Origin of the sequence: Inhella sp. (assembly GCF_041912635.1) — a bacterium.
Lineage (GTDB): Bacteria > Pseudomonadota > Gammaproteobacteria > Burkholderiales > Burkholderiaceae_C > Inhella.
On the sequence record NZ_JAYRMO010000016.1, the window covers coordinates 54130 to 105158 of the forward strand.

A 51029-nucleotide genomic window follows, 5' to 3' on the forward strand; every position below is an offset into this window, starting at 1 on the left:
CGAGCTGGCCGTAGAAATGCAGCGGCGCGGCCAGCTTGACCAGGGTCGCCCGGGCTTCGCGGCGCGCGGGTTCGCCGGCCTCGCCCTCGGGCGCGGCGCGGTAGCGGGCCTGGGCGTGCCAATAGGTCCAGGCGGGGTCCTGGCGCAGCGGCTCGGGCATGGCCTGCACCACTTGGCGCAGCAGCTCCCAGTCACCCGCGCCGCCCTTGGCACGCAGGGCGGCGCGTGCGGCCCAGGCCAGGGTCTCCTCGCTCCACTCACTGGCCGGCGCGCGCAGCGCCAGGGCGCGGCGGAACCAGTCGGCCGCGTCCTCCTGCTGGCGCAGCGCGGCCTGGCGCCCGCCCTGGGCCCAGGCCCATTGCTCCAGCGCCAGTGCCAAGGCCTTGGCCCAGCGGGCTTCCAGCAGCTCGCGCGCGGTCTCGGGGCCGCTGGCGGCCAGGCGCACCAGGGCCACGGCGGCGGCCTCCTGCTGCCAGCGGCCGCTCACCACGGGCTTGAGGCGCAGGTGCCGTGCCGGGTTGTCGTAGGCGCCCCGCAGCATCTTGGCCTCGGGCTTGCGCAGCAGCTCCAGGGTCTGCGTGAAGGCCTTGCCGCGCCCGGTCTCGGCGCTGGCGTTGAGCTTGCGGCGCAGTTCGTCCGCGCCAAAGACCTTGGCCTCGACCAGCTCCTTGGCCAGGGCATGGCAGGCCTCGTCGGCCTCGCGCTGCGCGAGCCAGGCGGCCAGCGCGCGCTCCTTGAAGGGCTTGGCGTCGGCGCCTTCCTTCAGCGGCCGGCCCAGCGCTCGCTCGGCGCGCAGTGCGTGGCAGTGGACGTCGCGGTCGTCGTCCATGCGAAAGCGCGGGTAGTCGGCCGCAAAGGCCGGCCAGTCCTGGCGCCGGCCCAGCTCCAGCAGCCAGTCGTTGCGCAGCCGGTCTTCCACATAGCTGCCGGGCCAGCGCTGGTAGAAGGCCTCCAGCTCCGGCACCTGGGCGGCGGGCAGGCGGGCAAAGGTGCGCCAGTAATCCACCCAGGGCGCCAGCAGGTGTTGCTGCTGCTGGGCCTGCTCGGCCAGGCGGCTCAGGGCAGCTGTATCGCGCTTGCGCCAGGCTTCGCGGGCCTGGTTCATCAAAGGGTCCTCGGCCGGCTGCGCCTGCGCGCTGGCGAGGAAGAATGGCAACAGAGTCAGGACCTTCAAAAATCGCATGGACGCCATTGAACACCAGAACCCCGCCCCCGAGCGCCAGGCGCTGCGCCGCGAGCTCAAGGCGCGCCGCAGCGCCTGGCTGGCCAGCCCCGCCGGCGCGGCCGCAGCCCAGGCCCTGAACGAGCCGCTGCGCCAGTTGCTGCAGCAGCTGGAGCCCCTGTGCCTGGGCTTGTACTGGCCGCTCGACGGCGAGTTCGACGCCCCGGCCTTCTGGGCCCGCCAGGCCCTGCCCGAGGTGCAGTTGGCCTTGCCCTATGCTCTGCGTGAAGGCCGAAAAATGCACTACCGCCGCTGGGATGGCCGCACGCCCAGCGCACAGGACGAGATGGGCATCCCCTGCAGCAGCGGCGCGCCGGTGGAGCCCGACGTGGTGCTGGTGCCCTGCCTGGGCTTCACCCGCAGCGGCTACCGCCTGGGCTATGGCGGCGGCTACTTTGACCGCTGGCTGGCGGCCAACCCGGGCGTGACGGCCGTGGGTTTGGCCTGGAGCGTGGGGGAATGCGAATTCGCGACCGAGGTGCATGACCTGCCGCTTGCGGTGATCTTGACGGAACGGGAGTTGCTGGCGCCATGAACGGATTTCGATTGCTGGCGCTGTGGTGCGCCTTGATGGGCCTTTCTGGCCAGCTGGTCGCACAGGAGCAGGCGCAGGCCCAGGCGGCCGTGCCGGCGGAGCGCTTCTTCGAGCGCCCGGCCATGCAGGACGCGGCACTCTCGCCCTCGGGGCGCTACCTGGCCTTCCTGGCTGGCCGGCGGCAAGAGCGGCAAGGTTTGTATGTGCTCGATCTGCGCGCGGGCGGCAGCCCGCAGGCATTGGCGCAGTTCAAGGAGGTCGACGTTCAGCGCTTTCAGTGGGTGAACGACGAGCGCCTGGTCTTCTCCGTTTGGGACATGGATGCCGGCAGCTACTGGGCGCAGCGCGAGGCCCCGGGGCTTTTCGCGGTGGGTCTGGAGGGCGCCAAGCCGCGCGAACTGATCCAGCGCCGTTCATGGCGGCCGGTGGAGTCGCGCAGCATGAACCGGCAGAGCGCGCTCGACTTCCGGCATGAGCTGCTGAAGGTGCCGGAGGGGGGTGGCGATGAGGTCGTGATCGGCCGTTGGGACGCCAAGGGCCTGCAGCCGCTGTGGCTGAACGTTCGCACTGGCAGCACCCGCCATTACGAGGTCGATGCGCCAGGTCCGGCCGCCCAGTGGCTGTTCGACAGCCGAGGCCAGGCACGCGCGCTGGTCACGCAGGAAGGGCTGCATCAGCGCGTGTTCGCGCGTGCCCCGGGTGAGAGCGAGTGGCGACAGCTGAGCGAAAGTGCCGTGGGCGAACTGCCGCTGACACCGCGCTTTGTTGACGACCAGGGCCAGCTCTATGTCAACCATCCGGAAGGGCTGGGGCTCGAAGCCGTGCTGAGCCGCTACGACTTCGAGCGCAAGCAGGTGCAGAGCCCACCGCTTCTGCGGGTCGAAGGGTTTGACGTGGCGGCCAGTCCGGTGCTGGAGGGCGGGCGGCTGGTCGGTCTGCGCTTTGTCGCGGATGCCGAACGCAGCCTTTGGCTGGATGCGCGTCGTCAGGCTTGGCAGGACAAGGCCGACCAGCGCTTTCCAGGGCAGATCAACCGCATCGACTGCCGACGCTGCGAGGCGCAGGACGCCGTGGTGCTGGTGCGCACGGCTTCGGACCGCGATGCCGGCCAGTTCTGGCTCTACCACCCGGCCGAGGACCGCTGGCAGGGCTTGGCGCGGCGCCAACCCGGCCTCGAGCCGGGCCAGATGGCGCGCGTCAGCCTGCACCGGGTGCCGGCGCGCGATGGCTTCAGCGTGCCGGTGTGGCTGACGCATCCGGCCGGCACGGGCCCGCACCCGGCGGTCGTGCTGGTACACGGTGGCCCCTGGGTGCGCGGGCGCCAATGGGAATGGGAGCCCCTCAGCCAGTTCCTGGCCTCGCGCGGCTGGCTGGTGATTGAGCCTGAGTTCCGCGGCAGCACCGGTTTTGGCGATGCGCATTTCCGCGCGGGCTTTCGCCAATGGGGACTGGCGATGCAGAACGATGTGGCCGATGCCTTGCGCTGGGCCCAGGGCCAAAGGCTTGCCGGTGCGCAGGCTTGCATTGCCGGTGGCAGCTACGGGGGCTACAGCGCCTTGATGGGGCTGATCCGCCACCCCGAGCTGTACCGCTGTGGCGTCGCCTGGGCGGCGCTCAGCGACCTGGACCTGCTGCTCAAGGGCTCCTTCTGGGTGTCTGCCGACACCAGTTCCCTGGTGCGCGAGCAATTGCTCACGCGCCGGGTCGGCGACCCGGAGAAGCACGCCGCGCAGCTCCAAGCCACGTCTCCGGTGCTGCAGGCTGGTCGCCTGAAGCAGCCACTGCTGCTGGCCTATGGCGAGCAGGACCGGCGCGTGCCGCTGGCGCATGGCGAGCGCCTGCGGGAGGCCCTGCGTGCCGCTGGCCAGGAGCCCGAGTGGGTGGTCTACAAGGACGAGGCGCATGGCTGGGGCCGCAAGGACACCCAACTGGACTTTGCGAACCGGCTGGAGGCCTTCTTCTCCAGGCACCTGGCGCCCTGAATTACACGCTGAGCGCGGCGCGGGTCTGCGCCGCCTGGTCGCGCAGCCACTCGCAGAACTGCAGCACCTCGGGGCGCTGGGTGGCGCTGCGTGCCAGGCGCATCCAGTAGCTGCTGGGCGTGCGGTGGCGGCGTGCGGGGCCGAAGGTTTCGATTAGTTCGCCGCGCTCCAGTTGGTCGTACACGAGCGGCAGACGCGCCAGCGTGAGCGCATTGCCGGCCAGCGTGGCTTGCACCTGCTGGTGGGTGTAGTTCAGCAGCAGCCAGCGGCGCGGTTGCAGGTCGCCCAGGCCCTGGGCCTCGAACCAGGGGCGCCAGTGCGTCAGCTGGCTGGTGGGGCGGTTGTCGTCTTCTTCCGCCAGGGTGTGCTCGGCCAGGTCGGCCGGGCGGCGCAAGGGGGGCAGTTCGCCGGCATCGATGCGGGCCTGGCGCGCCGGGCCGTGCACGGGGGCCAGCACCTCACCGAACAGGCGCTCCACGCCTTCGCCGGGTGGCGGGCTGAGGTGGTAGCTCAGCGCCACGTCGAAGCCGCTGGCGTCCAGGTCCTGCACGCCGTCGCTGGCGGAGATGCGGATGTCCACCGCCGGGTGCGCCTGCTGGAAGGATTCCAGGCGCGGCAGCAGCCACAGGCTGGCGAAGGAGGCGAAGGTGGTCAGGTTGATGACCTGACGGCCGGCGTCGGCACGCAGCTGGCGCACGCGCCGGTCCAGCTCCACCAACTGGGGTGCCACCACCGTCAGCAGCTGAGCGCCGGCGTGGGTCAGCTCCACGCGGCGGGTGCCGCGCTGGAACAGGGCCAGGCCCAGTTCTTCTTCCAGCGCCTTGATCTGCCGGCTGATGGCGGGCTGGGTCAACGCCAGTTCCTGGGCCGCCGCGCTGAAGTTCAGGAGGCGTGCCACGGCTTCGAAAGCGCGCAGATGGCCGACCGCCAGGGGGCGGGTGGGGATGCGGGGGCGGCTGCCTGTATTCATACGCAAAGCTTATCAATCAAGCGCTTCGATGTGATTGGACCGCTAGGCCTCACCTGGGAAGAATCGCTTCCATGGCAAACACAAGGAGCGCCAAATGATGAATCAAGCGAATCACCCAGGGAATGTTTGGCAGCTGCGTACCGGTCAGGTGCTGCGCCACCCGCTGCGCCGTGCCGAGACCCTGCGGGTTTGCAGCGGCCGCCTGTGGCTGACGGCCAATGGCCAGCTGGACGCGCCCTCGGAAGACTTTGTGCTGCAGGCCGGCGACCTCTTGCGCCTGCCGGCCGGCCAGGAGGTGGTGGTGGAGGCCTTTGCCGACGCCCGCTTCGAACTGGGTGAGGAGTTGGCAGCATGACGGTGATCCGCAGCGGCGAGTTCCGGGGCGCGCGTGCCTGGGCGGCGCAGGACATCGCCGCCATGAACGGCGTGAGCGTGCGCCTGCACTGGACCGACCAGCCCTACCGCTGGCACGTCAACGAGGGCGAGGAAGTCTTCGCCGTGCTGCAGGGCGAGGTGGAGATGCGGGTGCGCGAGCAGGGCGTGGAGCAGCGCCATTTGCTGCGCGCCGGCGATCTCTTCCATGTGCGCGGGGGCTGCGAGCATGTCGCCCACCCGATCGGCGTGGCCCATGTGCTGGTGATTGAGAACGAGGGTTCTATTTAGCGCTCTTCTTCAGCGCCGCGTCGATCGCCCGCAAGGCCCAGGGCCGCATCTCGGCGGGCGACTCCATCGCCGTCTCGGGCGCGCTCCAGTAGTTCAGGTGGGCGCGGCTGCCGTCCTTCATCAGGTACTCGAAGCGGCGGCAGCCGGCGGCCTCGAAGGCGGCTTGGTGCAGCGCGTGGCCCTTCAGGTACAGCACCTCGTCCTCGATCAGGGCGATGAAGAGCCCGTCCACATACAAGCCCACCGCGCCGAACATGCGCCGCGTGCGTACCGGCCCCAGTGGGCCCAGCAGTTCGCGGCAATGGGCCACGAAAGGTTCCTCGTCAGCGGGGCGCAGTTTGCTCATGGGTCTCAGCACAATGGGGGCATGAAGCCCGATTCTGTTGCCGAGGATCCGCGCCGCGCGCTGCGCGAGGTGTTGATTGAGCTGCGCCAGGAACTGCCGGACCGCCACCAGCGCTCCCAGGCCCTGCAGGAGGTGCTGCGCGTCTGGCTGCTGCAGCGGCGCGAGCAGCGCATCGGCGCCTACTGGCCGATCAAGGGCGAGTTCGACCCGCTGCCCTCGCTCTACCGCTGGAGCGAGGACCACCCGGAGCGCCGCATCGGCCTGCCCGTGAAACACCGCGACACCGGCCTGCTCAGCTACCACGTCTGGTACCCCGGCTGCCCGATGGAGGAGGACGCCTTCGGCATCCTCAAGCCCAAGGACACCGAGGCCTTCGAGCCCGAGCTGATCCTGGTGCCCTGCCTGGGCTACGGCGCCGGCGGCATGCGCGTGGGCTATGGCGGCGGCTTCGTGGACCGCACCCTGCGCCAGCGCGAGCCGCATCCCGTCACCTGCGGGCTCGCCTATGGCGTCAGCTATGTGCCCGGCCTGCAGGCGCGCGCCGAAGACCGGCCGCTGGATGCCATCCTGACCGATCTCGGGCCGGTCTGGCCCTGAAATTCAGCCTGGTCCGGGCTGGAGAGGCAGCAGCAGCTCCAGCCGGTTGCCGTTGGGCCGGTTTCCGTAGCGAAGCTGGGCGGCCCACAGACCGCTGAGCAGGCGCACCGCCAGATGGGCCTGGGCATGGCCGTCGGGCGCATCGGCCGCCAGCCAGGGCTCGAACAGGCGTTGGCGGGCCTGCGGGTCCAGGGGTGGGGCGTTGTCCTCAATCCACAGCATCACCGTCTCGCCGCCCTGCAATCGAAAGCCCACATGCAGCTCGGCGCCCAGGCGATGCGCCAGGCGCTCGCTGAGGGCCTGCTGCAGCAGCAGGCGCAGGGCGCCGTGCAGGGCCTGGCGCGGCCCCTGGAGCTTGAGCTCTGCGCCGGGCTCATAGCTCAGCAGGCATTCGAGCGCGCGCGCCTGCGGCCCCAGCTCCTGCAGCAGCTCTTGTAGCAGGGCGCCCAGGGCAAAGCCCTGCGGCGTTTCGGCTTGGGCGTCGGCCGGCAGGGCCAGCAGGGCATAGCTGCGCTCCAGCTGCTGGCGCTGCTGCTCGGCCAACTGCAGCAGCGCGGCGCGCCGTTCCTGCAGCGCGGCCTCCAGGTCGGCATGGCGGCGCTGCAGGGCCTGATTGAGGATCTGCAGGCGCTGCGTCTGGCGCAGCAGCAGAGCCGCCAGCCCGCTGAGGCCGAGCACCACCGCCAGCGCGGCCAGCGTCAGCAGATTGGCCTGCCAGGGTGTGACCGGGCTGTGCCTCAGGTCCACGCTCCAGTCAAAGCGCCAGCCGCCGGGCACGCTGGCCTCCTCGCGGCGGAACTGCTGCGCCAGCGCGGGCGGTGGGCCGGTCTCGGTGACCGGATGCAGGCGTCCTTCCAGGTCAACCAGCTGCAGGCGCAGGTGCAGCCCGGTGGGCCAGTCCAGACCCTGCAGTTGCTGGATCAGCTCCGGCACGTCCAGCAGCAACCACACCCACTGGTCGCCCGCCACGGGTCGGGCCAAGGGGATGCGGCCATCCGGCATGGGGGCGCCCAACTGCTCGCGGGGTTGGGCGGGCACGCCGCGGCGCTCCAGCTCGTGCCAGTCCTGCATTTGCAGCCCCGGGCCGGCCAGCGGTTGCATCTGGCCTTGGGCATCGACCCGCGCGACAGCGGCGGCCAGCGCTATTTCGCCGTCGCTGTCCTGGCTGACGGCGGCGAGGTCGATCAGGAAGGCCTGGCTGTCCGTCCAACCCTGGCCGCGCGATCGCAGGGCCAGCGCGCGCAGCAGTTGGCGGCGCAGCTCCAACCAGTTCAGCACGAATTGCTGCGGCCGCTGGCTGGCCGCTTGCATCTCGATGAGCCAGCGCTCACGCGCGGCTTGCGTGAGTGCGCGGCTGGCCCATACCACCGCGGCCAACGTGGCCAGGCTGAGCACGGCCCAGAGCAGCCAGCGTCGCGCGGCTGCGCTCAAGGCGAGAAGACCACCTTCACGCTGGCGTCCACGTCGGCCTTGTCCAGGTAGGCCAGCGCATTGGGGTTGCCCGCAAGCGCGGCCTTGATGTCGGACGCGCTACCGAGCTCCTTGGGGGCCACGCCCTTGCCGCTGAAGATCAGGCGCGACCAGATGGCCTTGACCTGCGAGGGCTCCTTGCCCAGCACCTTGCCGTAGAACTCGTCGCGCAGCGGCGGGGCGGCGGCCAGCAGCTGGGCCTGGCCCACGCCGGGCAGCTCCTTGCTCACGCCCAGGTACAGGTCCACCACCTGGGCCTTTTCCAGCTTGGCCACCGGGCTCTTGGCCGAGACGACCACCACCACCTCGGCTTGCGCTGAGGCCATGCCCAGCAGCAACAGCAATGCACGCGTGTTCATGGGGCCTCCCGCTCTAGAACACGAAGTCCAGATTGACCGACAGCACATTCATCCGCCCGTCCCAGCCCGGCCCGCGGTAGGCCGGGTTGATGGGGGGCATGTTGGGGCTGTAGACGACGCTGTTGATGCCGAGGAAGGGTGGTCGGTTCTGCTTGATGCGCTCAAGCTGCACCTTGAGCGCGGCGCTTTCATGGAAGTCCCAGCGCAGGCCGAACTGCTGGGTCTTGCGGTCGTTGGGGTTGATCAGGTAGTGGTCGAAGGCGGCGTTCGCCGCCGCCGCGGCGGCGGGCGCCGCAGCGGCCGTGAGCAGACCCAGCGCCGGCTCCTTGAAGCGCAGGGCACCCGCGGCGGCATAGGGTGTCCAGCTGCCGATGCGGTAGCTGCCCTGCAGGTACCAGCCCTGCACATCCGGGATCAACGAGCTGTTGGAATTGCGCCGCGCCCATTCCGCCTGCAGCGTGGCGCTGCCCATCTCCGCAGCCAGGGCCAGGGTGGCGATGTCGCCCTTGATGTCCTTGAAGCGGAAGCGCTGGGCGAACACGGCGGCGCAGTTGGTGCAGCCGGTGGCGCCGGAGGACAGGGTGTTGAGCGCCGCCTGGGTGGCGGGCAGGTTGCCGTCCAACGCAAAAGTGGTGAGGCCGCCACGCAGGGTCAGCGCCCCTTGCTGCCAGCGCGCGGCCAGCGAGGCCGCGCGATTGACCTGGAAGCTGCCGTTGGTCAGGCTCAGGTCCGTCTTGCCCGCCGCGGCTTCAATCGCCAGGTTGCCGCCGCCCAGGGATTTCGACCAGTTCAGGTTCGCCCCGTCGATGCTGGTGATGGGGTTGACTTGGTAGACGGTCTGGTTCGGGCGCACGGCCGTCTGGGCGAACCCGATATTGCGGGTATCGGACAGCAGGAACACCGGTGCCACCACCCGGCCCAGCTTCAAGCTGAGGTCGGGGCTGGCATCCCAGCCGAGGTAGAGCCACTCCACGCGCGGGCGGAAGCGGTCGATCACGTCGTCCTTGCTGAGCAGCTGCAGCACGCCGCGCACCGGCCCCGGCGCGTTGACGGTGAATTGCGTGGTGAGCTGGCTGTCGCCATCGAAGCGCCAGTCCTTGTTGCTCGTGTAGCGCGCGGTGCGCTGGTCGGCGCGGGCGCCGGCCACCGGGTCGTCGCCTTGGTATGCGGCCAAGGTGCCGAAGGCATCGAACTTCAGCCAATCCGTCAGCTCCGCCGCCAGCAGAGGGGGCGCTCCCCCCAGGAGCAGGCTTCCAAGCACAAGCGAGCGAGGGGCTAGCGGATGCATCAGGTCCTCCTGAAGGGGAGAGAAGCCATGAGCCATTGGAGCGGCTTGGCGAGCCATAGTAGCCCAGGGGCTCGGCGCCTGACTCCTAGGGGCAACCCGCTGTTCGGTTCGTTCAGGCGGGCTGCCAGCGGCCGACCAGGCGCCCCACCTCGGCCAGCACTGCCTCATCGGCGGCCTGGATGTCGAGGCTGCGGCGGGGGCCTTCGTAGTAAGCGGCAATCAGCCAGGGCGCGCGCTCCGGGCCGGGCCAGACGATGGCCACATCGTTGGTGAGGTCCTGCATGCTGGGGTGCAGGCCGGTGCCGGTCTTGTCGCCGGCGCGCCAGCCCTTGGGCAGCCCGGCGCGCAGGCGGCGCGTGCCGGTCTGCGTGGCCTCCATCCAGGCGATCAGGCGCGCGCGGCTGGCGGCTTGCAGCCAATCGCCTGTCAGCAGCCGGGCGGCGCTGGCTGCGATGGCGGCGGGCGTGCTGGTGTCGCGCAGTTCGCCCGGCGGAAGGCGACTCATCTCGGGCTCCCAGCGGTCCAGGCGCGTCACCGTGTCGCCGCGCTCGCGCAGCCAGGCGGTCAGGCCGCTCGGGCCGCCGAACAGTTCGCGCAGCAGCAGGTTGGCGGCGGCGTTGTCGCTGGTGGTCTGGGTGGCCTCGGCCAGTTCCACGGCGCTGAGCCGGCCCTGGGCCAGATGGGCGCGCACCACCGGCGCATGCGAGACCAGATCCGCTTTGCTGAAGCGGATGGTGCGCTCGGCCGGCCAGCGGCCTTCGTCGATTCTCTGCAGCACCGCGCCGGCCAGCAGCAGCTTGAAGGTGGAGCACAGGCCGAAGCGCTCGTCGGCGCGGTGGCCGGCCTGGGCACCGCTGCCGCTGTCCAGCACGGCCACGCCCAGGCGTCCGCCGGCGCGGGCTTCCAGGGCGGCCAGGGCCTGACTGAGCTCCGGGCTGTTCAGCGCAAGGGCCGGCAGGGGCAGGGCGGCGGCCAGGGCCAACAGGTGGCGGCGGTAAAGGTTTGGCATAGAAATTCTTGGTGTGAGGTCGGCGAAGGCGGCATGTTTCCAAGAGCGGCCTTGCTTGCCAAACAATGCCTGCTTGCGTCTGCCCCAAGTTTTTCTGATGTCACTGCCCCGCTATTCGCTCAACACCCTGCACGCCTTTGCGGCTGCCGCGCGCCACCTGAACCTGACCCGCGCGGCCGAGGAGCTGTGCGTCACGCAGGCGGCGGTCAGCCAGCAGGTCAAGCTGCTCGAAGCCCAGGTGGGCAAACCGCTGTTCTTGCGCACCGCGCGCGGCCTGCAGCTCAGCGATGAAGGCGCGCTGCTGGCCGCACCGCTGCAGCAGGCCTTTGCGCAGATCGAGGCCGCGCTGGCGCTGCTCGAAGACGACGCGCCGCCCGAGCGTTTGAGCGTGGCCGTGGTCGGCACCTTTGCCCAGGGCTTCCTGCTCGAACGCCTGGCCGCTTTTCGCGCCGCCTATCCGCGCATCGAGCTGCGCCTGCAGACCCACAACAACAAGCTCGACCTGGCCAGTGAAACGCTCGACTTCGCCATCCGATTCGGCGATGGCGCCTGGCGCAGCGTCGAGGCCGAGCCCCTGTGCGCCGCGCCGCTGGCCCCGCTGTGCAGCCCCGCCCAGGCCGCCGAGCTGCGCCGCCCCGAGGACCTGCGCCGCTGCACCCTGCTGCGCTCCTACCGCAGCGAAGACTGGCCGGCCTGGGCGCGCGCCGCCGGCCTGCGCGAACTGGTGGCGCGCGGGCCGCAGTTCGATTCTTCGGTGCTGATGGTGCAGGCGGCGCTGCTGGGCACGGGCGTGGCGCTGGCGCCGCCCAGCATGTTCAGCCGCGAGCTGGCGCAGGGACGGCTGGTGCAGCCCTTTGCCACCACGGTGGACGTGGGCCGTTACTGGCTGACGCGTTCGCTGACGCGCGAAGAGCGGCCAGGCGCCCGCCATTTCCGCGAATGGCTTTTGGCCGAGACCTCCAAAATGCTGGCATGACGCCGACCCCGGACCTCGCGGCCCTGTACGCCGCCCACCTCAGCACCCTGCAGCAGCGCCTGTCCCAAACCCTGGCCGCGCAGGGCCTGGATGCCCTGCTGGTGGCCGCCGGCCAGGAGAAGTTCGCCTTCCTGGACGACCGCCCCTACAACTTCCAGCCCAACCCGCATTTCGTGCACTGGCTGCCGCTGACCGGCACGCATGCCGCGCCCGGCAGCTGGCTGGTGTTGCAGCCGGGCCAGCGCTCGCGCCTGCTGTTCCTGCAGCCCGAGGACTATTGGCACGCGCCGCCCGCTGCCCCGGCCGGCTACTGGGTGAGTGCCTGGGAGATCGAGACCTTCCGGCAACCCGAGGCCCTGCTGGCCCGCCTGCGCGAACTGGCGCCGGCGCGCAGCGCGCAGGTCGCCGAGCCCGACGCCGCGCTGCCCGAGCTGAGCCTGAACCCGCAGCCCTTGCTGGACGCGCTGCACTTCGCGCGCGGCTGCAAGACTGCTTACGAGCGTGTGCTGATGCGCGGCGCCAGCCGGCGTGCCGCGCTCGGCCATCTGGGCGCGCGCGCCGCCTTCGAGGGCGGCGGCTCCGAGGCCGACATCCACAGCGCCTACCTGACCGCCAGCGGCCAGGCCGAACGCGAGCTGCCCTACGGCAACATCGTTGGCTTGGGCGCCCATGGCGCGGTGCTGCACTGGCAGCACCAGGACACCCAGCCACCTGCGCAAGCCACCAGCCTGCTGATCGACGCCGGCGCCGCCTGCGGTGGTTACGCGGCCGACATCACGCGCAGCTGGCTGCACCCCGACGCGGCGGCCGGCGCCGCGCGCGACGACTTCGCCGCCCTGCTGGCCGGCATGGAGGCGCTGCAGCTCGCCCTGGTGGACGAGGTGCGCGACGGCGTGGACTACGTGGCCATCCACCTCAGCGCGCACAGCCGCATCGCCCAACTGCTGCTGGACCAGCGCCTGCTCTCCGGCCTGAGCGCCGAGGCCGTTGTGGGCCAGGGGCTGAGCGCGCATTTCTTCCCGCATGGCGTGGGCCATTTGCTGGGTCTGCAGGTGCACGATGTCGCCGGCCTGCAGATCGACGCCGCCGGCACGCGCCGCGAGCGCCCGGCCGGCCACCCCTACCTGCGCCTGACGCGCGTGCTGAAGCCCGGCATGGCCGTCACCATCGAGCCCGGCCTGTACTTCGTGCCTCTGCTGCTGGCCACGCTGCGCCAGGGCCCGCTGGCCGGCCATGTGGACTGGGCGCGCGTGGAGGCGCTGCGACCCTTCGGCGGCATCCGCATCGAAGACGACGTGGTGTGCAACGGCCCCGGGCAGGCACCCGAGAACCTGACGCGCGACGCCTTCCAGGTGCTGCAAGCCTGAATTCCGGCGCTCCTTCTTCATGAGGTAGGCAGGCGCCCCTGCTTGCATGAGCATCGCCCGGCACACAGCGGGAGGAAACCATGCGAGCGTGGATGGACCGTCTGAATACCGGCGCGAAGTTCGCGCTCGTGGCCCTGCTGCTGGCCTTGCCCTGCGCCTGGCTGGGCCAGCGCCTGGTGCAGCTGGAGTGGCAGACCTGGCAGGTGGCCCGCCAGGAAAGCGAGGGCACGCCGATTGCCGCCACCCTGGTGCGCGCCCAGCTGGCCCTGATGCGCCAGCGCGGGCAGGCGGCGCTGCTGCTGAGCCGCACCGACAGCCCGCTGCCGCCCTTCCAGGCCGCCCAGCTGGACCTGATGCAGGCCCTGGACGAAGCCCAGCGCAGCCTGCAGCACCCGGACATCCAGGGCAGCACCCGGGCCGCGCTGGAGCGCCAGCGCCGTGAGCTGGAGGAGCTGGGGGCCGCCATCGTCAGCCGTGGCCCGACGCCACTGCAAAGCCAACAGCGCCACCAGGCCCAGCTGCGCGCCCTGGTCGAGCTGACCGGCCGGGTGATGCACGACACCCTGCTGTCCTACGACCCCAGCGTCGACGGCTACCACCTCATCATTGCCAGCTTCGACGCCGTGCCCGACCTGATCGACAGCCTGGGCCGGCTGCGTGCCCTCAGCGCGCTCAGCCTGCTCAACGGCGCCACCGAGGCGCAGCGCCAGCAGATCCTGCTCCTGCACGGCGAGGTGAACGATCGCCTCAGCCGCGTGCAGCTGCATTACGAGCTGGCCGCCCAGGCCAATGCCGAGCTGCTGCCCGCACTGCCGGGTGAGAACCTGGCGCGCGAGGTGGCGCTGCTGCGCCAGCTCAGCCAGCAGGCCGTGGGTGCGGAGGGCGGCGCCGAGCCCCGCCAAGTGGCGGCCAGTTTCGAGGCCATGAGCCAGCCCATCAACCGGCTGCTGGAGCAATCCCTGCGCGCCCAGCAGGCCCTGCGCGCCCTGCTGGGCGAACGCGAGGCCGATGCCCGCATGGCGCTGCTCGGCTTCGCCGGCGGCGGCGTGCTGCTCGGTCTGTTCAGCCTGCTGCTGGCGGCGCGCCTGGTGCGCTCCATCACCGCACCGGTGGCGTTGGCCATCGAGGTCGCCCATGCCATCGCCGGCGGCAATCTGCAGGCCAAGGTGCCACAGCGTGGCCGCAACGACATGGGCCTGCTGCTGCAGGCGCTGGAGGACATGCGCGCCAAGCTCGTGAACGTCTGCCAGGCGGTGCGCCAAGGCGCAGAGCAGGTGGCCGTGGCCAGCCAGCAGATCGCCGTGGGCAATACCGATCTCTCCACCCGCACCGAACGCCAGGCCAGCGCCGTGCAGCAGACGGCGGCCTCGATGGAGCAGTTGGGCGGCGCCGTGCGCAGCAATGCCGAGCACGCCGATCAGGCGCGCGGCATCGCCAGCCAGACGGTGCAGCAGGCCGAGGTGGGCCTGCGCGTCGTCACCGAGGTGGTGGGTCAGATCCAGGCCGTGAACCAGAGCTCGCAGCGCATCGGCAGCATCATTGGTGTCATCGACAGCATCGCCTTCCAGACCAATCTGCTGGCCCTGAACGCGGCGGTGGAAGCGGCCCGGGCCGGCGAGGCCGGGCGCGGCTTTGCGGTGGTGGCCAGCGAGGTGCGCGAGCTGGCCGGCCGCGTGGCCGGGGCCGCAGCCGAAGTGAAGCAGCTCATCGGTGGCATGACCGACCAGGTGGCCGGCACCAGCAGCCAGGCGCGCAGCGCGGGCGATGCCGTCAACGAGGTGGTGGCCTCCATCCAGCGCCTGGGCGACCTGGTGTCCGCCATCAGCCGTGCCAGCCAGGAACAGCGCGACGGCGTGCTGCAGGCCAGCCAGGCCGTCACCGACATGGACCACAGCACCCAGCAGAACGCCGCCCTGGTGGAAGAGAGTGCCGCTGCGGCCGAGAGCCTGCGCCAGCAGAGCGACGAACTGCTCAGCGTGGTGGGCGCATTCAGGCTGCCCGCGGCCGCCTGATCAGGGCTTTTGCCGCAGCGTCTTCAACAAGCCGGCGCCCGCCGCTTCCACCAGATCCAGCACCTGCTCGAAGCCTTCCGGCCCGCCGTAGTAGGGGTCGGGCACGGCCGTGCCCAGGCCCGGCGCGTAGCGCATGAAGAGCTGCAGGCGCGCCCGCTGCGCCGGCGTGGCCAGGCGCGCGGCGCGCGCCAGGTTGTCCTCGTCCATGGCCAACAGCAGGTCGAAGCGTTCGAAGTCCGCAGCCACCAGCTGGCGGGCGCGCAAGCCCCCCAGCTCGTAGCCGCGCTGGCGCGCGTGCTCCTGGCTGCGCGCATCCGGCGGCGCGCCGACGTGGTAGTCGTGCGTGCCGGCCGAGTCGATCTCGATGTGCTGCGCCAGGCCGGCGGCCTGCACCTGGGCGCGGAACACGCCCTCGGCCGTCGGGCTGCGGCAGATATTGCCCATGCAGATGAAGAGCACGCGGGTCATCAGAAGCGGGTCTCCAGGCGCAGGGTGGCGGTGCGGAAGGTGCGCTGGCGGCTTTCGGTCGTCACGAGGTTGCTGCCGCTGTCCACCACGGTCTGGCTGAGCGCATCGAGCGGGTCGAGGTTGGAGAGCGCCAGGCGCAGGCTGGTGTCGCGGCTGATCGCCCACTGGCCGTAGGCGTCGAACACCACGCGCTTGGAGGTGCGGCTGCTGAGGATCTCTGTCTGCTGGATCAGCACTTCGGGCGTGTAGCTCCAGTTGAAGCCCAGGCTCACCGGGCTGCCGGGCGCGCGGTAGTCCAGCCCGAGGTTGCTGGTGAAGCGCGGCTGGGCATCGATGCGGTTGTGCGGGCCGGGAATGTCTTCGACGGCGGAGCGGAACAGGCTGAGGTTGGCGCGCAGCTGCAGCGGCACCCAGGCCGGTGGCGCCTCGGCCCAGATTTCGTCCAGCCGCGCCTTGGCTTCCAGCTCCAGGCCGTACACGCGCGCATCGCCCAGATTGCGCGGCCGGCTGACCCAGCGCGGGGTGGGCACGCCATTCAGCACGCTGTCTTCCAGCGCCAGCGTGCGGCGGATCAGGCCCTGGATGCTGCGCGCGAACAGATTGGCCGAGAGCAGGCCGCCCTTGCTCAGGTAGCGCTCGTAGGCGAACTCCAGGCCGGTGGCCAGCTCGGGCTTCAGGTTGGGGTTGCCGGCGCTGTCCGCCGCGTACTCGGTGTTGGGGCCGCTGGGGAACTGGCTGTTGAACACCGGGCGGGCGATCAGGTCGTTCAGACTGGCGGCGCGGTAGCTGCGCGTCAGGCTCATGCGCAGCTGCTCGCGGCTCCTCGGGTCGGGCTTCCACAGCGCGTGCAGCATGGGCGACCAGACTTGCGAGCGGTTGCGCACCTCGCCCAGCGCCGCGCCGGCCTGGCCGCGGCTGTCGATCTGCTCGAAGCGCAGTCCGGCGTGCAGGTTCCACTGTGGGCTGGCCTGCCATTCGTCCTGGCTGTAGAGCGCGCTGCGCAGGGTGCGGGCGCTGAGTTCGTCGCCAAAGTCGCCCAGGCCCTGCAGGGGCTGGCCGTTCTGCAGGCTGGTGCGGGTGTTCTGGCGCTTGCCCCATTCCAGCTCGGCACCGCTGACCCAGGCGTGCTCGGCGGCCGTCTGCAGGCTGAGCTTGCCGGTGAGGTTGAGGTTGCGGTCGCGGTTGTCGGTGTGGTCGTTCTGGCGGCGGTCCAGCGTGCCGCCGCTCTCCTCGCGCTGGTTGTCGTTGCGCAGGTTGGCGCCGCCGCCGTTGGCGCGCAGGTCCAGACGCAGGTCCTCGCTCAGGCGCTTCTGATAGTTCGCGCCGGCGCGCAGCATGCGAAAGCTCCCCTCGCCCTGCGTGGCCACCTGGGTGTAGCGCGGCTCGCCGCCCTGGGTGAACTGGCTCTGGTTCTGGCCCTGCGCCAGCACCGCGAAGGGCATCAGCTGCAGGGTCTCGCCCTCGCCCAGGCGCCATTGCAGGCGGCCGTTCAGGTTCAGGCTGTCGCGCTGGTCCAGGCTGCGGCCGCGCTGGCTGCGCTCCTGCACCGGGCCGGCGTCGGGCTCGATGCGGGTGCGGCTGTTGATGTCGTCGGCGCGGCGCTGGCGGTTCAGCACCGAGGTGAGCGAGTAGTTCAGGCCGCCGGCCGTGCTGTCGTTGTGCGTCAGCGCCAGATTGGGCTGCAACTCGCCGTGGTCGAAGCCCAGGCTCAGGCGGGCCTCGTTGAGCTTGCGCGCCAGCGGCTCGCGCAGGATCACATTGATGGTGCCGGCCACCGCGCGCGCGCCGGTCTCGGCCGTGGGGGCGCGCTGGATCTCGATGCGCTCGACCTGCTCGGGCGGCACCTGGTCGAGCGTGAAGCCCGGCGGCATGCGCTCGCCGTCCACCAGGATCTGCGTGAAGCCACCGCCCATGCCGCGCATGCGGATCTCGCCGCCGCGCCCCGGCCGCCCACCGGGGGTGACGCCGGGCAGGCGGCGCATCAGGTCGACGAGGTTGCCGTCGCCAAAGCGCAGCAAGTCTTCGCGGCTGATGACGATCTTGCTGGCCGTGCTGGCGCGGCGCTTGGTTTCGTCGGTGGCCTGGCCGCTGACCTCCACCTTGTCGAGCTGGGCGGCCGGTGCCGATGCCGGCCGGGCGGGCGGCGGGGGTGTCTGGGCCTGGGCGCACAGGGCCAGGCCGAACAGAAAGAAGGGCGTGATGCGCATGGCGGCGCAGTGTCCCCGTGCCGGCGTGCCCCTGCCGTTCGCAGGGGTCTTGATTTGCGCTTCTTTACGCCGCGCTCAGCGCGGCGCCAGGCCCAGGCGGCGGCCGATCTCCAGCACCAGCTCGCTCTGGTTCAGGCAGTAGAAGTGGATGCCGGGCGCGCCGCCCTCGATCAGGCGCTCGCACAGGCGCGTCACCACGTCCAGGCCGAAGGCGCGGATCGAGGCCGCGTCGTCCATGAAACCTTCCATCTTCAGCGCCACCCAGCGCGGGATGTCGATGCCGTCGCGCTGCGCGAACTGCGCGATGCGGTGGTAGTTGTGGAAGGGCATGATGCCCGGCACGATGGGCTGCTCCACGCCGAGCTTGCGTGCCTCGTCCACGAAGTGGAAATAGGCCTCGGGGTTGAAGAAGAACTGCGTGATGGCGGCGTTGGCGCCGGCCTTCATCTTGGCGGCGAAGTGCTGCAGGTCCTTGGCGGCGTAGCGGCACTGCGGGTGCGTCTCGGGGTAGGCGGCCACCTCGATCTGCCAGTCCGGCCCCTCGGTTTCGCGGATGAAGCGCACCAGCTCCTCGGCATAGCGGAACTCGCCCAGGCCGGCGGTGCCGCTGGGCAGATCACCGCGCAGCGCCACGACGCGGCGGATGCCCTGGCCGCAGTACTCGGCCAGGATCTCGCGCAGCGACTCGCGCGTGGCGCCGATGCAGCTCAGGTGCGGCGCGGCCTGGTGGCCGGCGGCGGCAATCGCCTTCACCGTGGCCAGGGTCTTGTCGCGCGTGGCGCCGCCGGCGCCGTAGGTGACGCTGAAGTACTCGGGCTGCAGGGCGGCCAGCGCCGGCACCACCTGGTTCAGCAGCTTGTCGTGGCCCACCGGGGTGTTGGGCGGGAAGAACTCGAAACTGACGGGGGTCTTCATGGGCGGGTGGCGAGCAGGAAGAACTCGCGGTTGCCATCGCCGCCCGCAATCGGGCTGGCGAAGTAGTCATCGACAGCGAAGCCGGCCGCGGCGGCCGCCTCGCGCAGTTTGGTCTCGACCTTGGGGTAGCTGGCTTCGCTCTTCACCAGCCCGCCCTTGCCGATGTCGGCCGGCTGCAGCTCGAACTGCGGCTTGACCAGCAGCAGCAGCCGTGCGCCGGGCTTCAGCAGCGCCGGCAGCTGGGGCAGCACGAGGGTGAGCGAGATGAAGCTCAGGTCGCCCACCACCCAGTCGAAGCCTTCGGGTGGCAGGTGTTCGCCCAGATCCTCAGGCTGCAGGCTGCGCGCGTTCAGGCCTTCGAGCGTGGCGATGCGTGCATCGCCCTGCAGCTTGGGGTGCAGTTGGGCGTGCCCCACCTCGATGCCGACCACGCGCTCGGCGCCGCGTGCCAGCAGCACCTCGCTGAAGCCACCGGTGCTCTGGCCCAGGTCCAGCGCGTTGCCGCTCACGCTCAGACCGGCATGGCCCAGCGCGCCTTCCAGCTTGAGCCCGCCGCGCGAGACCCAGCGGGTCTCGGCGTCGTCCTCGACCTTCAGCTCGCAACGCAGCGGCAGCTCATCGCCGGCCTTCTTGGGCGCTTGCCAGCCCTGCGGCCCCAGCCAGCGCACCGCGCCGGCCGCGATCAGCCGCTGCGCGGCCGAGCGGCTGGGCGCCAGGCCGCGTTGCACCAGCAGTTGGTCGGCGCGGCTGGTCAGCTTCATCAGTAGCGGTAGGTGTCGGCCTTGTAAGGGCCTGCCTTGTCGACACCGATGTAGGCCGCTTGAGCGTCCGACAGTTGGGTCAGTTCGGCATTCAGCGTCGTCAGCTGCAGGCGCGCCACCTTCTCATCCAGATGCTTGGGCAGCACATAGACCTTGCCGACGGCGTACTTGTCCTTGTGCGCGAAGAGCTCCACCTGGGCCAGGGTCTGGTTGGCGAAGCTGCTGCTCATCACATAGCTGGGGTGGCCGGTGCCGCAGCCCAGGTTCACCAGGCGGCCCTTGGCCAGCATGATGATGCGCTTGCCATCGGGGAACACCACATGGTCGACCTGGGGCTTGATCTCTTCCCAGCGGCAGCCTTCCAGGCCGGCGACGTCGATCTCGTTGTCGAAGTGGCCGATGTTGCAGACGATGGCGTTGTTCTTCATGCGCTCCATGTGGGCGCGGGTGATGACGTCCTTGTTGCCGGTGGCGGTGACGAAGATGTCGGCCTTGTCGGCGGCCCAGTCCATCGTCACCACGCGGTAGCCCTCCATGGCGGCCTGCAGCGCGCAGATCGGGTCGATCTCGGTCACCCAGACCTGGGCCGAGAGCGCGCGCAGGGCCTGAGCGCTGCCCTTGCCCACGTCGCCATAACCGGCCACCACGGCGATCTTGCCGGCCACCATCACGTCGGTGGCGCGCTTGATGCCGTCCACCAGCGATTCGCGGCAGCCGTACAGGTTGTCGAACTTGCTCTTGGTGACGGAGTCGTTGACGTTGATGGCGCGGAACAGCAGCGTGCCCTTGGCGCTCATCTCGTTCAGGCGGTGCACACCCGTCGTCGTCTCTTCGGTCACGCCGATGATCTCGGCGCTCTTGCGGGTGTACCAGCTGCTGTCCACGGCCAGCTTGGCCTTGATGGCGGCGAACAGGATGCGCTCTTCCTCGCTGCCCGGGTTGGCCAGCACCGACTGATCCTTCTCGGCCTTCTGGCCCAGATGCAGCAGCAGGGTCGCATCGCCGCCGTCGTCCAGGATCATGTTCGGGCCTTCGCCAGCGGTGTTGGCGGCGCCGAATTCGAAGATGCGGTGGGTGTAGTCCCAGTAGTCTTCCAGCGTCTCGCCTTTGTAAGCGAATACCGGGGTGCCGGCGGCCACCAGCGCCGCGGCGGCGTGGTCTTGCGTGCTGAAGATGTTGCAGCTGGCCCAGCGCACTTCGGCGCCGAGGGCCTGCAGGGTTTCGACCAGCACGGCGGTCTGGATCGTCATGTGCAGGCTGCCGGTGACGCGCGCGCCCTTGAGCGGCTGGGTAGCGGCCAGTTCCTTGCGGATGGCCATCAGCGCGGGCATTTCGCCTTCGGCGATGGCGATTTCCTTGCGACCCCAGTCGGCGAGCGACAGGTCGGCAATCTTGTAATCGGTGGGGGACAGCATGGCGGGGCTCCTGAAAAGCTGAAAGGACCGCCGAATGGGATGGATGGACAAGGCTCACCCACGTCGATTCAGCGGGTGAGCGCCGTTGCCGCAGGGGGCCTCGGCACCCCTGGCCTTCGAGCCTGGCCAGTCATCGACTGGTCGCAACGCTCCTCGAAGGCAAGGGCGCGATTCTAGGCCGCGAACCCGCCGACAATCCGCCCCCTCATGAATTCGACCCTGCTGCAGCACCTGAACCCCGAACAACTCGCCGCCGTCACCCTGGGGGACGAGCCGGCGCTGATCCTGGCCGGGGCGGGGTCCGGCAAGACGCGGGTGCTGACCACGCGCATCGCCTGGCTGCTCAGCCAGGGGCAGGTCGGCCCGGGTGGCGTGATGGCCGTGACCTTCACCAACAAGGCCGCCAAGGAGATGCAAACGCGCCTGGCGGCCATGCTGCCCTACAACGTGCGCGGCATGTGGATCGGCACCTTCCACGGCCTGTGCCACCGCTTTTTGCGCGCGCACTGGAAGGCCGCCGGCCTGCCGCAGGGCTTCCAGATCCTGGACGCCAGCGACACCGTGGCCGCCGTCAAGCGCGTCATCAAGGCCATGAACCTGGATGAGGAGCGTTTTGTGCCGAAGGCGGTGGCGCACACCATCGCCCACTGGAAGGAAGAGGCGGCGCGACCCAAGGACGTGGTTCCGCGCGACGAGCAGGAACGCAAGATCGTCGAGGTCTATGCCAACTACGAGGCGCAGTGCCAGCGCGAGGGCGTGGTGGATTTCGCCGAGCTGATGCTGCGCGTCTACGAGCTGATGCGCGACGACCCCGCGCTGCGCAGCCACTACCAGCAGCGCTTCCGCCATGTGCTGGTGGACGAGTTCCAGGACACCAACAAGCTGCAGTACGCCTGGCTGAAGCTGTTCGCTCCGCCCGGTGGCGGCGCCGTGTTCGCGGTGGGCGACGACGACCAGAGCATCTACGCCTTCCGCGGCGCGCAGGTGGGCAATATGCATGCCTTCGAGCGCGAGTACCGCATCGAGAAGTTCATCAAGCTGGAGCAGAACTACCGCTCCTGCGGGCACATCCTGGATGCCGCCAACCACCTGATCAGCCACAACGAGCGCCGCCTGGGCAAGACCCTGCGCACCGATCAGGGCCAGGGCGAGCCCCTGCGCGTGTTCGAGGCCCCGAGCGACTTCGACGAGGCGCGCTGGGTGCTGGAAGAGGCGCAGAGCCTGCACCGCGGCGGCCTGGCGCGCAGCGAGATCGCGCTGCTCTACCGCAGCAATGCGCAAAGCCGCGTCATCGAATCGGCGCTCTTCAATGCCGGCATCCCCTACCGCGTGTACGGCGGTCTGCGCTTCTTCGAACGCGCCGAGATCAAGCACGCGCTGGCCTACCTGCGCCTGCTGGAGAACGTCAATGACGACACCAGCTTCCTGCGGGTCGTCAATTTCCCGGCCCGGGCGATTGGTGCGCGCACGGTGGAGCAACTGCAGGACGCGGCCAAGGCGACCGGGCGCAGCCTGTGGCAGTCCGTTTCGGTGGTGCAGGGTCGGGCGGGTGCCAGCCTGCAGAAGTTCATCGAACTGATCGAGGGCCTGCGCCGCGCCACCGAGGGGCAGACCTTGCGCGCCATCGTTGAGCAGGTGGTCGAGGGCTCTGGCTTGGCGGCCCATTACCGCAGCGACAAGGATGGCGCCGAGCGCTTGGAGAACCTGGACGAACTGATCACGGCCGCCGAAAGCTTTGTGACCCAGGAGGGCTTCGGCAAGGACGCTGTGGCCCTGCCAGTCGATGAACTCGGCCAGGGCCCTGGACTCACGCCCGACGCCGACACCGGCGAGATCATGAGTCCGCTGGCCGCCTTCCTGACCCACGCCAGCCTGGAGGCCGGCGATAACCAGGCCCAGGCCGGGCAGGACGCACTGCAGCTGATGACCATCCATGCCGCCAAGGGCCTGGAGTTCGACGCCGTGTTTCTCACCGGGCTGGAAGAGGGTCTGTTCCCGAACGAGCGCGCGTTGCAGGACTTTGACGGCCTGGAGGAAGAGCGCCGCCTGATGTACGTGGCCATCACCCGCGCACGCAAGCGCCTGCACTTGAGCCTGGCGCAAAGCCGCATGCTGCATGGCCAGACCCGCTACCACGTGCGCAGCCGCTTCCTGGCCGAGCTGCCCGAGGAGAGCCTGAAGTGGCTCAGCCCCAAGCAGGGCGGTTTCGGCTCGGGTTTCGAGCGTGACTACGCCAATGCCTGGCAGCGCGGCGCGGGGCTTTCCGGCGTGGTGGGCGCCGGGCATCGCGAAGCGCGCAGCGGCTGGCCGGCCCCGAAGCCGGCCGCCTGGCAGCAGGCGGTGGCCGCGCCGCTGCCCAAGAAGGCCGAGCACGATTCCGGCCTGCGCGTGGGCCAAGCGGTGTTCCACAACAAGTTCGGCGAGGGCGTGGTGCTGACGCTGGAAGGCGCCGGGCCCGATGCGCGCGCCCACATCCAGTTCGGCCGCCATGGCGCCAAGTGGCTGGCGCTCTCGGTGGCCAAGCTCACGCCGATTTAACGCAGCGCTGCAGCTCGGCCACCAGGCCGGCCTGCAGTTGTAGCAGCGGCGCCGGGTCCAGGCCTTCCAGCTGCTGCAGCGCCGCGGCGCAGGCCTCCAGCGTGGAGAGCTGGTGCGCGGCCTGCGCCTTGCGCACCGTGTAGGCACTGGGCGCCGCGGCCGCCAGGTTCACACGCGGCAGGGCGGCCAGCCAGGGGTTGCGGTGCAGCAGCAGGCGGCTCTTGCGCCAGGTGCCGTCCAGCACGTAGAGGCGCAGGCGCTCGGGTGCCACGCCCGGCGGCACCGTGGAAGCTGCGCCCGGGTACAGCAAGGCCTCGGTGCGGCCCTCGGGGTTGGGCGACGGGTTGAAGGTCTCACCCACGCGCAGCTCGCAGCGCGCCAGCGCCAGGGCGAGCAGGCGCGCCGTGCCCTTGACTTCGTGCTGCTCCAACGGGTGCTGCAGGATGACGAGCTCCACTTGGTGCGCCAGCGGCGCCCCGGGCAGCAGCGCGCACAGGCAGCGCGCACGCAGGCAGCGCGCGCAGCGGCTGCGCATCAGTCCGGCTGTTGCGGGGGCGTGGGCTCGCTGCTGCCCTCGTCGGCCACGAAGCGGAAGCTGTCCACGAACATGAAGTAGAGCCCGCAATAGAACACTGACAGCATCAGCAGGGTGACCGGCATGACCAGCAGGGCCAGCAGACCCGGGCCGCCCAGCAGAGTGGTGAGCACGGCCAGCAGCACCGAGCTGGCCATCAGGATGCCCAACCAGCCCAGGCCGTTCAGCACGAAGGCGCTGCGGTTGCGCCACAGGCCCAGGGTGCTGGAAAACAGCGCCTGCAGCGCACCCTGGCCGCCCCAATGCACCAGCGCCGGCGCGTACCAGAAGGGGATCGAGACCAGCAGCAGACCGCCCATGCGCACCAGGGTGGCCCAGAGCAGGCTGGAGTCCGTCAGCGCCCGCGTCAGGGCCTCTTCGGCGGCCTTGCGCGCCTCTTCGCTCTGCCCGGCCTCGGCCATCAGGCGCTGCAGTTCCTCGAAGCGCCCGCCGTCGATGGCAGCGGCGGCCGCGATCACCGCCACGGTGGCCACCACGTAGGTCAGGGCCAGCGCCAGCTGCGCACGGCTGCGCGCCGGCGTCAGCCGAAAGGGTTGGCTGAACACCTGCCAGCTCACCGGGCGCTTTTGCAGCACCTGGTGCGTACACAGCATGTAGGCCAGCGACAGCAGCGGCAGCGCGGCCAAGCCCAGCAGGGCACCGACCATGCCCAGCAAGCTCAGCACCATGGCCGCCACCAGGAACATCGCCAGGGTGCTGCTGAGCGCCAGCGGTGCGCGGCGGAATACCTGCCAGCCCAGTGCGATCCAGCGCAGGCCCTGCTTCGGGGGCACGCTGTGCAGGGTCAGGCGCAGACCCAGGGGCTTGGCGGGGCTCAAGTGGCGTCCTTCATGGCATGCCAGGGGTTGAGGCGGCGCTCGCGCAGCACGCGCTCGAAATGCGTGGGGTCGTGGGGCTTCAGCAGCTGCGCGTCGCGCGGGCGGTACCAATCGTCCAACCGACTCAGCCAGAAGCGCAAGGCCGCCGCGCGCAGCAGGGCCGGCAGCAGGCGGTGCTCGGCGGCGGAAAGCGGCCGCTCGGCTTCGTAGGCGGCCACCAGGGCGGTGGCGCGTTCCTCGATCAGGCGGCCGCTGGCCAGGTCGATGCACCAGTCGTTCAGGCACACGGCCAGGTCGAACAGGAAGCTGTCCACGCCGGCGAAATAGAAATCGAACACGCCGCAGAGCTGTTCGCGCCCGGGCAGGCCTTCGAACATGGCGTTGTCGCGGAACAGATCGGCATGGATGGCGCCGCGCGGCAGCTCCTGGTAGGCGGCCGAGCCGGCCAGCTCCAGCTGGTAGTGCAGCTCGTCGCGCAGCAGGGCCGCGGTGTCGGCTGGCAACTGGTCCAGCAGCGTGGGGGCCACCTGCTGCCACCAGGGCAGGCCGCGCAGATTGGGCTGGAAGAGCGGGAAGTCCGCCACCGCGAGGTGCAGGCGCGCCAGGCAATGCCCGAGCTGCTCGCAATGGAAGACGTTGGGCGAAAGCTGGTGGCTGCCGCGCAGGCAGCTCACCACCGCGGCCGGCTTGCCCTGCAGCTCAAAGAGGATCTGGCCCTGCGCATCGGCCTGCGGCGCGGGCACCGGCAGGCCCTTGGCCGCCAGATGTTGCATCAGCCCCAGGTAGAAGGGCAGCTGCGCGGGCGTGAGGCGCTCGAACACCGTCAGCACGTAGCGGCCGGCGCTGCAATCGACGAAGAAATTGCTGTTCTCGATGCCGGCGCTGATGCCGCTGAGCTGCTGCAGCTCGCCCAGCTTCAGGCGGCTCAGCAGGGCTTGCACCTCATGCTCGGGGACGGGGGTGTAGACGGCCATCAGAAATCCAGCAGCTTCCAGCGGCGCGGGCCGATCTGGGCTTGTTCATCTTGGGGGCGCGGCGGCGCCATCTCGTAGGAAGGCGCACCGTTCTTGGGGTGCACCACGATGCGCAGCACGCGGCCGCGCGCGTCCAGATGCTCTTCGGTACGGGTCAGTTCGTCCTCGCGCACGCGCACCTGGCTGCCCTCTTCGCGCGCCAGACGGCGCCGTTGCGGTTCAGCGGGCACCGGAGTGGGCGCAGGGGCCGCCGTCGGCGGCGCCGGGGCCTGGCTCAGATCAGGGGGGCGGGGAGGGGACTCGGCGGCCTGCAGCAGGGGCTGCACGGCCAGCAGCAGAGCCGCACAGCACAGGGCTTTGGACATGGTCGGGCGATTCTAAGAAGCGCCATCCGAGGCCAGGCGGAGCCGCCCTGCTGGCAGCCGCGAATGAAATGTCGCCCAACTTGACTCTGATACATAAAGTTACGCAACCGGGAAAGCGCACTCCATGTGAATCAAGGGCTTGGCGCGGCGCGCATGTAATTGGCACGTATATTGCTTTGGACGTCCGTCCGCCGACGGGCGGTCTTTCACTCACCTACTGCAGATCCAACCCATGAAAAGCTTGCAACTCTGTCTCGGCGCCATCGCCCTCTCGATCGCTGGTCTGGCCCAGGCTGTCCCGGTGGTCAATGCCTCGACCGACGCCAACGCCCTGGCCAATGCCATCGGCGGCGTCGGCATCACCATCAGCAATGCGCAACTGATCACCAATGGCACGGCCCTGAACAACGCCGCCGGCCTGTTCAGCAGCGGTGCCGACACCGTGGGCTTCGACAAGGGCATCCTGCTGACCACCGGCACGGTGGCTTGCGCCGGTCAGTCCAACACCTCCAACAGCTGCGGCCAGAACGGTGGCGCGCCGGGCGGTGCGGCCGGCAATGACACCGTCAGCCTGAAGTTCGACTTCAGCTCGGACACCGGCAATGTGTTCTTCCGCTACGTGTTCGCTTCCGAGGAATACAACGAATACGTCAATGCCGGTGTGAACGATGCCTTCCAGCTGCTGCTGAACGGCACGAACATCGCGCTGCTGCCGGGTTCGGGCCAGGAGGTGTCGATTGACAACGTCAACTGCCTGAGCAACACCGCCCACTACCGGAACAACCGCGCCAATGGCCCGGCGGGCTGCACCAGCCTGAACCTGGACATCCAGTACGACGGCCTGACCACCGTGCTGACCGCTTCCGGCACCGGCCTGAGCGGCACCAACAGCTTCGAGTTCAAGATCTTCGATCGTGGCGACAACGTCTACGACTCGGCCGTGTTCATCCAGGCGGGTTCCTTCTCCGGCACCAACGATGTGCCCCTGCCCGGCACCCTGGCCCTCGCGGGCCTGGGCCTGATGGGCCTGGGCTTCGCCCAGCGTCGCAAGGCCTGAGCCTCGCTTCGCAACTGAAAGCGGCCCTGCGGGGCCGCTTTTTCTTGGCCCGCTGACAATGCCGCGCATGAATGCCGAGACCCCCCTCGTGCTGCTCGTCGACGGCAGCAGCTACCTCTACCGCGCCTACCACGCCATGCCGGATCTGCGCGGCCCGGACGGCCAGGCCACCGGCGCCGTGCATGGCATGGTGGCCATGCTCAAGCAGCTGCGCGACCGCTACCCCGGGGCCCATGCCGCCTGCGTGTTCGATGCCTCCGGCCCGACCTTCCGCGACGACTGGTACCCCGAGTACAAGGCCCAGCGCGCGCCCATGCCCGATGACTTGCGCGCCCAGATCCCGCTGATCCACCAGGTGGTGCAGTTGCTCGGCTGGCCGGTGCTGACCGTGCCCGGCATCGAGGCCGACGACGCCATCGGCACCCTGGCCAAGCTGGCCGAGGCGAGCGGGCATCAGGTGGTCATCAGCACCGGCGATAAGGATCTGGCCCAGCTGGTGACGCCCGCCGTCAGCCTGCTCAACACCATGAGCAACGAGCGCCTGGACGAAGCCGGCGTGCTGGCCAAGTTCGGCGTGCCGCCGAACCGCATCGTCGACTACCTGACCCTGATGGGCGACGCCGTGGACAACGTCCCTGGCGTGGACAAGGTCGGCCCCAAGACCGCCGCCAAATGGATTGCCGAGCATGGCTCGCTCGACGGCGTGGTGGCCGCGGCCGCCAGCATCAAGGGCGTGGCGGGCGAAAACCTGCGCAAGGCGCTGGACTGGCTGCCCACCGGCCGCAAGCTGGTGACGGTCAAGACCGATTGCGATCTCTCCGAACACCTGCAGCCCTGGCCTTCGGTGGAAGGCCTGGCCTTCAAGGCCGTAGACCGCGAGGGGCTGCTGGCCTTCTACACCCAGCATGGCTTCAAGAGCTGGAAGCGCGAGCTCGAAGGTCAGGGCGTGGCGCCCCAGACCCAGGCCGAGCCGGTGCAGGCCGAACCCCCGCCGCCGGCGCAGGACAAGCGCTACGAAACCGTCAGCAGCTGGGAACGCTTCGACGCTTGGCTGCAGAAGCTTCAGGCCACCAAGCTGGTGGCGCTGGACACCGAGACCGATTCGCTCAGCAACCTCGATGCCCGCATCGTCGGCCTGAGCTTCAGCGTGGCGCCCTGGGAGGCCTGCTACATCCCGCTGCGCCATGCCGGCATGGATCACCCGGAGCAGCTGCCGCTGGACGAGGTGCTGGCGCGGCTCAAGCCCTGGCTGGAAGACGGCACGCGCGCCAAGCTGGGACAGCATGTGAAGTACGACGCCCATGTGTTTGCCAACCACGGCATCCAGGTGCAGGGCTACACGCACGACACCATGCTGCAAAGCTATGTGCTCGAAGCCCACAAGAGCCACAGCCTGGAGGCCCTGGCCGAGCGCGAGCTGGGCCGCAAGGGCCTGAGCTACGAGGACCTGTGCGGCAAGGGGGCCAAACAGATTCCCTTCGCCCAGGTGGATGTGGCGCGCGCCGCCGAGTACTCGTGCGAGGACAGCGAGATGTGCCTGGGCGTGCACCAGCGCCTGCTGCCGCGCATCCTGGCCGAGCCCGGCCTGCGCTATGTGTACGAGCAGATCGAGATGCCCACCTCGGCGCAGCTGCTGCGTGTGGAGCGCAACGGCGTGCTGATCGACGCCGCCATGCTGCAGGCGCAGAGCCACGAGCTGGGCCAGCGCCTGCTGGCGCTGGAGCAGGAGCTCTACACCCTGGCCGGCCAGCCCTTCAACCTGGGCAGCCCCAAGCAGATCGGCGAGATCCTGTTCGGCAAGCTCGGCCTGCCGGTGAAGAAGAAGACCGCCACCGGCGCGCCCAGCACCGACGAAGAGGTGCTGACCGAACTGGCCGCCGACTTCCCGCTGCCGGCCAAGATCCTCGAGCACCGCGGCCTGGCCAAGCTCAAGAGCACCTACACCGACAAGCTGCCCTTGATGGTGAACCCACACACCGGCCGTGTGCACACCCATTACGCGCAGGCCGTGGCGGTGACGGGCCGGCTGGCCAGCAACGACCCGAACCTGCAGAACATCCCCGTGCGCACGGCGGAAGGCCGGCGCATCCGCGAGGCCTTCGTGGCTCCGCCGGGCCGCCTGATCGCCAGCGCCGACTACTCGCAGATCGAGCTGCGCATCATGGCCCACCTCAGCGAAGACCCGGCCATGCTGGCCGCCTTCGCCAGCGGTGCCGACATCCACAAGGCCACCGCCGCCGAAGTGTTCGGCACGCCGCTGGAGCAGGTGAGCACCGAGCAGCGTCGCGCCGCCAAGGCGATCAATTTCGGGCTCATTTACGGCATGGGTGCCTACGGCCTAGCGGCGCAGCTGGGCATCGAGCCCAAGGCCGCCAAGGACTACATCGACCTCTACTTCGCCCGCTTCCAGGGCGTGCGCCGCTACATGGACGAGACCCGCGCCGGCGCCAAGGCCAAGGGCTATGTGGAAACCGTGTTCGGCCGCCGCCTCTGGCTGCCCGAGATCAACAGCGGCAACGGCCCGCGCCGCGCCGGTGCCGAGCGCCAGGCCATCAATGCCCCCATGCAGGGCACGGCGGCCGATCTGATCAAGCTGGCCATGCTGGCGGTGCAGGCCGCCATCGACCGGGAGGGCAAGCAGACCCAGATCGTGATGCAGGTGCACGATGAACTGGTGTTCGAACTGCCCGAGAGCGAGCGTGACTGGGTGGCGAGCCAGGTGCCGGCGCTGATGGCCGGCGTGGCCCAGCTGAAGGTGCCGCTGCTGGCCGAGGTCGGGTTTGGAGCCAGCTGGGAGACGGCGCACTGAGCGCCTGAGGGCGTCAGCGCTTGCCGGTGCGCCGCCGCTCAAACGCCCCCGGCCGCGGCCCCGTGGGCAGGGGAGGGGCCAGGCCGGCGCGCGCCATGCAGACTTGCAGGCGCAGATCGGCAAGCGCCAGCCAGGCCGCGCCGCCATTGCGCGCCTCGCTGGCGCGCGAGAGACCGAACAGGAGTTTGTAGCGCCGCTGGCTCAGCAGCTGCAGGCGCCGGTTCAGGCGCATCACCACGCGCTGCAGTTCGGTGCCATCCGGTGCGCCGGGCACCAGCACGCAGGCCTGGCCGCGGCGCAATTCAAAGGCTTCGTAGGGCTGGCGCAGCAACTCTTCGCGCAGCATGGCCTGGCCTTCGCTCGGATCGGCCGGCGGCGCCGCGGCGTCGGCCCCCTGGGGGCGCGGCAGGAAGTCGAGCATGATCAGCACGCAATCGGCGTCGCGCCCGGCCTGCACCTCGTCCAAGGCCCGGTGCATGGCCATGCGCAGCGCGCGCCGGTCCTGCAGGTTCTGTTCGGCGTGCACCTGGGCTTCGCGTTCGAGCTCGTCCAACCAGATCGACATCTGGACCTCCCGGCGTATCTAAATGTTTCCGTAGTATGCGCAGATCCGGCGCAAATCCGCCGCTGCGGCGGTGCCCGGCCCCCCGGATGGCGGGTGCGCGGCGCACGGAACAATCCGCCCCTGAAGCCCTTGTTGGAGATCGTGATGAAGTCTTGGAAGCCCGGCGCCCTGGCGCTTGCGCTGCTCTTGTCCGGCCTGGCCCAGGCCCAGACCACCGCCAGCGAGGCCTGGGCCCGCGGCACGGTGGCGGCCCAGAAGGCCACCGGCGTGTTCCTGCAGCTGCGCTCGCCCGATGGCGCCAAGCTCGTGGGGGGCAGCACCCCGGCGGCGGCGCGGGTGGAGATCCATGAGATGCGCATGGACGACGGCGTGATGAAAATGCGCGAAGTCCCGGCGCTGGAGCTGCCGGCCGGGCAAATGGTGACGCTCAAGCCGGGCGGCTACCACCTGATGTTGATGGGCCTGAAGCAGCCGCTGAAGGCCGGCGACACCCTGCCGCTGACGCTGCAGATCGAGCGCCCGGGCAAGCCGGCCGAAACGCTGCAGTTGCAGGTGCCGGTGCGCGCGCTGGGCGGCCAGGGCGGCCACGGGCACTGAGGCCGGGCGCGCTCCCCAGCTTGCAGGGGCCGCGCGCCCGGGGCGCCCGGTAGCATCGCGCCCCCTGCGGGCCCAAATCCATGAATCTTCCTTACGAGCTGCAAGTCGGCTGGCGCTACCTGCGCGCCGGCAAGGGCGGCCGGCGCAACGCCTTCATTTCCTTCATTTCCGGCGTCTCGATGGTCGGCATCGCCCTGGGCGTGGCGGCGTTGATCGTCGTGCTCTCGGTGATGAACGGCTTCCAGCGCGAAGTGCGCGACGCCATGCTCAGCGCCATCGCCCACCTGGAAGTGACGCGCTGGGACGGCCTGGGCGTGGAGGACTGGCAGCCGCTGGCCCAGCAGGCCCAGGGCCTGCCCCAGGTGGCCGGCGTGGCGCCGTTTGTGAGCAGCCAGGCCCTGCTGGCGCGTGGCGAGGACATGCGCGGCGTGATGGTGCGCGGCGTGCTGCCCGAGCACGAACCCAAGGTCACCCCGATGGCAGGCAAGCTGGCCCCGGCGGTGCTGAACGAGCTGCAGCCGGGCCAGTGGAAGATGCTGATCGGCCAGGAACTGGCGCGCCAGCTGGGTGTGCAGGTGGGCGATGCCCTCACCGTGATGGCCCCCGGCGGCAGCGTGACCCCGGCCGGCGTGACGCCGCGCCTGCGCAGCTTCAAGGTGGCCGGCATCTTCCAGGCCGGGCATTACGAGTACGACGCCGGCTTGGTGATGATGCATCTGGACGACGCCGCCAAGCTCTTCCGCACCGGCGGGGCCAGCGGCCTGCAGCTGCGCCTGCACGACCTGCACACTGCCCGCGCCGTGGCCGATCAACTCCAGCCCACGCTGGGCCCCGATTGGCGCGTGCGCGACTGGACCCGCGCCAACCCCACCTGGTTCGCCGCCGTGCAGGTGGAGAAGCGCATGATGGGCATCATCCTCACGCTCATCGTCGCGGTGGCCGCCTTCAATCTCGTCAGCACCCTGGTGATGGTGGTGACGGACAAGCAGAGCGACATCGCCATCCTGCGCACCCTGGGCGCGAGCCCACGCAGCATCCAGGCCATCTTCATCGTGCAGGGCGCGTTCGCCGGCGTGGTTGGCACGCTCAGCGGCGTCGCCTTGGGCCTGCTGATCGCCTTCAATGTGGACGTCATCGTGCCGGCCATCGAGGGCCTGCTGGGCGCCAAGTTCTTGCCCGCCAACATTTACCTGATCAGCCAGATGCCCAGCGACCCGCAGCGCGGCGACATCCTGCCGATTGCCTTCATCTCCCTCGGCCTGGCGCTGCTGGCCACTCTCTACCCGAGCTGGCGCGCCGCACGCGTGCAACCGGCTCAGGCCCTGCGCTATGAGTGAACTTGTGTTGCAAGCTACGGGCCTGACCCAGCGCTTCCACGAAGGCCCGCTCGACGTCAGCGTGCTCAAGGGCCTGGACCTGACGGTGCGGGCGGGCGAGACGGTCGCCATCGTCGGCGCCAGCGGTTCGGGCAAGAGCACCCTGCTGCATTTGCTGGGCGGGCTGGAGCAACCCAGCGGCGGCCGCGTTCAGCTGATGGGCCGTGCGCTGACCGATTTCAGCGCCAGCGCCCTGGGCGCCTGGCGCAACCAGCACCTCGGTTTCGTCTACCAGTTCCACCACCTGCTGCCCGAGTTCTCGGCGCTGGACAACGTGGCCATGCCGCTGCGCATCCGCCGCATTCCGATGACCCAGGCGCGGGAGCAGGCGCGCGCCATGCTGGCCCGCGTGGGCCTGGCCGAACGCGTGGAGCACCGGCCGGCCGAGCTCAGCGGTGGCGAGCGCCAGCGCGTGGCCATGGCCCGTGCGCTGGTGACGAAGCCGGCCTGCGTGCTGGCCGATGAGCCCACCGGTAACCTCGACCGCGACACCGCCGACGGCGTCTTCCAGCTGATGCTGGACGCCGCTCGCGAGCAGGGCACCGCCTTCGTGCTGGTGACCCACGACATCGATTTGGCCGCCCGCTGCCAGCAGCGCTGGCGCCTGGACCACGGAACCCTGCACCCCGTATGAACGCCCGCTACATCCTCAAGCTCAGCTGCCCGGACCGCGCCGGCATCGTCCACGCCGTCACCGGCATCCTGCTGCAGACCCAGAGCAACATCCTCAGCTCCGCCCAGTACGGCGACCCGGACCACGCGCGTTTCTTCATGCGCATCGAGTTCGAGTCGAACGAGGCCCTGGCCACCTTGCGCGAGGCCTTCACGCCCCTGGCCGCGCAGATGCAGATGGACTGGGAGCTGGTGGACGCCGCGCACAAGACCAAGGTCATGATTTTGGTCAGCAAGTTCGGCCATTGCCTGAACGACATCCTGTTCCGCGTTGCCACCGCGCACCTGAACATCGAGGTCGTGGCCATCGCCAGCAACCACCGCGACTTCTACCAACTCGCGGCCTCGCACAACGTGCCCTTCCACCACCTGCCGCTGCTGAACGCCACGCCCGAGCAGAAGGCGGCGCAGGAAAAGAAGATCAAGGACATCGTGACCGAGCAGGGCGTCGAGCTGGTGGTGCTGGCCCGCTACATGCAGATCCTGAGCGAGGACCTGTGCGAGTTCCTGAACGGCCGCGCCATCAACATCCATCACAGCTTCCTGCCCGGCTTCAAGGGCGCGCGCCCCTACCACCAGGCCTTCGAGCGCGGCGTCAAGCTGATCGGCGCGACCGCCCACTACGTCACCAGCGATCTGGACGAGGGCCCGATCATTGAGCAGGAGGTCGCCCGCATCGACCACGCCCAGACTCCCGAGCAGCTCGCAGCCGTGGGCCGCGACATGGAGTGCGTGGCGCTGGCGCGGGCGATTCAGTGGCATGCCGCGCATCGGGTGCTGCTGAACGGCAAGCGTACCGTCGTGTTCCGCTGACTCGGAGCTTGTGGCATGTGGATCGACACCCACTGCCACTGGGACGCTCCCGAGTTCGCGGAGGACCGCGAGGCCGTGCGGGCACGTGCCCTGGCGGCCGGTGTCAAGCGCTTCATCGTTCCCGTCGTGCAGGCCAGCGACCTCGCCCGCACGCAGGCGCTGTGCCGCGCCGCCGGCCAGCCCTATGCGCTGGGCATCCATCCGCTCTACACGCCCGGGGCGCAGGACGCGGACCTGGCGCTGCTGGACCGGATGCTGCACGAGGCCGCAACCGACCCGCTGCTGGTGGCGGTGGGCGAAATCGGCCTCGACTTCTTTGTCCCCGGCCTGGACCCCGAGCGCCAGCAGTTTTTCTACGCCGCGCAGCTGAAGCTCGCGCGCAAGCACCAGCTGCCGGTGATCCTGCATGTGCGCAAGAGCGCGGATCAGCTGCTCGCCGGCCTGCGCCGCATCCCCGTACAGGGCGGCATCGCGCACGCCTTCAACGGCAGCACCCAGCAGGCAAACGCCTTCATCGAGCAGGGCTTCGCACTCGGTTTCGGCGGTGCCCTGACCTTCGAGCGTGCACTGCAGCTGCGGCGCCTGGCCGCCGAGCTGCCCGAGACCGCGCTGGTGCTGGAAACCGATGCGCCGGACATCCCGCCGCACTGGCTTTACAAGACCGCTGAACAGCGGCAGCAAGGCGAGCGCAGCCGCAACGAGCCCTGCGAGCTGCCGCGCATTGCCGAGACCCTGGCCGCGCTGCGCGGCTGGAGTCTTGAACAGACGGCCGCGATCACGAGTGCCAACGCATGCCGGGTGCTGCCCAAGCTGAACGGCTGATCGGCTTGGCGCCGGTCTGGCGCGCCGACGCCGAACTGCTGATTCTCGGCAGCTTCCCCGGCGCCGCCAGCCTGGCCGCGGCGCAGTACTACGCGCATCCGCGCAACGCCTTCTGGCCGCTGATGGCGGCGCTCACCGGCCAGGTCGATCTGCCCGCGCGCCCCTATGCCGAGCGCCTGCGGGCCCTGGTCGAGGCGCGCATTGCGCTCTGGGATGCCGTGGCCGCCTGTGTTCGGCCGGGCAGCCTGGACAGCGCCATTCGCGCCGCCGAACCCAGCGCCTTGCCGGAGCTGGTGGCGCGCCTGCCGGCGCTGCGCGCCATCGCTTGCAATGGCGACGCCGCCTGGCGCCAGACCCAGGCCCTGCTGCCCGGCGCGCCCTGGCCCCTGCTGCGCCTGCCTTCTACCAGCCCGGCCCATGCCGGCCTGAGCCTGGCCGACAAGCGCGCGCATTGGCTGGCGCAGCTCTCGGCTTTCAGGCCTTGCCCCAGCGGTTGACCACCAGCACCCCGCCCAGGGCCAGCGCACCGCCCAGCAGGATCTGCGGGCTCGGCCGCTCGCCCAGCAGGGCCAGGGCCATCAGCGTGGCCGTGGGCGGCACCAGGTAGAGAAAGCTCGCCGCCCGCGCCGCGCCGTAATGCGCCTGCGCCACCGCCCAGCAGCCATAGCCCAGCGCGGCCGGGAACAGGCCCAGGGCGATGACGGTCCAGATCCCTTGCACGCTGGCGCCTTGCGCCTGGGCCAGGCCTGCCGGCAGCCAGGGCAAGAGCAGCAAACCGCCCAGCACTACCACCCAGGCGGCGGTGCGCAGCCCGCCCAGGCGCGCCAGCAGCGGGCGCTGGACAACAAAGAACATCGCCAGGCAGGCGGCCGAACCCAGGATCTGCAGCGCCCCGGCGCCAAGATGCAGACCGCCGGGCTGGGCGGCGGCGATCAGGCCCACGCCGCCCAAGCTGAGCGCCATGCCCGGCCAGGCCCAGACGCGCAGGCGCTCGCCCAGCAGCAGCACGGCCAGCAGGGCCGTCATCACCGGCGCGGTGTTGGCGATGAAGCTGGCCGCACCGGCCGAGACGGTGCGCTGCCCGCTGTTCAGCAGCAGGTTGTAGGCCACGATGCCCAGGCCGGCGGCCAGCAGCAGGCGCGGCCATTCGCGGCCGCGCGGCAGTAGTTCGCGTCCGCCGGGCGCCAGCAGCAGCCAGGCGCCCATGGCCGCGCCGGCCACGGCGTAGCGCAGCGCCGCCAAGGGCAGGGGGCTGAACTCGGCCACGGCGGCGCGGATCAGCGGGAAGGAACTGGCCCAGAACAGCACGGTGGCCAGGGCGGCCAGCAGGCCGACGGGCACCAGAGCGACGGGGCGGGGCAGGGTGGTGGTGTTCATGGCCGCCAGTCTGGGCGGGCCGGGGCGGCCGAACCAGTCGGCCGGTACAGAATGAGCTGTGAGCTCTGCGTACAGCCTGCCCCAACACCTGCCACCGCTGGACTGCCTGCTGGCAGCGCTGGCGGTGGCCCGCACCGGTTCCTTCAGCGCGGCGGCGCTGGAGCTGGGCGTGACGCATGCGGCCATCAGCCGGCGCGTGGCCGGGGCCGAGACCTGGGCCGGCCTGCCGCTCTTCATCCGCCATGCGCGCGGCGCCAAACCCACGCCGGACGGCGAGCGATTGCTCACGCGCATCTGGCAGGGCCTGGACCTGCTGGACCATGCCGCCGACCGCGGCCGCAAGGTGCGCCGCCCCGTCACCGTGCGCCTGGCCACCACGCCCTCGATGGCGCGCTTCTGGTTGCTGGAGCGCCTGGCCGCGCTGGAGCAGGCGGCGGGCGGTTTGCGCATCGAGCTGCTGACCGAATCGCGCCTGGTCGATCTGGCCGGCGAGGGCGTGGACCTGGCACTGCGCTACGGCGCCGGGCGCTGGCCGGGCGTGCGCAGCCAGGCCCTGTTCGCGCACGAGGAGCTGGTGCCGCTGGTGCCCCGCACACTGCTGGCGCCGGGCCGGCACGCGCCCAAGGCCTTGCTGACCCTGCCGCGCCTCTTCAATGCCGATGCCAGCGGCTGGCGCCATTGGTGCGAGGCCCAGGGCCTGGCCTTCCGCGCCCAGCCGGCCGACCGCACCCTGCAGGGCTACGAGCTGGTGCAGCAGGCGGCGCGCTGCGGCCTGGGCGTGGCCCTGGTGCAGGCACCGCTGCTGGAAGCCGAGCTGCCACCCGAGCTCTGGCTGGCGCGCCAATGGGCGGTGAAGGCGCGCCTGGGCTGGCATTTGCTGCGCCCGGCCGAACGCCCGCTGGGCGAGGGCGCCGAGCGCGTGGCCCAAGCCCTGCTGCAACTGGCGCGGCCCTGACCTTTGGATCGGACGCACGCCCGTCCGAGGATGGCGCGCATGCAAAGACGCCCCCTGGTGCTGGCCGCCGCCGGCCTGCCTCTTGTCGCCCAGGCCGCGACGGCTTTCGACCCGAGCGGCAGTTGGGTCGCCACGCTGCGCCACGCCGGCGAGTCCACCCCCATCGGCCTGCGCTTCGCGCCCCATGCCGAGGGCGGCTGGACGGTCCAGGCCACGCTGCCCGCCATCCACGCCTGGAACGCGCCCTTCGGCCGCGCCCGCTGGCAGGACGGTGCGCTGCAACTGGGCAGTGGCTGGCAGCTGCAGCCCAGCCGCGATGGCCGGCGCCTGCTTGGCGCCATGCCCGAGTTCCTGCTGCCGCGCCTGCGCCTGCCCCTGGTGCTGGAGCGCGGCGAACTGCCGCAGCCGCCCCGTGCCCTGCCCGACCTGCCCCCACCGCGCACCCTGTGGCGGCGCGAGCTGGGCGCGCCGCTCTGGGCCGACCTGCTGCGCGCGGGTGACAGCCTGTTCGCCAGTGACGACGCCGGCGTGCTGCACGCGCTGGACCTGGCCGATGGCCACACCCGCTGGCAGGCCCGTACCGGTGGTGCACTGCGCTGCCGCCCGCTGCTGCACCAGGGCCAGCTGCTCGTGCCCAGCGACGACGGCCTGCTGCATGCCTTCGAGGCCGGCAGCGGTGCCCCGGTCTGGCAGCTGCCGTTGCAGGATCAGCCGGTGCGGCGCATCCCGCCCGGCCAGCCCGGCGCACGCTTTGACCGCTTCGGCGCCGGCGTGGCGCTGCAGGGCGAGGCCCTGCTCACGGCCAGCCACGCCGGCCGCCTGGCGTGTTGGCAATTGGGCAATGCGCCCGAGCGGCGCCTGCGCTGGCAGGCCGACATCGGCCACAGCCTGCTCGGCACGCCGGTGATCGCCGGCGGCCTGGTCGTGCTCGGCGCCTTCGACGGCAGCGTGCGCGCCTTCGAGCTGGCGAGCGGGCGCGAACGCTGGCGCTTTGAGACCGGCGCGCCGGTGGTGTCCGCGGTGTGGGTGGAGGACGGCCTGGTGCTGGTCGGCTCACGCAGCTACGAGCTGTTCGCGCTGCGCCTGGCTGATGGCGCCGAGGCTTGGCGGCGCTACCACTGGTTCAGCTGGGTCGAGTCGGCCGTCAATGGCCTGGACGGCCTGGCCTACCTGGGCTCGTCGGACGGCGCGCACTTGAGCTGCTGGGCGCCGCGCACGGGCCGGCTGGTCTGGCGCCGCGACGTGCATGGCTGGGCCTGGGGCTCACCCGCGCTGGACGCGCAGCGCGTGGCCATCGGCACCTCGGCCCTGCCCGGCTACACAGTGGGGCACGAGGCCTCGGTCTGGTCTTTCGAGCGGCGCAGCGGCCGGCCGCATTGGCGAGCGCCGCTGGCGGCGCCCGCCAGCCCGGCGACCTATGGCGTCACCGGCAGCCTGGCGCTGGCACCGGGCCAGGTGTTCGCCGCCACGCTGGGCGGCGAACTGCTGGCCTTTGCTGACTAGCGGTTGCGCGGCGTGATCGGCGTCTCCGGCACCGGGTAGCCGGCCGCACCGAAGGTGGCGACGATGGCCTTGTGGGTGTCGAAGTAGACCTGCCAGTAGTGGTCGGTGTGGCAATAGGGCCGCACGCACAGCAGCGGACCTTCGGGCGTGAACTGCAGGATCTCGATGTCCGGCGCCGGTTCGGACTTGACGTTGGCGATGGCGGCGATGGCCGGCTTCAGGCGCGCGATCGCGTCGAGCGGATCGACGCTATTGGCCACCTTGGCCAGGCAGTCCACGCGGCGGTGGGGCAGGGCGGAGAAGTTCTGGATCGCGCTGCCGAACACCACGTTGTTGCCGACGATGGTCTGCACGTTGTCCGGCGTGGTGACGGTGGTACCGAACAGGCCGATCTCCGTCACCGTGCCGGTGATGCCACCGGCGCTGATGAAGTCCCCCACCTTGAAGGGCCGCAGCACCTGCATGAACACGCCGGCCGCGAAGTGGCCGAGCAGCCCGCTCCAGGCCATGCCGATGGCCACCCCGGCGCCGGCCAGCAGGGCGGCGAAGCTGGTGGTCTTGACACCAAAGATGTCCAGGATGGCCAGGATCAGCACCAGGTTCAAGAGCACGCTGAGGATCGAGCGCAGGTAATTGCTGAGCGTCTGATCCACCTTCTTGCCGGCGGCAAGCGCGCGGCTGAACAGGTTCAGGGCCAGGGCGATCAGCCAGCGGCCGACGATCCAGGCGGCAATGGCGGCCAGCACCTTGAGGCCGAACTCGGCCCCCTGCGTGCTCAGAAACTGCCAGATGGCTTCGGTGTTCATGGGGCGACTCCCGGGGTGTTGAGGGCCGGGCGACTGTAGACAATCGCCGCCCCATGCCTGAACTCCTTGAAGACGACCTCCCCGAGGTCACGATCTCCGACTACGCCGGAGTCCGCTCGCTGCACCTGGACAGCATCTGGGTGCAGGGCGCGATGCGCATCAGCAAGCCCCTGAAGCTGGAGCTGGAGTACATCCAGCGCATGATGGCGCCGCTGCTCTGGCAGCCGCCCGAGGCCTGGCGCGAGGGCCTGTGCGTGCAGCTCGGCTTGGGCGCGGCGGCGCTGACCAAGTTCTGCCACCAGGTGCTGGGCCGGCCCACCGAGGCGGTGGAGCTGCACCCCGGCGTGCTGCGCGTGTGCCGGCACTGGTTCCACCTTCCGGCAGATGGTGATGGCCTGCAGGTGCACCTGGCTGACGCTGCGGATTGGCTGCGCGAGGGCTCGCGCCGCGGCCAGGTGCAGCTGCTGCACGTGGACCTGTACGACCACGAGGCCGCCGCACCGGTGCTGGACGATGAAGGCTTCTATGCCGAATGCCGCGAGCTGCTGGCGCCGGGTGGCGGCATGGCCGTGAACCTGTTCGGCCGCCAGGCCTCGTTCGAGCGCTCCTGCGCGCGGATCGCGGCGGCCTTCGGGGCCGATTCGGTGTGGCGCCTCGCAGCGACCAAGGAAGGCAACACCGTGGTGGTAGCCACCCGGGAAAACGCTCTCCCGGACAAGGCCGAACTGCAAAGGCGCGCCACTACCATCGACGCCACTCTGGGCCTGCCCGCCAAGCGTTGGCTGCGCGGTCTCAAGCCCTGGCTCCCTTCTTCCGACGAGCGCGAATGAGTTCGAAGTCCCGTCCGCCCCCGCCGCCCCCCGCGACCGACGCGCGTCTGAACTGGCGCACCCTGCTGCAGTGGCTGCAGGAGGACGGGATGATCGATGTCGAAACGGCCAGCTCCACCGAGAGCCGCTTTGCCGTGGGGGACAGTGCCATGCACCCGCTGGTGCGTCTGGGGCGTGCCGGCTTGCAGCGTGCCGGCACCCAGCGCAGCCTGGATACCGAGGCGCTGACCGAATGGCTGGCCACGCGCGCCAAGTTGCCCTACCTGCGCATCGACCCGCTCAAGGTGGAAGTGGGCCGCGTCGCCGATGTGATGAACGCCGCCTACGCCGAGAAGCACCGCTGCCTGCCGGTGCTGATGGGGCTGAGCGACATCACCATCGCCACCAGCGAGCCCTTTGATGTGGCCTGGGTGCCGCAGATCGAGAGCCATTCGCGCAAGACCGTCAAGCTGGTGGTGGCCAACCCGCAGGACATCAGCCGCTTCACCACCGAGTTCTTCACGCTGGCCAAGTCGGTGCGTGCCGCCACCAAGAGCGGTGAGGTGGCCGGGCTGGCCAGCTTCGAGCAGCTGGTGGAGCTGGGCAAGAGCAACAAGCAGCTTGACGCCAATGACCAGGGCGTGGTGCAGGTCGTGGACTGGCTGTGGCAGTACGCCTTTGACCAGCGCGCTTCTGACATCCATCTGGAGCCGCGCCGCGAGATCGGCCTGATCCGCTTTCGCATCGACGGCGTGCTGCATACCGTCTACCAGCTGCCCAGCTCGGTGATGAGCGCCATGATCTCGCGCGTCAAGCTGCTCGGTCGCATGGACGTGGTGGAGCGCCGCCGCCCGCTCGACGGTCGCATCAAGACGCGCAACCCGGCCGGCGAGGAGGTGGAAATGCGCCTCTCCACCCTGCCCACCGCCTTCGGCGAGAAGATGGTGATGCGCATCTTCGACCCCGACAACGCGCTCAAGGAGCTCGACCAGCTCGGCTTCAGCCGCCACGACGCCGAGCGCTGGAACCAGCTGGTGGCGGCCCCGCACGGCATCGTGCTCGTCACCGGCCCCACCGGCTCGGGCAAGACGACGACTCTTTATTCCACGCTCAAGCGCCTGGCCACGGACGAGGTCAACGTCTGCACCATCGAAGACCCGATCGAGATGATCGAGCCGGCCTTCAACCAGACGCAGGTGCAGCAGACCCTGGACTTCGGCTTCAGCGAGGGCCTGCGCGCCCTGATGCGCCAGGACCCCGACATCATCATGGTGGGCGAGATCCGCGACCTGGAAACCGCCGAGATGGCCATCCAGGCCGCGCTGACCGGCCACCTCGTGTTCAGTACCCTGCACACCAACGATTCGGTGTCGGCCATCACGCGCCTGATTGATCTGGGTGTGCCCGCCTACCTCATCAGTGCCACCGTCATCGGTGTGCTCGCCCAGCGCCTGGTGCGCACTTTGTGCCCGAACTGCAAGGAGCCGGACTCCAGCATCAGCGTCGAGACGCTGAACGAGCTGGTCAAGCCCTGGCGCATGTCGGGAGAGCTCAGGCCCTACCGGCCTGTGGGTTGTCTTGACTGCCGTCACACCGGCTTTCGGGGCCGCGCTGGCCTGTACGAGCTGCTGAACCTGAGCGAGCCGGTGCGCCAGCATCTGATGCCCAGCCCGAACATGGCTGCGCTGCGCCGTGCCGCGGCCCACGAGGGCCTGCGTGCCTTGCGCCTGAGCGGTGTGCGCAAGGTGTCGGAGGGCGTGACGACCTTGGAAGAAGTGCTGCGCAGTACGCCTGCCTGGGAGAGTTGAACGATGACGCCCAAGGGTTCGCGGGACTTCTTCGCCGGGTTGCTCTTCATCGCTCTGGGCATTGCCTTTGCCTGGGGGGCCACGGCCTACAGTTTTGGCGATGCTGCGGCGCCCGGTCCGGGCTACTTCCCCTTTGGCCTGGGCGTGCTGCTGGCCTTGCTGGGCGGCATGGTGCTGTTCAAGTCGCTCAGCATCGAATCCGAAGGCGGCCAGCCGGTCGGGCCGATCGCCTGGCGGCCGCTGCTGGCCATCGTGCTGGCGGTCGTGGGCTTCGGCCTGGGCCTGCATCGGCTGGGGCTGCTGCTCACGGTGACCGGTGTGGGCTTCGGCGTCTCCTTCGCTGGGCGTGAGGCCAGGCTGTGGGAAGCCCTGCTGTTGGGCCTGGGTCTGGCCCTGTTCAGCTGGGCGGTGTTCGTGGCGGGCCTGGGCTTGCCGCTGCCGGTCTGGCCCAGCCCCGTTTCCACATGGTGGCCACATTGATGTGGGACCAGCTGGCCCTGGGCCTGAGCACGGCGCTGAGCCTGACGAACCTGGGCTATGCGCTGTTCGGCGCGTTGCTGGGCACCTTGATCGGCGTGCTGCCGGGTCTGGGGCCGGTGGCCACCATCGCCATGCTGCTGCCCACCCTGCATGGGCTGGACGCCACGCCGGCTCTGATCATGCTGGCCGGCATCTACTACGGCGCCCAGTACGGCGGCTCCACCACGGCCATCCTGATCAATGTGCCGGGCGAGGCCAGCTCGGTCGTCACCGCGCTGGACGGCTACCAGATGGCGCGCCAGGGCCGCGCCGGCGCGGCGCTATCCATTGCGGCGCTGGGCAGCTTCTTCGCCGGCTGCGTGGGCACGGCCCTGATCGTCATGTTCGCGCCACCCCTGGTCACCCTATCCCAGCAGTTTGGCCGGCATGAGTACTTTTCGTTGATGGTGCTGGGCCTGGTGGGCGCGGTGGCGCTGGGGCAGGGGGCGCCGGTCAAGTCGGTGGCCATGGTGGTGCTGGGCATCCTGCTGGGCCAGGTCAATTCCGATGTGATGACGGGCCAGCCGCGCTTCAGCTTCGGCTTCATGGAGCTGAGCGATGGCATCGGTTTCGTCGTCATTGCCATGGGGCTGTTCGGCTTTGGCGAAATCATTGCCTCGCTCTCGCAGCCGGAAGGGCAGCGCGAGGTCTTCACCAAGTCCGTCCACGGCCTCTGGCCCAGCCGTGCCGATCTGCGCGCTGCTGCTCCGGCGGTGCTGCGCGGCACCGGCCTGGGTTCGCTGCTGGGCGTGCTGCCCGGCGGCGGCGCCTTGTTGGCGGCCTTTGCCTCCTACACGCTGGAAAAGAAGCTGGCCAAGGACCCGAGCCGCTTCGGCCAGGGCGCCATCGAGGGCGTGGCCGGGCCCGAGAGCGCCAACAACGCCGGCGCGCAGACCAGCTTCATTCCCATGCTGGTGCTGGGCATCCCGCCCAATGCGGTGATGGCCCTGATGGTGGGCGCGATGACGCTCAAGGGCATCCAGCCCGGCCCGCAAGTGATGCAGAGCAACCCGGCGCTGTTCTGGGGGCTGATCGTCTCGATGTGGGTGGGCAACCTGATGCTGGTGGTGCTGAACCTGCCGCTGATCGGCCTGTGGATCCGCCTGCTCAGCGTGCCCTATCGCCTGCTGTTCCCGGCCATCGTGGTGTTCTGCTGCATCGGTGCCTACTCGATCAACAACAACGTCTTCGATGTCTACCTGACCGCCGGCTTTGCGCTGCTCGGCTATGTGTTCCACAAGCTGAGCTGTGAACCCGCGCCGCTGCTGATGGGCTTCATCCTCGGCGGCATGATGGAAGAGACCCTGCGTCAGGCACTGCGCATTTCGCGCGGCGACTGGAGCAGCCTGGTCACGCGGCCGCTTTCGGCCGGCCTGTTGCTGGCCGCCGCGGTGCTGCTGGTGTTGATGATCCTGCCCTCGATCCGCAAGAAGCGCGACGAGGCCTTCGCCGAGGGGGCGTGATGGAGTTGCAGGTCCTGGTCTCCGGAATTGCCCAGGGCTGCATCTACGGCCTGATCGCGCTCGGCTTCGTGCTGATCTACAAGGCCACCGAGACAGTCAGCTTTGCGCAGGGCGACATCATGATGGTCGGCGGCTTCGTGGCGCTGCTGCTGATCAACCAGCTCGGGCTCTCGCTCTGGCTGGCTTTGCCCCTGGCCGTGCTGGCGCTGGCCGCCTTCGGGCTGGGCATCGAGCGGCTGATGATCCGGCCGGTGTTGGGTCAGCCGGCCTTTGCCATCGTCATGCTCACCCTGGGCCTGGGTTATCTGGCGCGCGGCGTCATCACCATGCTGCCGGTGGTGGGCACCGAGACGCATCGGCTCGAACTGCCCTATTCGGGCCCGGTGACGCTGCCCGGCGGCATCGTGCTGGCGGTGGAGCAGTTGGTGGTGATCGGCCTGACGCTGCTCCTGAGCCTGGGTCTATACGCGCTGTTCCGGTTCACGCGCGTCGGCGTCGCCATGCAGGCGGCCTCGCAGAACCAACTGGCGGCCTACTACATGGGCATCCCGGTGCGGCGGCTGAACGGCTATGTGTGGGCCCTGGCGGCCGGGGTGGCTGCGGTGGCGGCCGTGCTGCTGGCGCCCATCACTTTCGTGCACGCGAACATGGGTCTGATCGGCCTGAAGGCCTTTCCGGCCGCGGTGGTGGGTGGCTTCGGCAGCCTGCCCGGCGCCATCGTCGGCGGCATCGTCATCGGCGTGGTCGAGGCGCTGGCGGGCTTCTACCTGCCCGAAGGGGTCAAGGACATCAGCGCCTATGTGTTGGTGCTGCTGGTGCTGATGCTGATGCCGCACGGCCTGTTCGGCGAGCGCCTGGCCAAGAAGGTGTAGGCCGGCGATGCGCACGCTCTTCAAGACCTCCTACGACCAGGACATTGACCTGGTGAAGCATGGTGGCCAGCGCTTCTGGTACGGCCTGCTGCTGCTGGCCCTGCTGGCCGCACCCTGGTGGCTGGAAGACTACGGCCTCACGCAACTGAGCTTCGTGCTGATCTACGGCATCGTCGGCCTGGGGCTGATGCTGCTGGCCGGCTTCACCGGCCTGTTCTCGATGGGCCATGCGGCCTTTCTGGGCGTGGGGGCCTACACGCAGGCCCTGCTGATGAAGGCGGGCTGGCCCTTTGTGTCGTCCATTCCCACCGCCGGCCTGCTGGCCGCCCTGGTGGGTGTGGTGGTGGGCCTGCCGGCGCTGCGCGTCAAGGGCATCTACCTGGCCATCGCCACCCTGGCCTTCGGCTTCATCGTCGAAGAGGGGTTGGCGCGCTGGGAGTCGCTGACCGGCGGCAATGCCGGTCTGCTGGTACCGCAGGCCCAGGCGTTCGGGCTGGTGATCGACAGCGGCACGAAGTTCTATTTCCTGTGCCTGGTGGTGGCGGTGGCCTGCACCCTGCTGCTGCTGAACCTGCTGCGCTCGCCCACCGGCCGCGCCTTCGTGGCGGTGCGCGATTCCGAGGTCTCGGCCCAGTGCATGGGCATCCATCTGGCGCGCACCAAGACCCTGGCCTTCGCGCTCTCGGCTTTCTTCACCGGCGTGGGCGGGGCGCTGTACGCGCACCAGATCCGCTTTCTCTCGCCCGACCAGTTCGGCATCCTGCAGTCGATCGACCTGCTGCTGCTGGTCACCATCGGGGGGCTGGGTTCGGTGCATGGCGCGTATCTGGGCGCGATCTTCCTGATCGCCATGCCCCAGGGCATCGCGATGGTGAAGGACTACCTGCCCACGCACATCGGCCAGGCGCCGGGCCTGCAGTCGGCGGTCTATGGCCTGGTGCTGATCGGTTTCGTGCTGTTTGAGCCCTATGGCCTCTACGGGCGCTGGCTCAAGCTGCGCACCTGGCTGCAGCTCTTCCCCTTTTACCGGCGCGGGCTGTTTGCACGCCAGAAGAGCTACCAGAAGTCGGAGCGGCTGCGGTGAGCGAGGCCCTGCTTCAGGTACGCCAGCTCGGCAAGCGCTTCGGTGGCGTGCTGGCGGTCAATGGCGTCAGCTTCGACGTGCAGCGCGGCGAGGTGTTCACGCTGATCGGCCCCAACGGTGCGGGCAAGACCACGGTGTTCAACCTGATCTCGCGCCTGTACACACCAAGCAGCGGCGAGATCCTGTTCAACGGCCAGTCCCTCACCGCCCGGCCCGCGCATGCGATGGCCGAGCTGGGCATCGCGCGCACCTTCCAGAACATCGAGCTGTTTGAGCAGGCCTCGGTGCTGCAGAACCTGCTGATCGGACGCCATGTGCACCAGCGCCGCAGCCTGTGGCAGGAAGCGCTGTTCCTGCCCGCTGTGCGCCGGCAGGAGCGCGAGTCGCGCCGCAAGGTCGAGGAGGTGATCGACTTCCTGAACCTGCAGCACTACCGTGACAGCCGTGTCGCCGGCCTGCCCTACGGCGTGCGCAAGCTGGTGGAGCTGGCCCGCGCGCTTTGCGCCGAGCCCGAACTGCTGCTGCTGGACGAACCCAGCAGCGGCCTGAACGTGGACGAGACCCGTGACCTGGCCTTCTGGATCCAGGACCTGCAGCGCCTGCGCGGCATCACGGTGCTGATGGTGGAGCACGACATGAGCCTGGTCTCACGCGTGTCCGACCGGGTGCTGGCCATGAACCAGGGCGAGTGCCTGGCCCTGGGCACGCCGGCCGAGGTGCAGGGCGATGCACGGGTCATCGAGGCCTATCTGGGGACCGCCGCATGAGTGCACCCGCCCTGCTTGAAGTGCTCAACCTGGAGGCGGCGTACGGGCCGATCAAGGCGGTCCGCGGTGTCAGCCTGGCCGTGCCGGAAGGCCGCATCGCCACCGTGCTCGGCCCCAATGGTGCGGGCAAGACCACCTTGCTGAAGACGCTCTCCGGCATCAACGACCCGCGCCGCGGCAGCGTGCGCTTCGCCGGCGCCGAGATCGGTGGCCATGACCCGGCCGAGATCGTGCGGCGCGGCCTGGTGCAGGTGCCGGAGGGGCGCGAGGTCTTTCCGCTGCTTTCCGTGCGCGAGAACCTGTTGATGGGCGCCTACACGCGCAGCGACCGCGATGCCGTCGCGCGGGACATCGAGCAGGTGCAGGCCTACTTCCCCATCCTGAAGGAACGGGCGGCGCAGGCTGCCGGCCTGCTCTCGGGCGGCCAGCAGCAGATGCTGGCGATTGCCCGCGCGCTGATGGCGGCGCCGCGCATGATCCTGCTCGACGAGCCCAGCCTGGGCTTGAGCCCGAAGCTCACGCAGGAGATCTTCGCCATCATCCGGCGCATCAACCGCGAGCGCGGCACCACCCTGCTGCTGGTGGAGCAGAACGCCCACCTGGCGCTGGATCTGGCCGATCTGGGTTTCATCCTCGAGAACGGGCGCATCGTCGTGGAGGGCCCCTGCGCCGAGTTGCGCGAACGGGCCGACATCCAGGAGTTCTATCTTGGCCTGCAGCACGATGCTGGCGCCCGCGGCGAGCGGCGCTGGAAGCGCAGAAAGAGCTGGCACTGAGATGGCCGGACTCTGGGATCTTTCCGCGTTCGAGCGCAAGGGGGACTACCGCCTCGCGGGCCAGACCATTCCCGCGCTGTTCTGGGCGGGGGTGGCGGCGCGAGGGGAGCGCATCTTCCTGCGCGAGAAGAAGCTCGGCATCTGGCAGGGCTGGAGCTGGCAGGCCGTAGGCGAGGCCGTGCGCGAGATGGCGCTTGGGCTGGACAGCCTGGACCTGCCGCCGCGTGCCGTGGCCGCCATCCTGGCCAATACGCGGCTGGAGTGGCTGCTCGCCGATTTGGCCATCCAGAGCGCCGGCTGCGTGGCCAACGGCATCTACCCGACCGACGCGCCCTCGCAGGTGCAATACCTGTGTGCCGATTCCGCCGCCGAGCTGATCTTTGTCGAGGACGACGAACAGCTGGACAAGGTGCTGGAGGTGCGCGGGCAGTTGCCGGCTCTGCGCTGGATCGTGGTGTTCGACCCGCAGGGGCTTGAAGGCTTCCACGATCCGATGGTGTTGAGCCTGGAGGCACTGCGCGCACGCGGGCGCGCCCACGCGCAGCCGCAGCGCTTCGACGAACGCCTGGCCGCCGTGCAGCCCGAGGATCTGGCGATCCTCGTCTACACCAGTGGCACCACCGGCAAGCCCAAGGGGGCCATGCATGTGCACGCCGGCCTGGTTAGCGCGGTGCGCTCGGCCTGCGCCAACCTGCCCCAGTTCGACAGCGACGAGCGCGTGTGCTTCTTGCCGCTGTGTCACATCGCCGAGCGCCTCATCGGCGCCTACTCGGCGCTCCTGAGCGGCGCGACCCTGAACTTCGTCGAGAGCCCCGACACCTTTGCCGAGAACCTGCGCGAGGTCTCACCCCATGTGCTCTTCGCGGTGCCGCGGGTCTGGGAGAAGTTCTATTCCGCCATCAGCATCGCCGTGGCGGAAGCCAGCCCGCTACAGCAGCGCGCCTACCGCTGGGCCATCGCCACCGGCCAGGCGGTGGTGCAGCGGGTGTTGGGTCGGCAGCCGGTGCCCCTCGGGCTGAAGCTGCGCTTCCGCCTGGCCGATTGGCTGGTGCTGGGGAATGTGCGGCGCACGATCGGCATCGAACGAGCGCGCGTGCTGGTCAGTGGTGCCGCACCGATTTCGCCGGATCTGATCCGCTGGTACTTGGCCCTGGGCCTCCCGATGCTGGAAGGCTGGGGCATGACCGAAACCTGTGCCCACGGCACGCTCACCCTGCCGGAGGACATCCGCCCCGGCACCATCGGGCCGCCCGCACCTGGGGTGGAGATGCGCATCGACCCCTACACGGGCGAAATGCTGACGCGCGGCCCCCATCTGTTTCGCGGCTACCTGAACCAGCCCGAGAAGACGGCGGAGGTGATCGATGCCGAGGGCTGGTTCCACACCGGCGATGTCGGCCGCTTGGATGAGCAAGGGCATTACCGCATCACCGACCGCATGAAAGACATCATCATCACGGCCGGTGGCAAGAACATCACCCCGAGCGAGATCGAGAACCAGCTGAAGTTTTCGCCCTACATCACCGACGCCGTGGTGATTGGCGATCGCCGCGCCTACCTTACCGCCCTCATCATGATCGACCAGGACAACGTCGAGCGCTTTGCCCAGGAGCATGACGTGCCCTTTTCGAACTACGCCAGCCTGACCCGCGCGCCGCAGGTGCTGGCCCTGATCCAGGCCGAAGTGGAACGCGTCAACCAGGAATTCGCGCGCGTCGAGCAGGTCAAGGCCTTCCGCTTGCTGGAGACCCAACTCAGCGCCGAAGACGAAGAGCTGACGCCCACCATGAAACTCAAGCGCAGCTTTGTGCAGAAGAAGTACGCCGATTTGATCGAGTCCATGTACCGCGCTGCCTAGCGCCGCCCCTTCAGGAGACCCGCATGAAAAAGCCTGTTCAGTTCCTGCTCCCGTTGATCCTGAGCGCATGGACGGCCGCCCCAGCGCTGGCCCAGCAGCAAGGCGTCAGCAAGACCGAGATCGTGGTGGGATCCATCCAGGATTTCTCCGGGCCCTTGGCCGGCTACGGCAAGCAGGCCCGCAACGGCATGCTGCTGCGAGCCGAAGAGCTCAATGAGCAGGGCGGCGTGCATGGTCGCCGCATCGTGCTCAAGTTTGAAGACTCAGGCTACGACCCCAAGCGGGCCGTGCTGGCGGCGCAGAAGCTGGTCAACCAGGACAAGATCTTCATCATGGCCGGCCATGTGGGCACCGCCCACAACCTCGCGGCCATGCCGGTGCAGTTCGAGCGCAATGTCATCAACTTCTGGCCGCTGACGGCCGCCCGCGAGATGTATGAGCCCTTCCATAGGCTCAAGTACTCCTTTGCCGTGCCCTATTACGAGCAGATCCGCGTGATGCTGCCGCTGCTGGCGAAAGAGAAGGGTGCCAAGAAGATCTGCGTTCACTACCAGGATGACGACTTCGGCATGGAGGTCCTCAAGGGCGCTGAGGCCGGGTTGAAAGGCATGGGTGCCGAGCTGACCGAGAAGACCAGCTTCAAACGCGGCGCCACCGAGTTTTCCTCGCAGGTGGCCAAGCTCAAGGCGGCGGGTTGCGAACTGGTGGTGCTCGGAACGATCGTGCGCGAAACCATCGGCACGATTGGCGAGTCTCGCAAGACGGGCTTCAGCCCTACCTTCCTCGGCTCCAGTGCGGCCTATACGGACTTGATCCATCGACTGGGGGGCAAGGCCATGGACGGCTTCTATGCCGCAATGGCCACCCAACATCCCTATCTGGATGAAGCCTCTCAACCGCTGCGCTTCTGGGCCACCAAGTACAAGACCAAGTTCAGCGAGGACCCTACGGTCTTCTCTGCGTACGGCTACATGATCATTGACGGACTGATCCGCGCCGCACAGAAGGCCGGGCCTACCCTGACCACGGACAGCTTCATCAAGGCCATGGACACCATGACCTTCCCAGCCGACCTCTTCGGCTCAGCGCCTGCCAGCTATTCGCCCACCAAGCGGCTTGGCAGCGATGCGTCCCGACTCTCGCAGATTCAGGATGGGCGGTGGAAGGTGGTGATGGACTACGCCAAGTAGTCGGTCACTCTCATGCAAGGAAGGTCGGCCTGGGAACTCGTGACCGTTCGGTAGACGGCACGCCCATCGCCTTGGAGCGAGCATGCCCCTGGGTCATCCCGCGCTGGGATGACCTCTGCTCTTGATGAGATTGAGATCTGAGGGCAGCCGTCGCAGCTGCATCCACCGCACGTGCATCCACTTGCGACACGGCGCGGCTTGCGTGCGCAGCAACTGAAAGGTCAAAGTGCTTGCGCCGTTCTCAAAATCCTTGCTATAGTGGCGGGCTTCGCTGAACGAAGCGCCCTGGGGCAACTCCTGGTGCGGTTCGGTTAGTGAAGGATGTTGAGTTTGGGTTGCGAAGAAATTTTCGATCCAGGTGTTGACAGGCGGTTTGAAGTTTTGCAACAATCTCTGGCTCGGTTGCTGATTTATATCGCGGTCGAGAACAAAAGATCAGTAAAACGATCTTTGCGAGAAGTTGGCGCTGAGTTTGAAGAGGTTTTCAAAAATTTCTTCGCAAAGTGTTGACAAGCGGAACGAAACGCTGCAACAATCTCGCTTCTGCGCTGGTGACAAGTCAGTGGCGACGCAAGAAAGATCAAGCGATTGATCGTTTTGCGCAAGTTCTTTAACAAATTGCAGCCAATAAGCGTGGGCACTTGATGTCGAGTCGCGATGAAGCAATTCATTGCAACTT

The 51029-nt window shown here is 69.4% G+C and carries 50 protein-coding genes and 1 riboswitch (1 of these 51 running past the window's edge); of the genes, 29 read left to right on the top strand and 21 right to left on the bottom strand.

From position 1 onward, the window contains the following. Window positions 1–1156, bottom strand: the 5' portion of a protein-coding gene (locus tag ACE3QP_RS11135) for a transglycosylase SLT domain-containing protein (protein WP_374436078.1). 827 nt of this gene lie to the left of the window's left edge; only the first 1156 of its 1983 coding nucleotides appear in the window; its start codon is at window positions 1154–1156; its stop codon lies off the left edge, out of view. Window positions 1157–1181: 25 nt separating this feature from the next. Between ACE3QP_RS11135 and ACE3QP_RS11140 the strand changes: the two genes are divergently transcribed. Beyond that, on the top strand, window positions 1182–1757 hold the full coding sequence (locus ACE3QP_RS11140) for a 5-formyltetrahydrofolate cyclo-ligase (protein ID WP_374436079.1): 576 nt from the start codon (window positions 1182–1184) through the stop codon (window positions 1755–1757). Beyond that, the gene (locus tag ACE3QP_RS11145; RefSeq protein ID WP_374436081.1) at window positions 1754–3739 is read left to right on the top strand and encodes an alpha/beta hydrolase family protein; all 1986 of its coding nucleotides are present in this window, start codon (window positions 1754–1756) and stop codon (window positions 3737–3739) included. Before ACE3QP_RS11140 ends, ACE3QP_RS11145 begins: the two co-directional genes overlap by 4 nt. Before the next feature lies 1 nt (window position 3740). Here ACE3QP_RS11145 and ACE3QP_RS11150 read toward each other — a convergent pair whose 3' ends face one another. Beyond that, the gene (locus ACE3QP_RS11150; RefSeq protein ID WP_374436083.1) at window positions 3741–4709 is read right to left on the bottom strand and encodes a LysR family transcriptional regulator; all 969 of its coding nucleotides are present in this window, start codon (window positions 4707–4709) and stop codon (window positions 3741–3743) included. Window positions 4710–4803: 94 nt separating this feature from the next. On the opposite strand from ACE3QP_RS11150, the gene ACE3QP_RS11155 reads away from it, so the two are divergent. Both ACE3QP_RS11155 and ACE3QP_RS11160 read left to right on the top strand, forming a co-directional pair. After that, window positions 4804–5064, top strand: coding sequence for a DUF2917 domain-containing protein (locus tag ACE3QP_RS11155; protein ID WP_374436084.1), 261 nt, complete (start codon window positions 4804–4806; stop codon window positions 5062–5064). Beyond that, the gene (locus ACE3QP_RS11160; protein ID WP_374436086.1) at window positions 5061–5372 is read left to right on the top strand and encodes a cupin domain-containing protein; all 312 of its coding nucleotides are present in this window, start codon (window positions 5061–5063) and stop codon (window positions 5370–5372) included. The genes ACE3QP_RS11155 and ACE3QP_RS11160 overlap by 4 nt, the downstream gene beginning before the upstream one ends. Here ACE3QP_RS11160 and ACE3QP_RS11165 read toward each other — a convergent pair. Further along, window positions 5365–5718, bottom strand: coding sequence for a TfoX/Sxy family protein (locus tag ACE3QP_RS11165; protein WP_374436088.1), 354 nt, complete (start codon window positions 5716–5718; stop codon window positions 5365–5367). The two genes, ACE3QP_RS11160 and ACE3QP_RS11165, sit on opposite strands and share 8 nt — an antisense overlap. 21 nt (window positions 5719–5739) lie before the next feature. Between ACE3QP_RS11165 and ACE3QP_RS11170 the strand changes: the two genes are divergently transcribed. Then, on the top strand, window positions 5740–6315 hold the full coding sequence (locus ACE3QP_RS11170) for a 5-formyltetrahydrofolate cyclo-ligase (RefSeq protein ID WP_374436090.1): 576 nt from the start codon (window positions 5740–5742) through the stop codon (window positions 6313–6315). A 3-nt stretch (window positions 6316–6318) separates the two neighbouring features. Here ACE3QP_RS11170 and ACE3QP_RS11175 read toward each other — a convergent pair whose 3' ends face one another. The 4 genes from ACE3QP_RS11175 to bla form a co-directional block, all read right to left on the bottom strand. Beyond that, window positions 6319–7746, bottom strand: coding sequence for a hypothetical protein (locus tag ACE3QP_RS11175; RefSeq protein ID WP_374436092.1), 1428 nt, complete (start codon window positions 7744–7746; stop codon window positions 6319–6321). Next, window positions 7743–8144: a phosphate ABC transporter substrate-binding protein gene (locus ACE3QP_RS11180; protein ID WP_374436094.1), complete on the bottom strand. Its 402-nt coding sequence runs from the start codon at window positions 8142–8144 to the stop codon at window positions 7743–7745. Before ACE3QP_RS11180 ends, ACE3QP_RS11175 begins: the two co-directional genes overlap by 4 nt. A 13-nt stretch (window positions 8145–8157) precedes the next feature. After that, entirely contained in the window at window positions 8158–9318 is a 1161-nt protein-coding gene (locus tag ACE3QP_RS11185) for a hypothetical protein (protein ID WP_374436095.1), read from the bottom strand. A 226-nt stretch (window positions 9319–9544) separates the two neighbouring features. Further along, complete coding sequence (gene bla / locus ACE3QP_RS11190) at window positions 9545–10441, bottom strand: class A beta-lactamase (RefSeq protein ID WP_374436096.1); 897 nt, start codon at window positions 10439–10441, stop codon at window positions 9545–9547. A 97-nt stretch (window positions 10442–10538) separates the two neighbouring features. Here bla and ACE3QP_RS11195 point away from each other — a divergent pair, with 97 nt between their 5' ends. From ACE3QP_RS11195 to ACE3QP_RS11205, 3 genes are all read left to right on the top strand, one after another. Continuing rightward, entirely contained in the window at window positions 10539–11417 is an 879-nt protein-coding gene (locus tag ACE3QP_RS11195) for a LysR family transcriptional regulator (RefSeq protein ID WP_374436098.1), read from the top strand. Further along, window positions 11414–12784: a Xaa-Pro dipeptidase gene (gene pepQ / locus ACE3QP_RS11200; RefSeq protein ID WP_374436099.1), complete on the top strand. Its 1371-nt coding sequence runs from the start codon at window positions 11414–11416 to the stop codon at window positions 12782–12784. The genes ACE3QP_RS11195 and pepQ overlap by 4 nt, the downstream gene beginning before the upstream one ends. Before the next feature lie 80 nt (window positions 12785–12864). Beyond that, window positions 12865–14796: a methyl-accepting chemotaxis protein gene (locus tag ACE3QP_RS11205; RefSeq protein WP_374436100.1), complete on the top strand. Its 1932-nt coding sequence runs from the start codon at window positions 12865–12867 to the stop codon at window positions 14794–14796. Here ACE3QP_RS11205 and ACE3QP_RS11210 read toward each other — a convergent pair whose 3' ends face one another. From ACE3QP_RS11210 to ahcY, 5 genes are all read right to left on the bottom strand, one after another. Then, window positions 14797–15264 (bottom strand): low molecular weight protein-tyrosine-phosphatase, encoded by a 468-nt coding sequence (locus tag ACE3QP_RS11210; protein ID WP_374436103.1) that lies wholly within the window; start codon window positions 15262–15264, stop codon window positions 14797–14799. Further along, on the bottom strand, window positions 15264–17471 hold the full coding sequence (locus tag ACE3QP_RS11215; RefSeq protein WP_374436104.1) for a TonB-dependent receptor plug domain-containing protein: 2208 nt from the start codon (window positions 17469–17471) through the stop codon (window positions 15264–15266). Before ACE3QP_RS11215 ends, ACE3QP_RS11210 begins: the two co-directional genes overlap by 1 nt. A gap of 75 nt (window positions 17472–17546) precedes the next feature. Next, window positions 17547–18386 (bottom strand): methylenetetrahydrofolate reductase [NAD(P)H], encoded by an 840-nt coding sequence (metF, locus tag ACE3QP_RS11220; protein WP_374436105.1) that lies wholly within the window; start codon window positions 18384–18386, stop codon window positions 17547–17549. After that, window positions 18383–19147, bottom strand: coding sequence for a TlyA family RNA methyltransferase (locus ACE3QP_RS11225; RefSeq protein ID WP_374436107.1), 765 nt, complete (start codon window positions 19145–19147; stop codon window positions 18383–18385). Before ACE3QP_RS11225 ends, metF begins: the two co-directional genes overlap by 4 nt. Continuing rightward, window positions 19147–20562 carry an adenosylhomocysteinase gene (ahcY, locus tag ACE3QP_RS11230; protein WP_374436108.1) on the bottom strand — a complete coding sequence of 472 codons (1416 nt, stop codon included), beginning with the start codon at window positions 20560–20562 and terminating at the stop codon, window positions 19147–19149. Before ahcY ends, ACE3QP_RS11225 begins: the two co-directional genes overlap by 1 nt. A gap of 70 nt (window positions 20563–20632) precedes the next feature. Then, window positions 20633–20723: riboswitch (S-adenosyl-L-homocysteine riboswitch) on the bottom strand. A gap of 46 nt (window positions 20724–20769) precedes the next feature. Between ahcY and ACE3QP_RS11235 the strand changes: the two genes are divergently transcribed. Beyond that, window positions 20770–23100, top strand: coding sequence for a UvrD-helicase domain-containing protein (locus tag ACE3QP_RS11235; protein ID WP_374436109.1), 2331 nt, complete (start codon window positions 20770–20772; stop codon window positions 23098–23100). Here ACE3QP_RS11235 and ACE3QP_RS11240 read toward each other — a convergent pair. From ACE3QP_RS11240 to ACE3QP_RS11255, 4 genes are read right to left on the bottom strand one after another with little or no spacing between them, the layout of a single operon-like run. Beyond that, window positions 23087–23635 (bottom strand): tRNA-uridine aminocarboxypropyltransferase, encoded by a 549-nt coding sequence (locus ACE3QP_RS11240; RefSeq protein WP_374436110.1) that lies wholly within the window; start codon window positions 23633–23635, stop codon window positions 23087–23089. The two genes, ACE3QP_RS11235 and ACE3QP_RS11240, sit on opposite strands and share 14 nt — an antisense overlap. After that, complete coding sequence (locus ACE3QP_RS11245; protein WP_374436111.1) at window positions 23635–24513, bottom strand: BPSS1780 family membrane protein; 879 nt, start codon at window positions 24511–24513, stop codon at window positions 23635–23637. The genes ACE3QP_RS11240 and ACE3QP_RS11245 overlap by 1 nt, the downstream gene beginning before the upstream one ends. Continuing rightward, entirely contained in the window at window positions 24510–25487 is a 978-nt protein-coding gene (locus tag ACE3QP_RS11250) for a homoserine kinase (protein ID WP_374436112.1), read from the bottom strand. Before ACE3QP_RS11250 ends, ACE3QP_RS11245 begins: the two co-directional genes overlap by 4 nt. Further along, window positions 25487–25852: a hypothetical protein gene (locus ACE3QP_RS11255; RefSeq protein WP_374436113.1), complete on the bottom strand. Its 366-nt coding sequence runs from the start codon at window positions 25850–25852 to the stop codon at window positions 25487–25489. The genes ACE3QP_RS11250 and ACE3QP_RS11255 overlap by 1 nt, the downstream gene beginning before the upstream one ends. Before the next feature lie 232 nt (window positions 25853–26084). Between ACE3QP_RS11255 and ACE3QP_RS11260 the strand changes: the two genes are divergently transcribed. Together ACE3QP_RS11260 and polA are read left to right on the top strand one after the other, a co-directional pair. Next, window positions 26085–26909, top strand: a complete 825-nt coding sequence (locus tag ACE3QP_RS11260; protein WP_374436114.1) for a choice-of-anchor L domain-containing protein — start codon at window positions 26085–26087, stop codon at window positions 26907–26909. 67 nt (window positions 26910–26976) lie between these two features. Next, window positions 26977–29718 (top strand): DNA polymerase I, encoded by a 2742-nt coding sequence (gene polA, locus ACE3QP_RS11265; protein ID WP_374436117.1) that lies wholly within the window; start codon window positions 26977–26979, stop codon window positions 29716–29718. Between the two features lie 13 nt (window positions 29719–29731). On the opposite strand, the gene ACE3QP_RS11270 is transcribed toward polA, so the two are convergent. Next, window positions 29732–30283: a hypothetical protein gene (locus ACE3QP_RS11270; protein ID WP_374436119.1), complete on the bottom strand. Its 552-nt coding sequence runs from the start codon at window positions 30281–30283 to the stop codon at window positions 29732–29734. Window positions 30284–30427: 144 nt separating this feature from the next. Here ACE3QP_RS11270 and ACE3QP_RS11275 point away from each other — a divergent pair, with 144 nt between their 5' ends. The 6 genes from ACE3QP_RS11275 (at window position 30428) to ACE3QP_RS11300 (ending at window position 35060) form a co-directional block, all read left to right on the top strand. Continuing rightward, window positions 30428–30880 (top strand): copper chaperone PCu(A)C, encoded by a 453-nt coding sequence (locus ACE3QP_RS11275; protein ID WP_374436122.1) that lies wholly within the window; start codon window positions 30428–30430, stop codon window positions 30878–30880. A gap of 80 nt (window positions 30881–30960) precedes the next feature. Beyond that, the gene (locus ACE3QP_RS11280; protein WP_374436123.1) at window positions 30961–32217 is read left to right on the top strand and encodes a lipoprotein-releasing ABC transporter permease subunit; all 1257 of its coding nucleotides are present in this window, start codon (window positions 30961–30963) and stop codon (window positions 32215–32217) included. Beyond that, a complete protein-coding gene (locus ACE3QP_RS11285; protein ID WP_374436125.1) occupies window positions 32210–32890 on the top strand; it encodes an ABC transporter ATP-binding protein in 681 nt (226 codons plus the stop codon). Before ACE3QP_RS11280 ends, ACE3QP_RS11285 begins: the two co-directional genes overlap by 8 nt. Continuing rightward, window positions 32887–33741: a formyltetrahydrofolate deformylase gene (gene purU, locus ACE3QP_RS11290; RefSeq protein ID WP_374436126.1), complete on the top strand. Its 855-nt coding sequence runs from the start codon at window positions 32887–32889 to the stop codon at window positions 33739–33741. Before ACE3QP_RS11285 ends, purU begins: the two co-directional genes overlap by 4 nt. A gap of 15 nt (window positions 33742–33756) precedes the next feature. Continuing rightward, window positions 33757–34563: a TatD family hydrolase gene (locus ACE3QP_RS11295; protein WP_374436128.1), complete on the top strand. Its 807-nt coding sequence runs from the start codon at window positions 33757–33759 to the stop codon at window positions 34561–34563. Then, on the top strand, window positions 34533–35060 hold the full coding sequence (locus tag ACE3QP_RS11300; protein WP_374436129.1) for a DNA-deoxyinosine glycosylase: 528 nt from the start codon (window positions 34533–34535) through the stop codon (window positions 35058–35060). The genes ACE3QP_RS11295 and ACE3QP_RS11300 overlap by 31 nt, the downstream gene beginning before the upstream one ends. Here the strand turns inward: ACE3QP_RS11300 and ACE3QP_RS11305 are convergent. Beyond that, window positions 35038–35940: a DMT family transporter gene (locus ACE3QP_RS11305; protein WP_374436131.1), complete on the bottom strand. Its 903-nt coding sequence runs from the start codon at window positions 35938–35940 to the stop codon at window positions 35038–35040. The genes ACE3QP_RS11300 and ACE3QP_RS11305 overlap by 23 nt on opposite strands. 58 nt (window positions 35941–35998) lie before the next feature. Between ACE3QP_RS11305 and ACE3QP_RS11310 the strand changes: the two genes are divergently transcribed. Together ACE3QP_RS11310 and ACE3QP_RS11315 are read left to right on the top strand one after the other, a co-directional pair. Beyond that, on the top strand, window positions 35999–36895 hold the full coding sequence (locus ACE3QP_RS11310) for a LysR substrate-binding domain-containing protein (RefSeq protein WP_374436132.1): 897 nt from the start codon (window positions 35999–36001) through the stop codon (window positions 36893–36895). 39 nt (window positions 36896–36934) lie between these two features. Beyond that, window positions 36935–38398 (top strand): PQQ-binding-like beta-propeller repeat protein, encoded by a 1464-nt coding sequence (locus tag ACE3QP_RS11315; protein ID WP_374436134.1) that lies wholly within the window; start codon window positions 36935–36937, stop codon window positions 38396–38398. Here ACE3QP_RS11315 and ACE3QP_RS11320 read toward each other — a convergent pair. Further along, window positions 38395–39204 (bottom strand): mechanosensitive ion channel family protein, encoded by an 810-nt coding sequence (locus ACE3QP_RS11320; RefSeq protein ID WP_374436136.1) that lies wholly within the window; start codon window positions 39202–39204, stop codon window positions 38395–38397. The two genes, ACE3QP_RS11315 and ACE3QP_RS11320, sit on opposite strands and share 4 nt — an antisense overlap. A 53-nt stretch (window positions 39205–39257) precedes the next feature. Here ACE3QP_RS11320 and ACE3QP_RS11325 point away from each other — a divergent pair, with 53 nt between their 5' ends. The 10 genes from ACE3QP_RS11325 to ACE3QP_RS11370 are packed head-to-tail and all read left to right on the top strand — an operon-like array spanning window position 39258 to window position 50350. Further along, complete coding sequence (locus tag ACE3QP_RS11325) at window positions 39258–40034, top strand: spermidine synthase (protein WP_374436138.1); 777 nt, start codon at window positions 39258–39260, stop codon at window positions 40032–40034. After that, window positions 40031–41821 carry a GspE/PulE family protein gene (locus ACE3QP_RS11330; RefSeq protein ID WP_374436142.1) on the top strand — a complete coding sequence of 597 codons (1791 nt, stop codon included), beginning with the start codon at window positions 40031–40033 and terminating at the stop codon, window positions 41819–41821. Before ACE3QP_RS11325 ends, ACE3QP_RS11330 begins: the two co-directional genes overlap by 4 nt. A gap of 3 nt (window positions 41822–41824) precedes the next feature. Then, window positions 41825–42301, top strand: a complete 477-nt coding sequence (locus ACE3QP_RS11335) for a tripartite tricarboxylate transporter TctB family protein (RefSeq protein ID WP_374436144.1) — start codon at window positions 41825–41827, stop codon at window positions 42299–42301. Beyond that, the gene (locus ACE3QP_RS11340; protein ID WP_374436146.1) at window positions 42301–43803 is read left to right on the top strand and encodes a tripartite tricarboxylate transporter permease; all 1503 of its coding nucleotides are present in this window, start codon (window positions 42301–42303) and stop codon (window positions 43801–43803) included. Before ACE3QP_RS11335 ends, ACE3QP_RS11340 begins: the two co-directional genes overlap by 1 nt. Beyond that, entirely contained in the window at window positions 43800–44675 is an 876-nt protein-coding gene (locus ACE3QP_RS11345) for a branched-chain amino acid ABC transporter permease (RefSeq protein ID WP_374436149.1), read from the top strand. The genes ACE3QP_RS11340 and ACE3QP_RS11345 overlap by 4 nt, the downstream gene beginning before the upstream one ends. Window positions 44676–44682: 7 nt before the next feature. Beyond that, on the top strand, window positions 44683–45759 hold the full coding sequence (locus ACE3QP_RS11350; protein WP_374436151.1) for a branched-chain amino acid ABC transporter permease: 1077 nt from the start codon (window positions 44683–44685) through the stop codon (window positions 45757–45759). After that, the gene (locus tag ACE3QP_RS11355; RefSeq protein WP_374436154.1) at window positions 45756–46526 is read left to right on the top strand and encodes an ABC transporter ATP-binding protein; all 771 of its coding nucleotides are present in this window, start codon (window positions 45756–45758) and stop codon (window positions 46524–46526) included. Before ACE3QP_RS11350 ends, ACE3QP_RS11355 begins: the two co-directional genes overlap by 4 nt. After that, the gene (locus tag ACE3QP_RS11360; RefSeq protein WP_374436156.1) at window positions 46523–47302 is read left to right on the top strand and encodes an ABC transporter ATP-binding protein; all 780 of its coding nucleotides are present in this window, start codon (window positions 46523–46525) and stop codon (window positions 47300–47302) included. Before ACE3QP_RS11355 ends, ACE3QP_RS11360 begins: the two co-directional genes overlap by 4 nt. Window position 47303: 1 nt before the next feature. Further along, window positions 47304–49160: a long-chain fatty acid--CoA ligase gene (locus tag ACE3QP_RS11365; RefSeq protein ID WP_374436158.1), complete on the top strand. Its 1857-nt coding sequence runs from the start codon at window positions 47304–47306 to the stop codon at window positions 49158–49160. 23 nt (window positions 49161–49183) lie between these two features. Beyond that, a complete protein-coding gene (locus ACE3QP_RS11370) occupies window positions 49184–50350 on the top strand; it encodes an ABC transporter substrate-binding protein (RefSeq protein WP_374436159.1) in 1167 nt (388 codons plus the stop codon). Between the two features lie 93 nt (window positions 50351–50443). On the opposite strand, the gene ACE3QP_RS11375 is transcribed toward ACE3QP_RS11370, so the two are convergent. Next, window positions 50444–50740 (bottom strand): hypothetical protein, encoded by a 297-nt coding sequence (locus ACE3QP_RS11375; RefSeq protein ID WP_374436161.1) that lies wholly within the window; start codon window positions 50738–50740, stop codon window positions 50444–50446. Between the two features lie 45 nt (window positions 50741–50785). Further along, the coding region (locus ACE3QP_RS11380; protein WP_374436163.1) for a hypothetical protein at window positions 50786–51029 on the bottom strand (244 nt) is incomplete at its 5' end.

Bases quoted from the DNA above. Each gene is read 5' to 3' on its own strand.
- ACE3QP_RS11165 (WP_374436088.1), bottom strand. From the start codon at position 5,718: ATGAGCAAACTGCGCCCCGCTGACGAGGAACCTTTCGTGGCCCATTGC.
- ACE3QP_RS11285 (WP_374436125.1), top strand. From the start codon at position 32,210: ATGAGTGAACTTGTGTTGCAAGCTACGGGCCTGACCCAGCGCTTCCAC.
- ACE3QP_RS11315 (WP_374436134.1), top strand. From the start codon at position 36,935: ATGCAAAGACGCCCCCTGGTGCTGGCCGCCGCCGGCCTGCCTCTTGTC.
- ACE3QP_RS11180 (WP_374436094.1), bottom strand. From the start codon at position 8,144: ATGAACACGCGTGCATTGCTGTTGCTGCTGGGCATGGCCTCAGCGCAA.
- ACE3QP_RS11255 (WP_374436113.1), bottom strand. From the start codon at position 25,852: ATGTCCAAAGCCCTGTGCTGTGCGGCTCTGCTGCTGGCCGTGCAGCCC.
- ACE3QP_RS11140 (WP_374436079.1), top strand. From the start codon at position 1,182: ATGGACGCCATTGAACACCAGAACCCCGCCCCCGAGCGCCAGGCGCTG.
- ACE3QP_RS11325 (WP_374436138.1), top strand. From the start codon at position 39,258: ATGCCTGAACTCCTTGAAGACGACCTCCCCGAGGTCACGATCTCCGAC.
- ACE3QP_RS11275 (WP_374436122.1), top strand. From the start codon at position 30,428: ATGAAGTCTTGGAAGCCCGGCGCCCTGGCGCTTGCGCTGCTCTTGTCC.
- ACE3QP_RS11270 (WP_374436119.1), bottom strand. From the start codon at position 30,283: ATGTCGATCTGGTTGGACGAGCTCGAACGCGAAGCCCAGGTGCACGCC.
- ACE3QP_RS11235 (WP_374436109.1), top strand. From the start codon at position 20,770: ATGAATTCGACCCTGCTGCAGCACCTGAACCCCGAACAACTCGCCGCC.
- ACE3QP_RS11250 (WP_374436112.1), bottom strand. From the start codon at position 25,487: ATGGCCGTCTACACCCCCGTCCCCGAGCATGAGGTGCAAGCCCTGCTG.
- ACE3QP_RS11210 (WP_374436103.1), bottom strand. From the start codon at position 15,264: ATGACCCGCGTGCTCTTCATCTGCATGGGCAATATCTGCCGCAGCCCG.
- ACE3QP_RS11160 (WP_374436086.1), top strand. From the start codon at position 5,061: ATGACGGTGATCCGCAGCGGCGAGTTCCGGGGCGCGCGTGCCTGGGCG.
- ACE3QP_RS11365 (WP_374436158.1), top strand. From the start codon at position 47,304: ATGGCCGGACTCTGGGATCTTTCCGCGTTCGAGCGCAAGGGGGACTAC.
- ACE3QP_RS11225 (WP_374436107.1), bottom strand. From the start codon at position 19,147: ATGAAGCTGACCAGCCGCGCCGACCAACTGCTGGTGCAACGCGGCCTG.
- ACE3QP_RS11335 (WP_374436144.1), top strand. From the start codon at position 41,825: ATGACGCCCAAGGGTTCGCGGGACTTCTTCGCCGGGTTGCTCTTCATC.
- ACE3QP_RS11170 (WP_374436090.1), top strand. From the start codon at position 5,740: ATGAAGCCCGATTCTGTTGCCGAGGATCCGCGCCGCGCGCTGCGCGAG.
- ACE3QP_RS11340 (WP_374436146.1), top strand. From the start codon at position 42,301: ATGTGGGACCAGCTGGCCCTGGGCCTGAGCACGGCGCTGAGCCTGACG.
- polA (WP_374436117.1), top strand. From the start codon at position 26,977: ATGAATGCCGAGACCCCCCTCGTGCTGCTCGTCGACGGCAGCAGCTAC.
- ACE3QP_RS11215 (WP_374436104.1), bottom strand. From the start codon at position 17,471: ATGCGCATCACGCCCTTCTTTCTGTTCGGCCTGGCCCTGTGCGCCCAG.
- ACE3QP_RS11260 (WP_374436114.1), top strand. From the start codon at position 26,085: ATGAAAAGCTTGCAACTCTGTCTCGGCGCCATCGCCCTCTCGATCGCT.
- ACE3QP_RS11360 (WP_374436156.1), top strand. From the start codon at position 46,523: ATGAGTGCACCCGCCCTGCTTGAAGTGCTCAACCTGGAGGCGGCGTAC.
- ACE3QP_RS11320 (WP_374436136.1), bottom strand. From the start codon at position 39,204: ATGAACACCGAAGCCATCTGGCAGTTTCTGAGCACGCAGGGGGCCGAG.
- ACE3QP_RS11330 (WP_374436142.1), top strand. From the start codon at position 40,031: ATGAGTTCGAAGTCCCGTCCGCCCCCGCCGCCCCCCGCGACCGACGCG.
- ACE3QP_RS11305 (WP_374436131.1), bottom strand. From the start codon at position 35,940: ATGAACACCACCACCCTGCCCCGCCCCGTCGCTCTGGTGCCCGTCGGC.
- ACE3QP_RS11370 (WP_374436159.1), top strand. From the start codon at position 49,184: ATGAAAAAGCCTGTTCAGTTCCTGCTCCCGTTGATCCTGAGCGCATGG.
- ACE3QP_RS11205 (WP_374436100.1), top strand. From the start codon at position 12,865: ATGCGAGCGTGGATGGACCGTCTGAATACCGGCGCGAAGTTCGCGCTC.
- purU (WP_374436126.1), top strand. From the start codon at position 32,887: ATGAACGCCCGCTACATCCTCAAGCTCAGCTGCCCGGACCGCGCCGGC.
- ahcY (WP_374436108.1), bottom strand. From the start codon at position 20,562: ATGCTGTCCCCCACCGATTACAAGATTGCCGACCTGTCGCTCGCCGAC.
- ACE3QP_RS11300 (WP_374436129.1), top strand. From the start codon at position 34,533: ATGCCGGGTGCTGCCCAAGCTGAACGGCTGATCGGCTTGGCGCCGGTC.
- ACE3QP_RS11280 (WP_374436123.1), top strand. From the start codon at position 30,961: ATGAATCTTCCTTACGAGCTGCAAGTCGGCTGGCGCTACCTGCGCGCC.
- bla (WP_374436096.1), bottom strand. From the start codon at position 10,441: ATGCCAAACCTTTACCGCCGCCACCTGTTGGCCCTGGCCGCCGCCCTG.
- ACE3QP_RS11295 (WP_374436128.1), top strand. From the start codon at position 33,757: ATGTGGATCGACACCCACTGCCACTGGGACGCTCCCGAGTTCGCGGAG.
- ACE3QP_RS11350 (WP_374436151.1), top strand. From the start codon at position 44,683: ATGCGCACGCTCTTCAAGACCTCCTACGACCAGGACATTGACCTGGTG.
- ACE3QP_RS11145 (WP_374436081.1), top strand. From the start codon at position 1,754: ATGAACGGATTTCGATTGCTGGCGCTGTGGTGCGCCTTGATGGGCCTT.
- metF (WP_374436105.1), bottom strand. From the start codon at position 18,386: ATGAAGACCCCCGTCAGTTTCGAGTTCTTCCCGCCCAACACCCCGGTG.
- ACE3QP_RS11195 (WP_374436098.1), top strand. From the start codon at position 10,539: ATGTCACTGCCCCGCTATTCGCTCAACACCCTGCACGCCTTTGCGGCT.
- ACE3QP_RS11150 (WP_374436083.1), bottom strand. From the start codon at position 4,709: ATGAATACAGGCAGCCGCCCCCGCATCCCCACCCGCCCCCTGGCGGTC.
- ACE3QP_RS11155 (WP_374436084.1), top strand. From the start codon at position 4,804: ATGATGAATCAAGCGAATCACCCAGGGAATGTTTGGCAGCTGCGTACC.
- ACE3QP_RS11240 (WP_374436110.1), bottom strand. From the start codon at position 23,635: ATGCGCAGCCGCTGCGCGCGCTGCCTGCGTGCGCGCTGCCTGTGCGCG.
- pepQ (WP_374436099.1), top strand. From the start codon at position 11,414: ATGACGCCGACCCCGGACCTCGCGGCCCTGTACGCCGCCCACCTCAGC.